Here is a 55,972-nt window from a genome sequence, read left to right on the forward strand (position 1 = left end):
GCCGCCGCCGACGCGAACCGCTCCAGGCAGCCGCGCTGCCCGCAGGGGCAGGGCGTCCCGCCGGGGCGTACGACGATGTGGCCGATCTCGCCCGCGAAGCCGTGGGCGCCCGCCTCCACCCGGCCGTCCACGCCGATGGCGCCCGCGATGCCCGTGCCGAGGGCCACGAAGAGGAAGCGGTCGGCGCCCTGACCTGCGCCGATTCGCCCTTCCGCGAGTCCTCCCGTGCGGACGTCGTGCCCGAGGGCCACCGGGATGCCGCCCAGCCGGGCGGTGAGCAGCCGCCGCAGGTCGACGTCGCGCCAGCCGAGGTTGGCGGCGTAGACGGCGATGCCGTTCGCCTCGTCGACGATGCCCGGGACCGCGACTCCCGCGGCGGCCGCGCTCTCGCCGAGGTGCTCGACGCCGTACGCGCGCAGCTCGGCGGCGAAGTCCAGGATGCCGGCGACGACCTCGTCGGGGCCGCGTTCGCGGCCGGTGGCCCGGCGGGCCCGGTGCAGCAGCGCGCCGTCCGCCCCGACGAGGGCGGCCTTCATCCCGGTGCCGCCCACATCGAGGGCGATGACATGTCTCACGGAGACAGTGTGGCCCGAGGACCCACGAGAGGTCTAGTCCACTTGCGTGGTGTAGACCTTACTCCGGATAGCGGTTTCAATGGTCGGAGCATTTATGTGTGCATGGTGTGTGCACGCGGGCACGGCCGTCAGGGGAGCGGGAGAGCACAGTGCAGCGGCGGGCAGCGAAGTCGGGACCGATCGCGGTGGCATCCACCCTGAGCATGACGGCGGTCCTCGCCGGCTGTGGGCTCACCGGTGACTCCGGCGACGTCACCCTGAGACTCGTCGCCGCCGACTACGGCGACAGCAGCGCCAACAGCTCCGAGAAGTACTGGGCCGAACTCGTCGAGGCCTACGAGAAGGACCACCCCGGCGTCACCGTCGAGGTCACCGTCCACTCCTGGAACGACGTCGACCGCGAGGTCAAGAAGCTCGTCGACGCCGACAAGGCCCCCGACATGGCACAGATCGGCGCCTACTCCGACTACGCCGCCGAGGACCTCCTCTACAAGGCGGGCGACGTCCTCTCCATCCCCGTCCAGGCCGACTTCGTGCCCCAGCTCGCCGACGCGGGCGAGGTGCGCGGCGTGCAGTACGGCATGCCGTTCGCCTCCTCCACGCGGCTGCTGTTCTACAACAAGACCCTCTTCGCCAAGGCCGGCCTCACCGCGCCGACCACCTGGTCCGAGCTGGCCGAGGACGCGGCCGCGCTCAAGGCGGACGGCGTGAAATACCCGTACGCCCTGCCCCTCGGCCCGGAAGAGGCGCAGGCCGAGACCATGCAGTGGCTGCTCAGCGGCGGGGGCGGCTACACCGAGACCGCCACCGGCTACAGCCTCGACTCGACCGAGAACGTCCACACCTTCACCTGGCTGAAGAACGAGCTGGTCGGCAAGGACCTCACCGGGCCGGTCGCGCCCGGCAAGCTCAACCGGGCCGACGCGTTCGCCGCGTTCGCCGCCGGGCAGGTCGGCATGCTCAACGGGCATCCCTCGCTGATGAAGGCGGCCGCCCAGAAGGGCGTGAAGTTCGGCATGGTCCCGATGCCCGGCGTGGACGGGCCGACCAAGGTCTCCATGGGCGTCGCCGACTGGATGACCGCGTTCAAGCAGAACGGGCACGCCGAGCAGATCAAGGACTTCCTCAACTTCGTCTACAGCGAGAAGAACGTCCTCGCCTTCTCCCGCGAGTACGACCTGCTGCCCGTCACCAACTCCGCCTCCCAGACCATGACCGCCGCCTCCCAGGACGCCGACCTCAAGCCCTTCCTCGACCAGCTGCCGGTGTCCGAGCTGTACCCGGTGGGGCGCACCTCGTGGGCGGCGGTCAGCGCGGACGTGAAGAAGCGGATCGGTCAGGCCGTGCAGCCCGGCGGCAGCCCGGCGGGGGTCCTTGGCCAGCTCCAGACGACGGCCACGACCGCGGACAGCGGCTCCGCCGGCTGAGCCGGGTCGCGTGCCGTTGCGTTACCGTGCGGGCATGGAGCGGGCAGCGGATGAAGACGGGCTCGGGGCGAGGGAGCGCGACATCCTCGCCCTCGAGCGGCGTGGGTTCTCGGGGCCCGGTGCGAAGGAGCGGGCGATCCGGGAGGAGCTGGATCTGTCGCCCGTGCGGTACTACCAGCTGCTGAACGCGCTGCTGGATGACGCGAGGGCGTTGGCGCACGATCCGGTGACGGTCAATCGGCTGCGGCGCGTGCGGGAGGCCCGCCGGGCCGAGCGGTGAGTCTGCGCGGGTTGTTCTGCGGGTTGTTGCGCGGGTTGGCAGGGGGTGCCGTCCCTGGGGCTGCGCCCCCAGACCCCCGCTGTCGGCCCTGAAGGGGCCTCGTCCTCAATCGCCGGACGGGCTGGGTGCGGCCGACCGGGCTGACAGGTACCGGCGTTGGCTATCGTCACCGGTATGGGCAACCAAGAGACGCACCCCACGGACTCCCACCTCCCCACCCCCACCACCCCCCACGGCCGCGAGGCGCTCGCCGCGATCCTGGCCAAGCCGCGCGGCACTCTCGTCGGGCTCGACTTCGACGGGACGCTCGCGCCGATCGTGGAGAATCCGGAGGATGCGCGGGCGCATCCGGATGCCCTGCCCGTGCTCGCGGAGCTGGCGCCGAAGGTGGCCTCCGTCGCTGTGGTGACGGGACGGCCCGCCGCGGTGGCCGTGCGGAACGGCGGGTTCGCCGGGGTGGCGGGGCTGGAGCGGCTCGCCGTGCTGGGGCATTACGGGGCCGAGCGGTGGGACGCCCGTACCGGGACCGTTTCCGCGCCCGACCCGCACCCGGGTGTCGCGGCCGTGCGGGCCGAGTTGCCCGCTGTGCTGGAGGCGGCCGGGGCGGGGCGGGGGACCTGGGTCGAGGAGAAGGGGCGGGCCGTCGCCGTGCACACGCGCCGGGCGGAGGACCCGGAGGCCGCGTTCGAGGCACTGCGCCGGCCGCTCGCCGAGCTGGCCACCCGGCACGGGCTGATCGTCGAACCCGGCCGGATGGTGCTGGAGCTGCGGCCGCCGGGCGTCGACAAGGGCGTGGCCCTGACGGAGTACGTCCGCGAGATCGGCGCCGAGGCGGTGCTCTACGCCGGCGACGACCTCGGTGACCTGCCCGCCTTCGCCGCGGTGGAGAAGCTCCGCTCCGACGGCGTCCCCGGTCTCCTGGTGGCCAGCGGCAGCTCCGAGGTGACCGAGCTGTCGGCGCGCGCGGACCTGGTCGTCGACGGTCCCGCCGGGGTCGTGCGGCTGCTGCGGGCGCTGTCGGGTCGGCTGGGGTGAGCGGTTCGGGGCGTGTGGGAGTGTCGCCGCCGGGTCCTGGGGCTTGCTGTGGGGACTGGCTTGGGGTGGCCGTAAGCGGCGTCGACGGTCCCGCCGGGTCGTAGGGCTGCTGCGGGCGTTGTCGGGTCGGCTGGGGGCCGGGTTTGGGGTGGCGGTAAGTGGCGTCGACGGTCGCGCCGGGTCGTGGGGCTGCTGCGGGCGTTGTCGGGTCGGCTGGGGGCCGGGTTTGGGGTGCGTGCAGGTGTCGTCGGGCTTCCTGGCGCTTGCTGCGGGTGCTGTCCGGTCGGCTCGCCGGCGGACCCGGCGCCGCGAGTGGCGTCGGCGGTGTCGCCGGGGCGTGGGGCTTGCTGTGGGGTCGGCTGGAGTGCGGGTTTCGGGTGGCCGCGAGTGGCGTCGGTGGTGCCGCCGGGGCGTGGGGCTTGCGGGTGTTCTCCGGTCAGCTGCGCTGGAGGGCCTGGAGCGCCTGCAACTGCTCCAGGAACCACCGGGCCGGAGGCAGCGCGGTCGCGGCCTCCGTCAGCCTCTTGGCTCGCGCCGCCCGCTCCTCCGGGGCCATGGTCAGCGCCTCGTGGAGGGCGCGGGCGGTCTCCAGGACGTCGTAGGGGTTCACCACGATGGCGTCCTCGCCCAGCTCCCAGTACGCCCCGGCCTCCCGGGACAGCACCAGCGCACAGCCCTGGTCGGAGACGATCGGGACCTCCTTGGCGACCAGGTTCATGCCGTCCCGGACGGGGTTGACCAGCGCCACGTCGGCGAGGCGGTACGCGGCCAGGGAGCGGGCGAAGTCGTCCTTGACGTGCAGGACGACCGGGGTCCAGCCGGGGGTGCCGTACCGCTCGTTGATCTCCCGCGCGACCCGCTGCACCTCGGCCGTGTAGTCGCGGTAGACGGCGAGATCCTGGCGGGAGGGGTAGGCGAACGCCACGTGGACGACACGTTCGCGCCACTCGGGGCGGTCGTCGAGGAGCTGCCGGTAGGCGAGCAGACCGCGCACGATGTTCTTCGACAGCTCGGTGCGGTCGACGCGCACGATGGTTCTGCGGCCCTCGCCGATCTCCTCGCGGAGGGCGACGATGCGCTCCTCGACGTCGGACTCGTGGGAGCGGGCGCGCAGGAAGTCGGCGTCGGCCCCGAGACCGTGGACGCCGATCTCGGTGCTGCCCAGGCCTCCCACGAACTCCGTGCAGCAGGCGCTGAACGCGTCCGCCCAGCGCCTGGTCAGGAAGCCGAGGCGGTCCGCGCCGAGCATGCCGCGCAGCAGTTGCGCGCGGATGTCGGTGGGGAGCAGCGCGAAGTAGTCCACCGGCGCCCACGGTGTGTGCGAGAAGTGGCCGATGCGCAGGTCGGGGCGGAGTTCGCGGAGCATGCCGGGGACCAGACACAGGTGGTAGTCCTGCACGAGGACCGCCGCACCCTCCGCGGCCTCCTCGGCCAGCGCCTCCGCGAACGCGCGGTTGTACGTCTCGTACGACGCCCACTGGCGCCGGAACTCCGCGTCGAAGACCGGCTCCAGCGGGGTCTGGTAGAGCAGGTGGTGGATGAACCAGAGCACGGAGTTGGCGACGCCGTTGTACGCGTCGGCGTGCACGTCGGCCGGGATGTCGAGCATCCGGACGCCGTCCTCGCCGACCCCGCGCCGCACCGCCTCGCGGTCGCCGTCGGTCAGCGCCGAGCACACCCACAGGGCGCCCGCGTCCGGCCCGATCGCCGACAGTCCCGAGACCAGTCCGCCGCCGCCCCGCCTGGCGTGCAGCGAACCGTCCTCGCGCACCTGGTAGGAGACCGGGCCGCGGTTGGACGCGACCAGCACCTGAGCACCCTCGGCAGCAGCACCACGCGTGAAAGCCATACGCCACAACCTAGCCCGGTCCGGAAACGCTCAAACGTACGGATGCGCTCCGTGGGCGGCTCGTATCCGGCCGTATACGGCGGCCGGACCGCGCGTTGGACGGCGTCCCCACCCACGTGCCGCCCATGCGGTGCCCGGCACGCCGTGCCCCGCACGACCCGCTACGCGGCCTTGCGTTCCGCGTACTCGGCGATCTCCGCCATCGGCGGACGTTCCTCGGTGTCCACGGAGTAGGTGCGTGGCTCGAAGCCGTCCGTGCTCCGCTCGAACTGGGTGAGGGCGGGGCGGATCATGTGCCCGCGGGCCAGCCGGAGCTGCGCGGTGCGGTAGATCGCCGCCGCCATCCGGCCGAGCGCCTGCCCGTCCTGGTGGCGGTGCTTGCGCACGCCGACGTCGACCTGGGCGAGGGCGTCCAGGCCCACCAGGTGCAGGGCGTCGACCAGCATGCCCAGTTCCACGCCGTAGCCGACGGGGAACGGGAGCTGCTCCAGCAGGCTGCGGCGGGCCGCGTACTCACCGCCGAGCGGTTGCACGAAGCCGGCCAGTTGCGGCCAGTGCATGTTGAGCAGCGGGCGGGCCATGAGTTCGGTGACCCGGCCGCCCTGGCCCGCAGCGCCGCCCAGCGGGCGGTCGTACATGGCCTTGACCAGATCCACCGCGGGGTCGGTGAGCAGCGGGCCCACGATCCCCGAGACGAAGTCGGAGGAGAACTCCTTGAGGTCGGCGTCGATGAAACAGACGATGTCCCCGGTCGTGACGAGCAACGACCGCCACAGCACCTCTCCCTTGCCGGGCACGGTCGGTATCCGGGGCAGGATGTCGTCCCGGTGCACGACCCGCGCCCCGGCCGCCGCGGCGACCTCGGACGTACGGTCCGTGGAGCCCGAGTCGACGACGACGATCTCGTCGACCAGCGGGACCTGCTGCATCAGGTCGTGGCGGATGACCGCGACGATGTCACCGACCGTCTCCTGCTCGTTCAGGGCGGGCAGCACCACGGAGACCGTCTGACCCGAGGCACGTTTCGCGGCCAGGATGCGGTGCAGCGGGCGGTCGGTCACGGACCAGGAGCGGGTGGCCAGCCAGGCTTCAGCTTCTTTCAGCACGGTCTGCGGCTCCTCACTGTCATGATCACACCTGGTGCACGAGGGGTGACGGTGTGATCCATCTCGCGGTTCGGACGTCTATCTCAACTGTCCTGGCCTTCGGTTACAGTCTTGAACAACGCGGATGACCATCGCATGTCCGAGGTGGCCTGCGTTCGCCACCCACAACTTCATACCGCTCATCCAGAGGGGCAGAGGGATACGGCCCGATGAAGCCCCGGCAACCCTCCAGCCGGTCTTGTCACGTTGTTGTGGCGAGGCTCCCGGCTAGGGAAGGTGCCAAATCCGTCTCACGGCGAGATGCGTCGTGAGGAAGATGAGGAAGGGCCTCGCCTCACATGGCTGTGCAGACAGTTGCAAGCACCACAGACTCCGTCGACCTCGGTCCCGCCGCGGCGCTCTCCTGCCGCGAGTGCGGACACCGCGTGCCTCTCGGCCCGGTCTTCGCCTGCGAAGAGTGTTTCGGCCCGCTGGAGATCGCGTACGACTTCTCGTCCTATGACACCGAGGAGCTCCGCAAGCGCATCGAGGCGGGCCCCGCGAACATCTGGCGTTATGCGCCGCTGCTGCCCGTCCCCGCCGACGTGGCGGACAAGCCGAACATCAACCCCGGCTGGACCAAGCTCGTCCAGGCCGACAACCTGGCCCGCGAGCTGGGCGTCGACGCCGGCAAGCTGTTCGTCAAGGACGACTCCGGCAACCCGACGCACTCCTTCAAGGACCGGGTCGTCGCCCAGGCCATCGAGGCCGCCCGCGCCTTCGGCTTCACGACCCTCTCCTGCTCCTCCACGGGCAACCTGGCCGGTGCCGTCGGCGCCGCCGCCGCCCGCGCCGGCTTCCGCTCCTGCGTGTTCATCCCGCACGACCTGGAGCAGGGCAAGATCGTCATGGCCGCGATCTACGGCGGCGAACTCGTCGGCATCGAGGGCAACTACGACGACGTGAACCGCTTCTGCTCCGAGCTGATCGGCGACCCGGCGGGCGAGGGCTGGGGCTTCGTCAACGTCAACCTGCGGCCGTACTACGCCGAGGGCTCCAAGACGCTGGCGTACGAGATCTGCGAGCAGCTCGGCTGGCAGCTGCCCGACCAGCTCGTCGTGCCGATCGCCTCCGGCTCGCAGCTCACGAAGATCGACAAGGGGCTCCAGGAGCTGATCAAGCTCGGTCTCGTCGAGGACAGGCCGTACAAGATCTTCGGCGCGCAGGCCGAGGGCTGCTCGCCGGTGTCCGTCGCCTACAAGGCCGGCCACGACGTCGTCCGGCCGCAGAAGCCGAACACCATCGCCAAGTCCCTCGCCATCGGCAATCCGGCGGACGGGCCGTACGTCCTGGACATCGCGCGCCGAACCGGTGGCGCGGTGGAGGACGTGAACGACGAGCAGGTGGTCGACGCGATCAAGCTGCTGGCGCGGACCGAGGGCATCTTCGCGGAGACCGCCGGTGGCGTGACGGTCGGTGTGACGAGGAAGCTGATCGAGAACGGTCTCCTCGACCCGACGAAGACCACGGTCGTGCTCAACACCGGGGACGGCCTCAAGACCCTCGACGCGGTGGCCGGCACCGGCCTCACCGCCACCATCCGTCCGAACCTGGACTCCTTCCGAGAGGCTGGCCTCGCATGAGCGTGACCGTCCGCATCCCGACCATCCTGCGCACCTACACCGGTGGCAAGGCCGAGGTCCCGGCCGAGGGCGCCACCCTCGGCGAGATCATCGCCGACCTGGAGAAGAACCACACGGGCATCGCCGCCCGCGTCCTCGACGACCAGGGCAAGCTGCGCAGGTTCGTCAACGTGTACGTCAACGACGACGACGTCCGCTTCGAGAAGGGGCTGGACACGGCGACCCCCGACGGCGCCGGTGTCTCCATCATCCCGGCCGTGGCCGGTGGCTGACCGGTGTTCAGTACCCGCCGGTAGTAACCGTCGGTAACGTTAATTACCGAGAGTTCATCGAATTGCCCCCTCCGCGAGAGAAGCGGAGGGGGCAATTCAGTGTGGTTGAGCGCGGTACAGTTGGGGAACGCGCCGCCCATTGCATGCCGGCCGCATATGAGTTCCGCCGTTGCAGGCGATGAGAAGTAGCCAAAGTGTGCATGTGTTTTGCGCCTTTCATTCCCTTTGTGGGGCCCGACTTGCCCTGAATGCGGGCGAATTCTCACTCTTCTCCGGACCGTTCGCGTCCAGAATTCTCGTCCGATTGACCTGTTGCAGACGGCAGTTGGACAGATACATTCAGCCGCGGTCGACGCGTTCCGGCGCACGCCCCCAACGAACTTGGGGGGTGAGGTCTGACCCGGATCCGCGAAGTGTGGATCTGTGCAAGGGCCAGTAATAGGGGAGTTAGGCATGGCTCAGGGCACCGTCAAGTGGTTCAACGCGGAGAAGGGGTACGGCTTCATCGCGGTCGACGGTGGTGCGGATGTTTTCGTCCACTACAGCGCGATCCAGATGGACGGATACCGCACCCTGGAAGAGGGCCAGCGGGTCGATTTCGAGATCTCGCAGGGTCAGAAGGGGCCGCAGGCGGACATGGTCCGGCTCGCGACCGGCTGAAGCACGCGCCGACTTGCAGCGACGTTCTTCTGTTCTATCCGCGAAGGGCTCGCACCTCCAGGGGTGCGGGCCCTTCGCCATGTCCGGACGGGTGCGGTGGGTGCCGCCGGGCGGCGTTGTCCACCTGCGGATCCGGCGGATCCGCTTGCGCCCGCCCGTCACCCGACCACCACTCTCAACGAGCCCGCTGCGCGGGCACACCTTGCACTCGGACGGGTCGAGTGCTAATCATTGGCGTTAGCACTCTGAAGGTGAGAGTGACAACGAAGGACCGGGTCGGTGAGGCCCGCAGGCCAGGTGGGGCAAGGAACCACGGGGCAGGCGAGCCGTCCGTCGCGGGCGCGGGCGCGGTCCGAAGGAATCACCCCCAGTCCTGGAGGGACCACTTCACATGGCCAAGATCATCGCGTTCGACGAGGAGGCGCGGCGCGGCCTCGAGCGCGGCATGAACCAGCTCGCGGACGCCGTGAAGGTGACGCTCGGCCCCAAGGGCCGCAACGTCGTCCTCGAGAAGAAGTGGGGCGCCCCCACGATCACCAACGATGGTGTCTCCATCGCCAAGGAGATCGAGCTCGAGGACCCGTACGAGAAGATCGGCGCCGAGCTGGTCAAGGAAGTCGCCAAGAAGACGGACGACGTCGCCGGTGACGGTACGACCACCGCGACCGTCCTCGCCCAGGCGCTGGTCCGCGAGGGCCTGCGCAACGTGGCCGCCGGCGCCAACCCGATGGCCCTCAAGCGCGGTATCGAGAAGGCCGTCGAGGCCGTCTCCGGTGCCCTGCTCGAGCAGGCGAAGGATGTCGAGACCAAGGAGCAGATCGCTTCGACGGCCTCCATCTCCGCCGCCGACACCCAGATCGGCGAGCTCATCGCCGAGGCCATGGACAAGGTCGGCAAGGAAGGCGTCATCACGGTCGAGGAGTCGCAGACCTTCGGTCTCGAGCTCGAGCTCACCGAGGGCATGCGCTTCGACAAGGGCTACATCTCGGCGTACTTCGCGACCGACATGGAGCGTATGGAGGCCGTCCTCGACGACCCGTACATCCTGATCGCGAACTCCAAGATCGCGAACGTCAAGGACCTGCTCCCGCTCCTGGAGAAGGTCATGCAGTCGGGCAAGCCGCTGCTGATCATCGCCGAGGACGTCGAGGGCGAGGCCCTGTCGACCCTGGTCGTCAACAAGATCCGCGGCACCTTCAAGTCCGTCGCGGTCAAGGCCCCGGGCTTCGGCGACCGCCGCAAGGCGATGCTGAACGACATCGCCATCCTCACCGGTGGCGAGGTCATCTCCGAGGAGGTCGGTCTCAAGCTCGAGAACACCTCCCTGGACCTCCTTGGCAAGGCCCGCAAGGTCGTCATCACCAAGGACGAGACCACCATCGTCGACGGGTCCGGCTCCTCGGAGCAGGTCGCCGGCCGGGTCAACCAGATCCGCGCCGAGATCGAGAACAGCGACTCGGACTACGACCGCGAGAAGCTCCAGGAGCGTCTGGCGAAGCTGGCCGGCGGCGTGGCCGTCATCAAGGCCGGCGCCGCCACCGAGGTGGAGCTCAAGGAGCGCAAGCACCGCATCGAGGACGCCGTTCGCAACGCGAAGGCGGCCGTCGAGGAGGGCATCGTCGCCGGTGGTGGCGTGGCCCTGCTCCAGGCCACCTCGGTCTTCGAGAAGCTCGACCTCGAGGGTGACGAGGCGACCGGCGCCAACGCCGTGAAGCTCGCCCTGGAGGCCCCGCTCAAGCAGATCGCCGTCAACGGTGGTCTCGAGGGTGGCGTCATCGTCGAGAAGGTGCGCAACCTGCCCGTCGGCCACGGCCTGAACGCCGCGACCGGTGAGTACGTCGACATGATCGCCGAGGGCATCATCGACCCGGCGAAGGTGACGCGTTCCGCGCTGCAGAACGCCGCGTCGATCGCCGCGCTGTTCCTCACCACCGAGGCCGTCATCGCCGACAAGCCGGAGAAGGCGGGCGCTGCCCCGGCCGGCGGCGGCATGCCGGGCGGTGACATGGACTTCTGAGCCTGATCGCTGATCAAGCTCGGTTTTCCTACCGAGGGCGGTACTCCCTGCTGAAGCGGGGGGTGCCGCCCTCGGGCGTTTCACCCCCGCCCGTGGTACCGGCGCTAGTGCTCGTAGTGCTCGTAGTGCGAGGCGACCGCGGGCTGGCCCGTGTAGTTGGGGCCGGCGGCCGGGTCCGCGCCGGTGTACCGGAACGGCAGGGTCAGGGTGCGGGCGCCTCGGAGGGTGAGCCGGTGGTGGCGGGGGCTGTAGTGGAAGCCGGCCGCGCGCAGGGCCGCGAGGGCGGGGCGGCCCGCCGGTGAGCCGTCGGGGCGGCGGATCGAGTCCGGGTCGAAGTGCGCGGCCAGCAGTCCGTCCGGGGTGAGCCAGGAGGCGGCCCGGCCGAGGAGCCCGAGCTGGTCGCCGACGTAGTGCAGGCCGTGCACGCAGGTGATGAGGTCGTACGTCCGGGTCGGCACCCAGGAGCCGACGGAGGCGATGATCTCCTCCAGGACCGGCGGGGCCGGGGTGGGGGCGAGGGGGCCCACCAGGTCGACGCCGGTGAGGGTCGCGGTGGCGGGCAGCGCGGCGGCGGCCTGGCGCAGCGCACGTCCCTCACCGCTGCACAGGTCCAGCCAGGCGGGGGCGGGCAGGCCGCCCAGGAACTCCAGGGGCTGGAAGCCCAGTTCGCGGGCGTAGCTGTTCACCCCGGTGAGGCCGCGTTCACGGTTCATCGTGTTGTTGGCGACCACGGAGGAACGTTCCAGCTCGTGCGGGGAGACCACCGGTGAGGGCTTCGGCATAGGGGCATTCTCCGGGGTGGCCGGGGGCTGTCGGCGTGGCCCGGATCACAGTGGTGGTGGGGGAGTGGGCGGAATGGCGGGGGCGGGGCGGGCCGTTGAGGGGAGAGGCCAGTTCTTGCATGTGCACATACCGTCCGGAATGTCCCCGCTCGACGTCTTGCTCGATGTCCACCATGACCTCTCCGAGGAGTCCCCTGTCGTGACTGCCGCCCCCGCCGCCTCCCGCGCCGCCGAGATCCTCGCGCGTCCCGTCTCCCTCAACGGCCTGACCGTGCCGAACCGCATCGCCATGGCGCCCATGACCCGGATGTTCTCGCCCGGCGGCGTCCCCGGCGAGGACGTGGCGTCGTACTACGGCCGCCGTGCCGCCGCCGGTGTCGGTCTCATCGTCACCGAGGGCACGTATGTCGGCCACGACTCGGCCGGGAACAGCGACCGGGTGCCGCGGTTCCACGGCGAGGAGCAGCTGGCCGGGTGGGCGAAGGTCGCCGAGGCCGTGCACGCGGGCGGCGGGACGGTCGTGCCGCAGCTGTGGCACATCGGCATGGTGCGCAACCAGGGCGAGCCGCCCGTCGCGGACGCCCCCGCAGTCGGCCCCTCCGGCCTGCGCCTGAACGGCGCCGAGGGCGCCGGCAAGGCGATGACCCAGCGCGACCTGGACGACGTCATCGGCGCGTTCGCCGAGGCCGCGGCGGCCGCGGAGCGCATCGGCTTCGACGGCGTGGAGATCCACGGCGCCCACGGCTACCTGGTCGACCAGTTCCTGTGGGCGGGCACCAACCGCCGCACCGACGCGTACGGCGGTGACCCGGTCGCCCGTACCAAGTTCGCGGCGGAGATCGTCGCGGCCGTACGCCAGACGGTGTCGGCGGAGTTCCCGGTCGTCTTCCGCTACTCGCAGTGGAAGCAGGAGGCCTACGACGCGCGCCTCGCCGAGACCCCCGAGGAACTGGAGGCCGTCCTCGCCCCGCTCGCCGCGGCCGGTGTCGACGCCTTCCACGCCTCCACCCGCCGCTACTGGGTGCCGGAGTTCGACGGCTCCGACCTCAACCTCGCGGGCTGGACGAAGAAGCTGACCGGCCGGCCCACCATCACCGTCGGCTCGGTCGGCCTCGACGGCGACTTCCTCAAGGCCTTCCAGGGCGAGGGATCCGGGCTCAAGAACCTCGACGACCTCCTGGACCGGCTGGAGCGCGACGAGTTCGACATGGTGGCCGTCGGCCGTGCGCTGCTCCAGGACCCGGAGTGGGCCGCCAAGATCCTGGCCGGCCGCCTCGACGAGCTGAAGCCGTACGACGCGGCGGCGCTGAAGACCCTCAGCTGAGACCGGCTGAGCCGTCGGCCCAGCGGCCGGCTCCTGTGTGGAGGCGGGGAGAGGGAGGGTTCCTTCCTCTCCCCGCCTCCGTCGTGCCTGGCGGGCGGGCCTCCCCCGGATTTAGCTTGCTTAACTCAATCAATCGCCATAAGCTTGCTTGAGTCAAGCAGTTCCCCCCTTGCTCATCCGACGGAGGCCCTGTCATGCCCGACGCTCCCGCCCCGCCCGCTGCGGCGGGGACATCCGCGCCGCCGAGGTCGAACGCCGTGGTGGCGGTCCTGGCCCTCGCCGGCATCGTCGTCTCGCTGATGCAGACCCTGGTCATCCCGATCGTCCCCGAGCTGCCGAAGCTGCTGGACGCCCCCGCGTCCGACACCGCCTGGGCGGTCACGGCCACGCTGCTCGCGGCCGCCGTCGCCACCCCGGTCGTGGGCCGGCTCGGTGACATGGTCGGCAAGCGGCGCATGCTGCTGACCAGCATCATCCTGCTGATCTCCGGCTCCGTGGTGTGCGCCCTCGCCGACTCCCTGGTCCCGATGATCATCGGTCGTGCGTTGCAGGGCCTGTCGGCCGCCGTGGTGCCGCTGGGCATCAGCATCCTGCGTGACACGGTCTCCGCCGAGAAGCTCGCCGGTTCGACGGCCGTCATGAGCGCCTCCCTCGGTGTGGGCGGCGCGCTCGGCCTGCCCACCGCCGCGTTCATCGCGGACAACTGGGACTGGCACATCCTCTTCTGGACCTCCGCCGCCCTCGGCGTCGTCGCCTTCGCCCTCGTCCTGCTGCTCGTCCCGGAGTCCGAGAACCGCGTCGGCGGCCGCTTCGACCTCGTCGGCTCGCTCGGACTGTCGGCCGGTCTGGTCTCCCTGCTGCTGGCCGTGTCCAAGGGCGGCGACTGGGGCTGGACCTCCGGCACGACGCTGGGTCTGGGTGCCGCCGCGGTCCTGATCCTGGTCGCCTGGGGCTGGTGGGAGCTGCGGGCGAGGCAGCCACTGGTCGACCTGCGCACCACCGCGAAGCGGCAGGTCCTCTTCACCAACCTGGCCTCGATCGCCCTCGGCTTCTCGATGTTCGCGATGTCCCTGGTCCTGCCCCAGCTCCTCCAGCTGCCCGAGCAGACCGGCTACGGCCTCGGCAAGTCGATGCTCACCGTCGGCCTGGTGCTCGCCCCGCAGGGCCTGGTCATGATGGTCATGTCCGCGGTCTCCGCCAGTATCACCAAGGCCAAGGGTCCCAAGGTCACCCTGATGATCGGCTCGCTGATCGTCGCCACCGGCTACGGCCTCAACATCCTGCTCATGAGCGAGGTCTGGCACCTCGTCCTGGTGTCCTGCATCATCGGCGCCGGCGTGGGCTTCACCTACGGCGCCCTGCCCGCCCTGATCATGGGCGCGGTCGACCCCTCCCAGACCGGCTCGGCCAACAGCCTCAACACCCTGATGCGGTCCCTGGGCACCAGCTTCGCCAGTGCCGTCGCGGGTGTGATCCTCGCCCAGATGACCACCGAGTACGGAGGCTTCGCCCTGCCGGCCGAGAACGGCTTCAAGGTCGTCATGGCCATCGGTGCGGGAGCGGCCCTGGCCGCCTTCCTGCTCGCCACCTTCATCCCGAAGCGCGGGGCGGCCGTCCGGGCGGCGGACCCGGAAGGGGTGCGGGAGGCCACGCCGGTCAAGGCGTGACCAACTGCCCAGCCGGACGCGGCCGTCACCCACACGAGGGGTGGCGGCCGCCTTCGGCACTTTGCCCGAGCACCGTCCGTTCCACGAACAGCCGCCCTTCGAGGAGTGATCGATGACGACAGTCGAAGCCGAACCCGTGGTCCGCACCGCCGCGGGAGCCGTCCGAGGACGCCGGGAAGATGGACTGGCCGTCTTCCGCGGCATCCCCTTCGCCGCACCCCCGGTCGGGCAGGCCCGCTTCCAGGCCCCGCTCCCGCCCCGGCCGTGGGAGGGCGTTCGGGACGCGCACGCCTTCGGCCCGCCGCCCCCGCAGGAACCGGGCATCCAGGGACGCACGGGCGTGCTGGACGTGCCCACCGGCGACGACTGGCTGACGGCGAACGTGTGGACACCGGACCCCGAGCCCGCCGCAGCCCGCCCCGTCATGGTGTGGATCTACGGCGGCGCCTACAAGCTCGGCCACGCGGGCAGCCCGGGTTACGACGCGCGGCACATCGCCCGCGCCGGTGATCTGGTCGTGGTCAGCTTCAACTACCGCGTCGGCACAGAGGGGTTCGCCCGGTTGGAGGGCGCGCCCGCCAACCGGGGACTGCTCGACCAGGTCGCCGCCCTGGAGTGGGTGCGGGACAACATCGCGGAGTTCGGCGGCGATCCCGGCCGGGTGACTGTCTTCGGGGAGTCGGCGGGCGCCGGGTCGGTGGCGTCGCTGCTGGCCATGCCGTCCGCGCGGGGGCTGTTCGGGCGGGCGATCGCGCAGAGCGTGCCCGGCACGTACTTCTCCGACGAGCTGGCCCGTGACCTCGCCGCCGCAATCGCCGCCGAGGCCGGACTGCGGCCCACGGTCGCCGACCTGGCCACGGTCGATCCGCGTGAGCTGACCGAGGCCGGGGCGGCTCTCTCCGCGAAGATGGGCGAGCGCGTGGACCGCTGGGGGCGGGTCGCGCCCACCGTCACGCCGTTCTCACCCGTGGTCGACGGCGAGGTGCTGCCGGTCACCCCCTGGCAGGCGCTGGCGGCGGGTGCGGGCCGGGACGTGGAGCTGATCGTCGGGCACAACGCGCAGGAGTACCGCCTGTTCGTGGCCCTGGCGGGCCTGCTGGGCAAGGTGACGGAGGAACAGGCGACAGGCGTACTGCGGCTGTTCGGGCCGGGCGGCGGCGAGGCCGGTGAACGGGCCTACCGGGAGGCCTACCCGGACGCGGGGCCGGGGGAGCTGTTCGAACGGGTGCAGTCCGACTGGCTGTTCCACATGCCGTCCCTGCACCTGGCCGAGGCGCAGGTCGCGGGCGGCGGCCGGGCCCATGTCTACGAGCTGACCTGGCCGGCCCCCGGCATGGGCGGTTCGCTGGGCGCCTGCCACGGCCTGGACATACCCCTGCTGTTCGGCACCTACGACGCCGACCTGGGCAACCTGCTGTTCGCCGGCGCGGAGGTGACCGAGGAGGCGCGCACGCTGTCCGCCCGCCTGCGCGCGTCCTGGACGGCGTTCGCCCGCACCGGCGACCCGGGCTGGCCCGCCTACGACCCGGGGGAGCGGCTGGTGCAGGTCCTGGACGCGGAGCCGGAGGTCCGCCCGTACCCGGACGAGGCCGCACGCCGGCTGTGGGAGGGACATGACTTCCCGCCGCTGCCGCTGCTCGCCCAGGGTCCGGCCCAGGGCGTGTTTCTAGAGTCCCGTCTGCCGGGCGACGCCTGACACGCACGCTGGCCGCGTTGTCGGGATCGTCCCGATACAACCAGTATCGGGACGACCCTCCGCCTTGCGATCGCACGCACCCGACGCCGCCCGGCCTGCCCTTCGGGCGGACGACGCTCCTTTCGAAACATGCCCTAGACGTTGCCCATGGGCTCGATGTCGACCTTCACCGGGGTGCCCCAGACGCGCAGCACCTCGTAGTCGGTGAACTCGTGCACCAGGCGGTAGGCCATGGCGGGGCGGGAACCCCGGCGCAGGGCGGCCAGGTACCTCTCGGCCTCGAGGCGGTCGCGCCTCGGGGTGCCGCACAGCTGCCATTCCTGGCCCGTCCACAGTTCGGGCAGCCAGCGCTGCTGGGGCTGCGGGCGGTCGCCCCGGGTGCCGTAGCGGGAGGGGGCCGTCGGGTGCGGTGCCTGCGGGGCGGGTCCGTCGAACTCGGCGCGCCGGGCCGCCCGCCGCCGGGTCTCGCACAGCAGGCACAGGTCGGGGGCGGCCTCGTCCACGGGACCGTTGGGGTGCTCGGCGCACCGTGTGGCGGGCGCGGCCGAGGCGCCCTCCTCCAGCAGTTCCAGGGCGCGCCGCAGGTCCGACCTGACCTCGTGCAGCTTGGCGTCCGGGGTGTCGGCGGTCAGGGCGTCCCCGTGCTCACCGAGCAGCCGCAGGGCACGCCCCAGGTGGGTGAGCTGGGCATGATTCATGACGAGCGTCTCCGTTTTCCGCGGCGGGCTTTCCTCCGGCCTGAGTGTTCGACGGTGCGAACACCGCCGACTCAACCGTCGCACACACCACCGACAAGGCCCCGTACGAGCCGTCCCGCGAGCGGATTCCCGCCGATTTACGGCCCTTCGTCCCAGTTGTTGTTAGCAATTCGGGACGAATGACAGGGTCGCGCCGCGAGTCGCGGAGGAGAGCCGACCAGGACCCGGGCGCGTTCATCGGCTGGATCGCGAAGGTGTCGGGCCACCGAACGGGTCAGGGGCCGGGCGGACGGAGCCGGCGGCCGCCATGACGCGGTCGGTGACGCCGAAGACGTAGGTCGTGGCGAAGCCGACCGCGTACCCCGTCAGCAGCCCGCCCGCGTAGATCGCGAGCAGGGTGCCCCAGCCCCGGTCGCCGGCCAGCAGGGGGAACAGGGCCCAGCCGGACGGGCCGATCGCCGTCGCGCCGACCTGGTCGCCGAGCATCGCGAAGAAGCCCACGAAGGCCCCGCCGGCCGCCCCGCCCACGCAGGCCGTGAGGAAGGGGCGGCCCAGCGGGAGGGAGACGCCGTAGATGAGGGGTTCGCCGACGCCCAGCAGGCCCGCCGGGAGAGCCGACCTGATCGTCGTGCGCAGCGAGGCGTCGTGGCGCAGCCGGACGTAGACCGCGAGGGCCGCGCCGACCTGGCCCGCGCCCGCCATCGCCAGGATCGGCAGCAGCACGGTGTGGCCCTGCTGTTCGATGAGCGTGGTGTGGATGGGGATGAGGGCCTGGTGCAGGCCCAGCATCACCAGCGGCAGGAACAGCCCGCCCAGCACCAGCCCGGCGAACGCGCCCGTCGTCGACAGCAGCCAGTCCGCCGCCGTGCCGATCGCCGTCGACACCGCACCGGCCGCCCACATCAGGCCGTACAGCGTGGCCAGGCCCGCGACGAGGACCGTCAGGGTCGGGGTCAGCAGCACGTCGAGGGCGGCCGGGACCCGGCCCCGGCACCACTTCTCCACGTGCGTCGCCAGCAGCGCCGCCGCCAGCGCGCCGAGCACCCCGCCCTGGCCGGGGGCGAGGGTAACCCCGAACGCGGTGACCTCCGCGACGCCCGGATGGACGACGATCGCCGCCACCGCCCCGCCCAGCACGGGCGTGCCGCCGAACTCCTTCGCCGTGTTGACGCCGACGAACACCGCGATCAGCGCCATGAACCCGGACGCCACGGCGGCCAGCGCGGGCGTCAGCCACGGCAGCAGACCGGCGTTCAGCAGCAGCCCGTTGACGCCCGCGAGGATCCCGCAGCCGATCAGGGCGGGGATGAGGGGGACGAAGACGGCGGCGAGGCGGCGCAGGGCGGCCTTGACGGGCGTGGCATTGCGCCGCTGCCGCTCGCCCTTCAACTCCGCGCCCAGCGCGGCCAGTTCCCCCGCCACCGTCGACCGGTCCACCAGCTCCTCGAACGCCGCCGTCACCGGTCCGACGACTCCCGGCCCGAGCACCACCTGGTACGACCCGCCGTCCACGACGAGGCCCAGCACCCCGGGGACGGCCCGCAGCGCCTCCTCGTCCGCCCGTGCCGGATCGGCGAGGCCCAGCCGCAGCCGGGTCATGCAGTGGGCGACGGAGAGGACGTTCGCGGGGCCGCCGACCAGGGGCAGGAGCGCGGCGGCGGTGGCACGGGAATCGGTAGGCACCTGCTGAGAGTGCGGCTCAGGGACGCGCGGCGGCGAGCGCGGCACGCAGATGACCGCCGGACTCCTCCAGAAGGCGGGCGGCCGACGGCCCGTCGACCCCGGCGAGCAGCACGAGGATCGCGTCCTTCACCTCACCGCCGGTGGCCGCGAGGGCCCGCTCGATCTCCTCGTCGTCCGCGCCCGTCGCGAGGGAGACGATCCGCCGCGAGCGGGCCCGCAGCTTCTCGTTCGAGGCCCGTACGTCGACCATCAGGTTCCCGTACGTCTTGCCCAGCCGGATCATCGTGATCGTCGACAGCATGTTCAGCACCAGTTTCTGCGCCGTGCCCGCCTTCAGCCGGGTCGACCCGGTGAGCAGCTCGGGCCCGACGACGACCTCGATGCCGTGCTCGGCCGCCGCGGCCAGCGCACTGCCGGGGTTGCAGGCCAGCCCGACGGTGAGCGCACCGAGCGAGCGCGCGTACTCCACCGCCCCGATCGCGTACGGCGTCCGCCCCGAGGCGGAGATCCCGACCACCGTGTCCTCGGCGGTCAGCGCGAGGGCGGCCAGGTCCGCCCGTGCCAGCTCCCGCGAGTCCTCGGCGCCCTCCACGGAGGTCACCATCGCCCGCGGCCCGCCAGCGATGAGCCCGACCACCTGGTCCGGGGCCGTGTCGAAGGTCGGCGGACACTCGGAGGCGTCCAGCACCCCGAGCCGACCGGCCGTCCCCGCACCGGCGTACACCAGCCGTCCGCCCCGCCCCATCCGCGCGGCGATCGCGTCGACGGCACCGGCGATCTCGGGCAACCGCGCGGCCACGGCCCCGGCCACGCCGGCGTCCTCCCCGTTCATGAGCCGGGCGATGTCGAGGGTGGGCAGCCGGTCGATATCGGCGAGTTCGGGCCGGAAGGCCTCGGTGGTGAGCGATCCGAGCTGGGTGAGCAGGTCGTCGGGGCGCGAGGTGGAGGTCATGGCGGACGACTCTTTCTTTTCCGACGCAGGTTGGCCTGGACACCCCTACGGTCTACCGGTGCCGATGGGCCAGGGCCTCGTACGACGCGGCCAGTGCCGGCGCGGCGGTGTCGTACGTCCGCTGTGCCACCCCCACGAACAGGCAGTCCACCACCAGCAGCTGGCTGGTCCGGGACGACATCGCCGCCGGCCGCAGCTCGCTCTCCCTTGCCGTCGACGTCGTCAGCACATGGTCGGCGTACTGTGCGACCGCGCCGCCCGGCCGGCCGGTGATGGCCACGGTCGTGGCGCCCCGCTCGAAGGCGGCCCGCAGCGGTTCGATGACATCCCGCGTCGCCCCGGAGTGCGTGATCGCCACGGCCACGTCACCCGCCCGCAACTGCACCGCGTTCGTCACCGCGAGGTGCGGGTCGCTGTGGGCGTGGGCCATGAGCCCTATCCGCAGCAGTTTCTGCACGAGGTCCTGGGCGACGAGCCCGGACGCCCCGACGCCGTAGACGTCGGTCCTGCGGGCGGTGGCCAACGCCGCCACCGCCGCGCCGAGCTGCACGGTGTCGAGTCCGGCGGCGGTGTCGGCGAGGGTCTGCCGCTCGTCGTGGGCGAGTTTGGCGACGACGTCCGCGATCGGGTCGTCGACGGCGATGTCGGTGGTGATGGCGGGCGCGCGGCCGGACTGCTGCTGGGCCGCGAGTCCGGCGAGGGCGAGCCGCAGGTCGCGGTAGCCGGGGTAGCCGAGGAGGCGGGCGGTGCGGACGACGGTGGCCTCGCTGGTGCCGGTGCGTTCCGCGAGGCGTGTCACGGTGAGCGCCGCGCAGCCCGCGGGGTCGCTCGCGACGGTCTCGGCGACGCGCTGCATCGAGCGCGTCATGGAGGGGGCGAGCGCGCGGACCTTGGCGGCGAGAGCGCCGCCGAAAACTTCCTTCACGTCCTGGGGCACCCGTGAAAGGTATTTTCGGCTCGGTGTCACGGTCAAGAGTGCGCACAATGGGTGCATGGACCCCTCCCACAATTCCTCCCGCACGCCCGTCAGCACACTGGAACAGGCGTTGCACGCCGCGCGGGCCCTCGTCCTCGCCGACCTGGCCTCGGGCGACGTGGCCGCGGCGGACGTCGTGTCCATGGTCGAGGAGTCCGTGACGCAGCGGCGCTGGTGGGTCGAGCAGTGGCCGGACGGCGTGGGCTTCGTGGCCGGACTGGTGGCGCAGGACGTGCAGGACGCCCTGCTGGAGCGGTACGGCCGCTGGCCGATCTGCCCGGTGTGCGGCTCGGGTGACCCGCACGCCCTGGAGATCGAGCCCGCACTCGGGCCCGACCCGCACTGGGTGTGCCACCAGGCGGGCGTGAAGGTCGCGGCGGTCGGTTCGCTGGGAGCGGCGTCCGGCGGGGCGGGTTCCCGGTGAGGCGCGCGTGACGGTCTATATCGACCCGCCGGACTGGCCGGGTCACGGACGCATGTGGTCCCACCTCGTCAGCGACGTCTCCTTCGACGAACTGCACGTCTTCGCCGACGAGTTGGGGGTGCCCCGGCGTGCGTTCGAACGGGACCACTACGACATTCCCTCGCACCGGTACCCGGACGTGGTCGCGGCCGGCGCGGTGGAGGTCAGCAGCCGCGAGGTGGTGCGGCTCCTGACGGCGTCGGGACTGCGACGGCCGAAGGGGCGACGCCGGGCGTAGCGGCGGGTGTCACCCCCGGCGTGTGTAGAGCCGTAGCGTCTCGTCCTCCAGGAGGGGCTCCTCCGCCACCTCGGCCCGGACGAACCCGGCGCGGGTCAGGACGCCCTGCGACGGGGTGTTCGCCTCCTCCACCGCCGCGTACAGCAGGTGTACGTCGTCCCGCGCGAGCGTCCGCTCCGCGAGGGCGGTCAGCGCCTCGGTGGCGTAGCCGTGGCCTCGGGCGGGCTCCACGAGGTCGTAGGCGATCTCGGTGCGGCCCTCCTCGTCGGGCATTCCGTGGAAGCCCATGCTGCCGACGGCCCGACCGTCCTCCCGCCGGACGAGCACGAACGCCCCGAACTCGGGCCGGTGCACCCCGGTGTCGTAGGCCTTGAGCAGGCCGGCGGCCACCTCCCGGGTGCCCTCGAAGGGGGCGTCGCCGAGCCACCCGAAGCCGCCGTCGCCGCCCGCGACCAGGTCGGCGGCGACCGCCGGGGTGATGCCTTCGAGGGTGAGGCGCTCGGCCGGCAGGACCAGGTTGTTGTTCCAGTGCCATTCGGTGACCGGGGCGCGGCCGGGCAGATCACCGCGGCCGGTGGCCCACAGCAGCGTCGGCCACGGCTCGGGGCCGGGCCGGACGTGCGGGAAGATCCGGGTGAGGACGGACGCGCACAGCTCGGCGGGCGGCTCGTACGCCAGGCCCAGGCCCTCGGCGATGTCATGGGTGTGCAGGAGCACCTCGGCGATGCCCATCGCGGCGAAGCCCTCGCGGTTCGCGCTGCGGAACGGATACGGGTGGAAGGCGCGGACCCGCGGCGGGGTGGTGCGGACGGTGGCGGTGAGCAGGGCGCCGGTGGTCTCGATGACGTCCAGGACCCCCGCCTGGTCGGTGCCCTCGTCGAAGCCGAGTTCGAAGGGGACGTACGCCGTCTGCGCGCGGCCCGCCAACTGCCCGGCGTAGGCGATGAGATCACCCGCCATGTGTTCCGCCGTCTGCCGGCAGGTCCAGTCCAGCCGGCCGGCCTTCACGCCGGTCCAGTCCTTGTCCGTCACCGTCCGCAGCAGCTCCACGCTGCCCGCGACGGCCTCCGTCACCTGATCCCCGCCCCATGCACGCATGACGTGCAGCGTAGGCGGGCGCGGGCTTCAGATCGACAGCAGTTCCAGTTCCGCGCGCATGTTGTAGCGGGCGGTCGCCTCCCACTCCTTCGCCGCGTGCGGGGTGCGGAACAGGCGGGGCAGGCCGAGGAGATGGCGCAGTACGGCGGCCCGGCCCTCGCGGAAGGCGTCGTTCGGGACGAAGTGGTACTCCTCGCGGATCTCGGCGGCGTAGGCGGCGTACGCCGACGGCGGCGCGGCGAGGATCGCGAGGTCGGCGTCGCACAGCACCTGGCCGTCGCGGTCGTCGTCGGCCGGGTCGTGGGAGACGGTGAGTCGGACCAGGCGGGCCACCTCGGCGGTTCTCGCCTCCGGCAGGCCGGCCTCGGGCAGCGCGCGCTCGGCGAGGCGGGCGGAGCGGCCCTCGTTCTCGGAACGGTCGGGGAGGTACACGGCGTCGTGGAACCAGGCGGCCAGCCGGACGACGTCCGGGTCGTCGGCGTACTCCTGGAGCGTGTCGATCCGGTCGAGGACCGCGGTGAGGTGGGTGACCGTGTGGTAGCGGCGCTGCGGCTCCTGCCAGCGGCGGAGGAGATCGTCGGCGTAGGGGAGGGGGTCCGGGGCGGCGGCTGGGGCGGGGCCACGGGCGGCTTCGAGGGTGCGGGCGAAGCGGGTGCGGAGGGTTTCGAGGTGGTGGACGGTGGTGGCGGGTTCGGGGTGGTCGGCCATGCGGTCATTCTTCCCCCGCCCGGCCGGGGATGCGGGGGTGAGCGCGGCGCCTCACAGGCGTACTCTGGAATTGGACTAGACCTGTAGAGCCGTCGACAAATGGGGTCCCATGAGCAAGCGTGCAGTCCTGGAGGTGATCGCCCTCGACGCGCGGGACGCGGTCGCCGCCCAGGCCGGAGGCGCGGACCGCCTCGAAGTGGTCACCGACATCGCCGCCGACGGGCTCACCCCGCCCGTCCCGACGTTCGCCGCGATCCGGGCCGCCGTCGACATCGACCTGCGCGTGATGCTGCGCCTGAGCGACGGGTTCACCGCCGGGGACGTCGGACGGCTCGTCCGGGCCGCCGGGGAGCTGCGGGCGGCCGGTGCGGACCAGTTCGTGCTCGGCTTCCTCGACGCGGAGGGCGGCGTGGACCTGGCCGCCGTCGAACGGGTGGTCGCGGAGCTGGACGGCTGCCCGTGGACCTTCCACCGGGCGATCGACCATACGGCCGACCGCGACGCCCTGCGCAAGCAGTGCGAGGGGCTGCCCGGACTGGACACCTACCTCACGGCCGGGTCGGCCGCGGGGGCCGACGACGGGCTGGCCGTGCTGATCGCCGAGGCGGGGCGACGCGGGGAACAGGGGTACGAGCAGCAGCTCCTCGTGGGGGGAGGACTGCGGCTCGCTCATGTGCCGGCGCTGCGGGCCGCCGGGATCGACGCGTTCCACATCGGCGGGGCGGCTCGGACTGACGGCTGGGCGGGGCCGGTGTCCGCGGGGGCCGTGGGGGAGTGGCGGCGGGTGCTGGACGGAGGGTGACGGGCGGGCCGGCCGGGGGTGGGTCGCGCGGCCCGGCATCGGCGGGGCGCCTCCCCCACTCTCGGCTTCGCTCACGCGGGGGACCCCGGGTCATCGCGGGGCGGTGGCGCGCGGTCGGCGCGGCCTCCGGTGCCCGGCGGGCCGCGGCGCGGACCGCGCAGGAGGCGAGGCGGGAGGAGGCCAGGGGGAGGCCGGCGCCCACCCTCCCCACCGCTCCGGGCGGCACGCCTGCCCGTGGGCTGGGCGGGTCAGGCCAGTTGGCCCGGCAGGTCGGTGGCGTGTGTCACCACCAGCCCCGACACCGCCCGCGTCAGCGCCACGTACAGCCGTCGCAGCCCCGTCCGTTCGTCCGGCTCGGCGTCCACCACCGCGCTCGGCTCGTCCAGGACCACGTAGTCGTACTCCAGGCCCTTGGCCAGGGAGGCCGGGACCAGGGTCAGGCGGGTTTCCCGGGTGGTCTCCTCGCCGGGAGCCAGGAAGGCGATCCCCGCCGCCGTGAGCGCCTCCGCGAGGACGGGCACGCGGGCGTCGGCCGCGATGAGGCCCGTCGACCCCTCGTTGCCGAGCAACTCCTCGCAGGCGGCGATGACGTCCGCGTCCTCCGACACCGCGCGGACCTCGAAGAAGCCGGGGTTCTCGCGGACGGAGGCGACCGGTGTCAGGCCCGGTGCGATGTGGGGCAGCAGCCTTGAGGCGTAGGTGATGACGTCCGTCGGGACGCGGAAACCGGCCGTGAGTTCCTCGATCACCGCGTCGGCCTTGCCGAGGTGCCCGAGGGCCTCCTCCCAACTGCGGGTCGCCCAGGGCGTCGTGCCCTGCGCCAGGTCGCCCAGCACGGTCGCGCTGCCGGTGGTGCAACGGCGGCCGACCGCCCGGTACTGCATGGGGGACAGGTCCTGCGCCTCGTCCAGGACCACATGACCCAGGGAGTGCGTGCGCTCCACGAGGTCGGTCGCCTCGTCGATCAACACCGCGTCCGCGGCGGACCACTTGGCGGCCTTCACCGACCGCACCGGCTTCGTCCACAGGATCGTCTTCTGCTCGTCACCGGTGAGGACCCCCTCGGCGTGCTCCGCGAGGAACTCCGGGTCCGTGAGCAGCCGCAGCACCAGCTTCGCCGGGTCGACGGGCGGCCAGACCGCCCTCACGGCCGCCTTGACGGCGCTGTTGCGGGCCACGGCGTCCTGCACCCGGTCGTCGGGCGCCTCCCCGGCCCGCTCCATCTGCACCAGCACGGCATGCGCGACGCGCTGCGGGAGGGCGTCACGGGCGGCGCCGTAGCGGATGTCACGGGCGAGCAACTCGCGGACGAGACCCTCCAGTTCGTACGCCGGAACCCGCCAGCGGCGTGAACCCCGCACGACGACGACCGGTTCGGTCGGCAGGGTGACGTGGGAGTACAGCGCCCGCCGCAGCACCTCGGCCATCCTCGCGTCGCCCTTGACGACCGCCGCGGGGGCCTCGTCCGTGCCCCGCACCTCGACCCGCGCGACCAGGTCGTCGACGGTGGCCTGGCGGACCGCCAACTCGCCCAGCGCGGGCAGCACCTGCTCGATGTAGTGGAGGAAGGACCGGTTCGGCCCGATGACCAGCGTGCCGGTGCGGGCCAGCCGCTCGCGGTGGGCGTACAGCAGATACGCCACCCGGTGCAGGCCGACGGCCGTCTTCCCGGTGCCGGGGCCGCCCTGGACGCACACCGAGCCGCCCAGCCCGCTGCGGACGATCTCGTCCTGCTCGGGCTGGATGGTGGCGACGATGTCCCGCATCGGGCCGACACGCGGCCGCTCGATCTCCCGCTGGAGCAGCTTGCTGGTGGTGGCCGCCTCGGCCGGGTCGGAGAGGTGCTCGTCCTCGTACGCGGTCAGGTCGCCGCCCGTGTAGCCGAAGCGGCGCCTGAGTCCGACGTCCATCGGATCCTTCTTCGAGGCCCGGTAGAACGGCTGCGAGACCGGCGCACGCCAGTCGATGACCATCGGGTCGCCGTCGTGGTCGTGGACGTGCCGGCGCCCGATGTAGAAGCGTTCCCCTTCCGCGCCCTCGGCCCGGTCGGCGCCGGGTGCGTGGAGGTAGTCCAGCCGGCCGAAGAACAGCGGGGTGTGGCTGAGGTCGGCGAGCGCCTTGATGCGGTCCCCGATCTGGCGCTCCAGGATCTGGGCGTTGACCCAGTTCGCGGTGACGTCCCTGATGTCGAGGGACTGGACGTCCTCGCGCATGGCGCGCAACGCGGCACGGGAGGAGGCGAGGTGGGCGCGCTCACGGGAGAGCGGGTCGTCAGCGGGCACGGGCGTGGACAAGGGGGTGCCTCCGGGCTTGCGGGAAGGGGTGACTGAGGGAAGCCGTCCGGTTTCCGTCCGGGCGGCGGCGCTCCGTGCGGAGGCGGGCAAGAGCGGAGATTCTAGGACCCGGGGGTGCCGGAAGGCCAACGGGTTTTCCCGTCCCGCCCTCCCTGCCCGGTCTCGTCCCCTAGGGGACGAGACCTCCTGCGGCCCCCTCTCCCCGGAGGAACCGCTCCCTCTGCAGGCGGAGACGGAGGCCACCCGAATGGGCTCCTCAGACCGATGCCGCCCTTATGTCCCCTATCGCACCATGGAGGCATGAGCGCAGCGACCTTCACCCCAGCCCCCGCACCGGGCCGTCCGTCCGGCGCGACCTCCGTATCCTCCGGCACCCACCACCACCGCCTCGGCGACGCCCTGCACGCGATACGCGTCTTCGTGGGCGCGGCCTTCGACGTGGTCGTCCTCGGCGAGTACAGCGAGGAGGTGGGCGTCCGCCGCAGGTAACTCCGCCGGAAGCACCGGATGGTTCCCTGCCGGGTCTGAGTACGCGAGGCGCCCGGATGAGTATCCGCGCCGATGCCCGCCCGCCCCGTCAGGCGGTTCACTCGGGGTATGACGACGCCGCAGCACGGGCCGTACTCCCCGCCGAACCACCCGGGCCAGCCGGGCCCGCCGTACTACGGCCACGCCCCGTACCCGGTCCCCGGTCCCGACGACTACGACCACCGGACCTCGACCGCCCCGCTGGTCGCCACGGTGCTGCTGGCGGTCTTCGGTCCCGCCGCCCTCTTCCTCGGCGGCCTGTCCGTGATGGCCACCGACAGCTGCGGCACCGACTGCCCGACGGCGCTCACGACCTGGCTGTACCTGATCTACGGCACGATCCTCTTCGGCGGCGTGCTCTCGCTCGCCGCGCTCGTCACCGCCTGGTCGCTGCCCCGCAAGGTCCGCTACTGGAACCTGCGCCGCTGGGCCGCCATCGCCACCGTCGCCCCGTCGGTGCTCGTGATCGCCCTGGTGTGCACGATCCCCTCACCGTGACGGATCAGGCCTCCTCCGCCAGCAACTCGGTCGCGTCCATGATCCGGTACGCGTAGCCCTGTTCGGCGAGGAAGCGCTGCCGGTGGGCGGCGAAGTCCTGGTCGAGCGTGTCGCGGGCGACGACCGAGTAGAAGTGGGCCTGGTGGCCGTCCGCCTTCGGCCGCAGCACCCGCCCCAGCCGCTGGGCCTCCTCCTGGCGCGAGCCGAAGGTGCCCGAGACCTGGATGGCGACCGTCGCCTCGGGCAGGTCGATCGAGAAGTTCGCGACCTTCGACACCACCAGGACGCTGATCTCGCCCTGCCGGAACGACTCGAACAGCTTCTCCCGCTGCGCGTTGGACGTCTCGCCCTTGATGACCGGCGCGTTCAGATGCTCCCCCAGCTCGTCGAGCTGGTCGATGTACTGCCCGATGACGAGGATCTGCTGCCCGGCGAACCGGCGCACGATCGCCTCCGTCACCTTCCGCTTGGTCTCGGTGGTGGCGCAGAAGCGGTACTTCTCCTCCGCCTCGGCGGTCGCGTACGCGAGCCGCTCGGCGTCCGTCAGGTTGACCCGGACCTCGACACAGTCCGCGGGCGCGATGTAGCCCTGCGCCTCGATCTCCTTCCACGGAGCGTCGAACCGCTTCGGCCCGATGAGCGAGAAGACGTCCGACTCGCGGCCGTCCTCACGCACCAGCGTGGCCGTGAGACCGAGCCGCCGCCGCGCCTGGAGGTCCGCCGTGAACTTGAAGACCGGCGCCGGCAGCAGGTGCACCTCGTCGTAGACGATCAGCCCCCAGTCGCGGGAGTCGAACAGCTCCAGGTGCGGGTAGACGCCCTTCCGCCTGGTCGTCAGCACCTGGTAGGTGGCGATGGTGACGGGCCGGATCTCCTTGCGCGTCCCGCTGTACTCGCCGATCTCCTCCTCGGTCAGCGACGTCCGCTTGATCAGCTCGTGCTTCCACTGCCGGGCGGAGACGGTGTTGGTGACGAGGATCAGCGTGGTCGCCTTGGCCTGCGCCATCGACCCGGCCCCGACCAGCGTCTTCCCGGCGCCGCAGGGCAGCACCACGACGCCGGACCCGCCGTGCCAGAAGTTCTCCACGGCCTGCTTTTGGTACGGCCGCAGCGCCCAGCCGTCCTCGGCCAGCTCGATCGGATGCGCCTCGCCGTCGACGTACCCCGCGAGGTCCTCGGCGGGCCAGCCGAGCTTCAGCAGGGTCTGCTTGATCTGCCCGCGCTCGGAGGGGTGTACGGCGACCGTGTCGGGGTCGATCCGCGTCCCGACCAGCGGGGCGATCCGCTTGGACCGCAGGATCTCCTCCAGGACCGGCCGGTCCGTGGTGGTCAGCACGAGACCGTGCGCCGGGTGCTTGCTGAGCGTCAGCCGCCCGTAGCGGTCCATCGTCTCGGCGATGTCCACCAGCAGCGCGTGCGGCACCGGATACCGGCTGAACTCCACCAGCGCGTCCACCACCTGCTCGGCGTCGTGCCCGGCGGCGCGCGCGTTCCACAGGCCCAGCGGGGTCAACCGGTAGGTGTGGATGTGCTCGGGCGCCCGCTCCAGCTCCGCGAAGGGCGCGATGGCCCGGCGGCACGCGTCGGCCCGCTCGTGGTCGACCTCCAAGAGCAGGGTCTTGTCGGACTGGACGATGAGTGGACCATTCACGCGCGGCACCCTTTCCTTCACGGCCGTGGAACGCGGCCAAACGTCCAGTGTGCCCTACCGGCCACGACGGGGGTGGGGGTGCGACAGAGTGGCCTTCATGACAGCCACGGGCGAGCGGGTGGAGCGGGTCGACGAGCGGGACCGGGTGATCGGTGTGGTGGACCGCGGTGAGGCCATCGCCAACGGCTGGCTGCACCGCGTCGCGACGACCGTCTGCCGGGACGCGGACGGCCGGATCCTGGTGCACCGGCGCCCGGAGACCATGTCCCGGTTTCCCGGCCGGTACAACTGGCTGATCGGCGGAGGCGTCGAGGCCGGCGAGTCCTACGAGCGGGCCGCCGCCCGCGAGCCGGCCGAGGAACTCGGCGTGCGGGCACCGGCGGTCCGGTTCGCGTTCAGGTTCCTGTGCCGGGGAGCGATCAGCCCCTACCGGCTCGGCGTCCACGAAGCCGTCGTCACCGACAGCCTCACCCCCGACCCGGCGGAGATCGCCTGGCACGCCTGGGTCACCGAGAGCGAGCTGCGCGACCTGACGGGCGCCTGACGTTCGTCCCGGACGGCGTCGAGGCCCTGCGCCGCTACGGCGAGAGGGCTGGCTAGGCCTCGTCGTCCGCCAGTTCCGCCACTCCCGTGATCCGGTGCAGCGGGTACGTCCTGACCTCGTCCGCGGTGTGGTCGTACGCCGTCACGAAGCCGCCCTCCACCCGGACCGGCGCGATGACGCGCTGGCTGGCGGACCCCTCGGCGTTGACGTAGCCGATCCACACGGCCTCGCCGGTGAGGACGGCGGCCTGCATGGTCGCGAGGGTGTCCGCGGCGGAGGTGCGGGGGAGTGCGCCGGGCGCCTGTGCCGTGGCGTCGTCGGCCGGTCTGCGGGGGGCGGTGGACGCCAGGTCACCGGCGCGGATCGCACGGATCGCCGCCGAGAGGAGCGTGGCGTCGGGGACGGGCGGGCCCTCCGGGACCGGTTCCGGGGCCGTGCGGGGCGGGCTGCGGTGGGCGTCGGCGCGGGTGATCAGGACGTCGCCCTCGGCGGACTCGGCGGCCGGCGCGAACCCCATCGCGCGCAGCCCGTCGAGCAGGGCCGCCGGGTCGGCCTGGGCCGCCAGCACGGTCGGCGCGAGGCGGCGCAGCCGCAGGGCGACGGCACGCTTGTCGGCCAGGATCTCGTTCAGCATCGCGTCGTCGTCACAGCGGACGTACGCCGAGGCCGCGCCCACCCGGAGATGGCCGTGCCGGCGCGCCACGTCGTCGATCAGGTACGTCAGCGGCTGCGGCACCGGCGTACGGGAGTGCTCGGCGAGGAAGGCGTGCAGGTCGGAGGCGGTACGGCCGGCGTCCAGAGCACGGCGTACGGAACCGGGCGTGAAGCGGTAGACGGTCGCCCCGCCCTTCGACTCGACGTCGGCGAGCACATCCAGCATGTCGGCGAGCGGCCGGTGCAGCGGGCCGGGCGCCACCGCGGTGAGGTCCGCCTGGAGCAGCACATGGTCCAGCGGCTCGGGCAGCAGCGGCGCGAGAAGCCGCACGGCGGCCGCGGAGGCGACGGCCTGCTCGGCGGGGGAGAGGGGGCCGGGGGTGGGCGCGGGCGCGGTGTGGTGGTGGAAGGGCAGCTTGTCGCCGGGGCCTTGCGGGGAGCCGGTGCCCCGGTCGGTGACCGGGCCGTGCGGGTGGGCCGCCGCGCCCAGGAGGGCCCGCGCCTGGGACGACAGGGCGCCTCTGCCCGTGATGCCGAGCAGCTCCGCCTCCGACAGGGTCCAGCGGGCCAGCCGGGAGCGGAGGTCGTCGTCGCGCTGAGGACCGCGCAGCGGGCGTTCCCAGGCCAGTCGGGCGAGCACCGACTCGGCGGTCGGCGCGGTGCCCTCCGGGAGTCCCGCGAGCAGCGCCAGCACCCGGCGGCGTACCTCCGGGGCGGCCGAGCGGTCCAGGCCCGGCCCGAGCGCCGACAGGGTCCGCTCCTTCGTGTCTCGCCCGCCGATCAGCCCCGGCGTCCGGGTCCCCGCCAGCCAGGCCTCCGCCAGCCGGACCCACCGCTCGGCGGCGGGACGCTCCACCCACTCGTCGAAGAACGGGGTGGCCGCGTACCGCTCGTCGGCCTCACCGTCCGAGGCGATCAGCCCGGCGGCGTACGCCAGCTCCACCCAGAACGCGGCCATCGGCTCCGACACGTCGAGGGCGACGGCCGTCCGCTTCAGGTCCCGCTGGCTCAGCCCGCCCGCACGCAGCACCGCGGGACCGCCCTCGTCCCAGTCCTTCAGCAGCTCCTCCACGGTCGCCAGCGCGGTGTACGCCTGCCCGGCCGCGGCCGCGTCCACAGCCTGTGGATTGCGGGTCGCGGCCGCCTCCACGGCGGGCGGCACCGGCTCGGGCGCGCGATGGGCGTGGCCGCCGCGCAGACGCAGGGCGACCTCGCGCGGCATCACGACCGTGCCGGGCGCGGTGGGCAGCAGCAGCCCCCGGTCCAGCAGCCAGCGCAGCCGGGCCGCCGGATCCGCGGTCACCTGCCCGTACGGCGGCCCCCACACCAGCCGGTCCAGGACCTCGAGGGACTCGGCGGGGGCCTCGGCGAGCAGCGCGCTCATCCTCCGGCGGTCGCTGAACAGCGAGGCAAGCGCGGTGACCGCCGACACCGAGTCATGGGTGGACGGCAGTCCGGCCGCCGTCACGATCTCCTGGATCCGGCCCGGCGACATGCCCGCGGTGGCCTCCCGCACGGACGGGCCCAGCCCGGTCGGCGAGGGGTGCTGCGGCGACGGGGCGAGCAGCTCGCGGGCGGTGCGCACCAGCCGCAGCCGGTCGTCGTCGCCCCAGACCAGCGCCTGCTCGCGCAGCACGGCCACGGCCCCGGGGAGGGCGGCGACGACGGCCGCGTCCCGCGCGTCCCCGGCCATCAGCCCCAGCAGCTCCTCGTACGCCGCCGGTTCCGCCGCCACGGCCAGCGCCTCCGCCGTCTGGAGCGTGAACCGGTCGAGGTGCTCCAGGGCCCGCACCACCGACGCCCGGGTACCCGCACGGGTGGCGAGCTGGGTGAGGTCGGTGGGGACCGGGGTGATGAGGTCGGGGCGGGCGCGCAGGAGCGCGGCCAGGGACGCGTCGTCCCGGGCACGGAGCGCCTCCGCGAGGGAACGCGGGGCCGAGGGCTTCTCGTCGCTGCTCATCCGCTCAACGGTAGCGGGTGGCGGGCCCGGGAAGGGGACGCCGCCGGGACCGGGAACCTGCATGCCAGGTGCACGGCAGGACGAACGGAACGTTTCCCCGGTGACCTCGGAAGGCCAACTCGGTCTGCCGGTAGGGACAGTCGCCGTTCTCGACGCCTCACCGAACAGGGCGGCAGAGACGTCCTGCGCGCATACGGCGACCGACTCTGCCCGGAGGTGGAGAACCCCGCGTGTGCGAGCCGTCCCGAACGCCGGTGCGGGGGCCACGCTGCGCTAACGTCGTATCGCGGGGTATCCAAGGCACCGGCCCCGGAGGGGACTTCGTGGGTATCGAGAGCGATCAGGTCGTCTACGAGTATCTGAGCCGCGTCGGCGACGTGGCACAGCAACGGCAGTTGTCGTCGGCCACACGCATGCGGCTCGTGTCCGAACTGCGCAACGAGATCGACCGGCGCCGCGCCAAGGCGCCCATCGACAGCCCCGCCGCCGTCCGCCGCATCCTCGACCGGCTCGGCAGCCCCGACGACATCGTCGAGGCGGCCGGCGGCACCCGCGGCGACGCCGCCCCACAGACCCCGGCCGCCGCGGTGCCCGTCCAGCGGAAGCAGGAGCCGCCGCCGGACGCCGGACGCCGCCCCAAGGGGCTGCGGCGGGTCGTGCCCCGCCCCCGGCCGCGCCCCGACGTGCCCGCAGCCCCGGACATCCCGTCACCGCCGCACCGCGCGGGCGCGCACGAACTGGGCGACGTCGGCGAGACCCCGGACTGGTGGCGCCACGAGGCGAGCCCGTTCGGGCCGGGGGAGGAGGTGCCGGGGTTCGTCGGCGGCGTGGAGATCGCGGACATGCTGAGGCCGCCGCCGAGGCCCCCGGTGGCGAAGGCGGCGCCGGAGGAGCAGGTACCGGAGTCCGACGCCGCGGAGCCCGCCGCCCGCCGGCGCCGTTTCCTTCCGCCGCTGCGCGGCGGCCGCTGGAGCAACCCGCTCCTGCTCGTCGCCGCCGCCTGCCTGGTCGCGGGCACGGTGACCGGGACATGGATCGCGCTGTTCGTCGGCTGGGCCCTCGCCTATGTCTCGCGGCGGCTGTCCGAGGGGGAGAAGAAGTGGGCGGTCTTCGTCCTCCCCGGCCTGGCGGTCACCGCGGGCCTCGTCTGGCTCTGGGGCCGCACGGCCGGCCGCTGGGGCACCCCGATCCCCGAGGGCCACATGAACGAGGCACTGGCGCAGACGTGGCCGTGGGTACTGCGGGGGGCGGCGGTGGCCTCGGCGTTGTTCCTGGTCTGGCGGTCCCAGCGGGACAGGTAGCGGGCAGGCCGGGACACCGTCCTGCCCGGCTCGGCACAATGGTGGGCATGATCTCCGCGCGCTCCGCCGCCCCCGTCGTCGGCTTCGATCTCGACATGACCCTCATCGACTCCCGGCCCGGCATCCACGCCGCCTACGTGGAACTGGCCGCCCGGAGCGGGACGTACATCGACGCCGATCTGGTGGTGACCAGGCTGGGCCCGCCGCTGGAGGACGAGATGGCGCAGTGGTTCCCGGCGGAGCGGGTCGCGGTGATGGCGGACCTGTACCGGGAGATCTACCCGGAGTACGCCGTCACCCGCACGTCCGCGATGTCCGGAGCCCGGGAGGCGATCGGGGCCGTACAGGCGGCCGGCGGCCGGGCGATCGTGGTCACCGCCAAGTGGGAGCCGAACGCCAAGCTCCACCTGACGCACCTCGGCATCGAGGCGGACGCCGTCATCGGCAACCTGTGGGCGGAGCAGAAGGCGGTGGCGCTGCGCGAGCACGGTGCGAGCGTGTACGTGGGCGACCACGTCGGCGACGTCCGCGGCGCCCGCACCGCGGGCGCGCTGTCGGTGGCGGTGCCGACGGGCCCGTGCACCGCGGACGACCTGCGCGCGGCCGGCGCGGACGTGGTCCTCGCGGACCTGACGCACTTCCCGGCCTGGCTCACGGAGCACGTGGCCGCCGGGGCCGCCTGACCGGCGGTCACGGCCGGGCGGCTACCGCTCGCCGCGCGCCTGCCGGCGTCCGGCCGCGACGGACTGCAACACCCCCGCGCCCGCGATCAGGAAGCCGACGCCCATGAACATGCTCAGGCCGAACATGTACGTCGGAAAGGGCGTCGCGTCGAGGAACAGCGGGGCCACGGTGACCAGTGTGGCCAGGGCGCCGATGAAGAACACGATGGCACCGGCACGGATCAGTCGGTCGCCGGGCGCGGCGGAATTCGTTTGGGTTTTGTCACGCACCCGACCAGGGTAGTTCCCAGCGCGAAGGAACAACCGGGGGACGTCTTGTCACCCGGGCGAAGACCATTAGCCTTGGTAGCGGCGGGTCGAGGTCGACCCGCCGCGGTGTTATCAAGACCCGTTTCCCCTGCAGTTTTCCGACGAGTACGAGGACGAGGACAGACGTGCCCACCGGCAAGGTCAAGTGGTTCAACAGCGAGAAGGGCTTCGGCTTCCTCTCCCGTGACGACGGCGGTGACGTCTTCGTCCATTCCTCGGTCCTCCCCGCCGGAGTCGAGACGCTCAAGCCGGGTCAGCGCGTGGAGTTCGGCGTCGTGGCCGGACAGCGCGGTGACCAGGCGCTCTCGGTCGTGGTCCTCGATCCGACGCCCTCGGTCGCGGCCGCCCAGCGCAGGAAGCCCGACGAACTGGCCTCCATCGTCCAGGATCTGACGACCCTCCTGGAGAACATCACGCCGATGCTGGAGAAGGGCCGTTACCCCGAGAAGACCTCCGGCAAGAAGATCGCGGGCCTGCTGCGCGCGGTCGCCGACCAGCTGGACGTGTGACGCGCAAGCGTCGGCCCGGCTTACGGGAAATCGAGTGACCGCGGGCCGAGGGGCGGTACCAGCCCCTCGGCCGCCGCGCGCGTGAGCAGTCCGCGTACGGCGGCGTAGCCGTCCTCGCCGAGGTCGGCCGTGAATTCGTTGACGTACAGCCCGATGTGCTGGTCGGCGACGGCCGGGTCCATTTCCTGGGCGTGTTCCATGACGTACGGGCGGGAGACCTCGGGGGCGTCCCAGGCGGCGCGTACGGAGGCGCGGAGGGAGTCGGCGAGGCCGGTCAGGACCGCCGTGCCGAGGGACCGCTTCGCGATGATCGCGCCGAGCGGGATCGGCAGCCCGGTCGTGGACTCCCAGTGCTCGCCCATGTCGGCCAGCTTGTGCAGCCCGTAGTTCCGGTACGTGAAGCGGGCCTCGTGGATGACCAGGCCCGCGTCGACCTTCCCGTCCCGCACGGCGGGCATGATCTCGTGGAACGGCATGACGACGATCTCGCCGACCCCGCCGGGCACCATGTCCGCCGCCCACAGCCGGAACAGCAGATACGCCGTCGACCGCTCGCTCGGCACGGCGACGGTACGGCCGGTGAGGTCGAGCCCGGCCTCCTTGGTCAGCACCAGCGGCCCGCAGCCCCGCCCCAGCGCGCCCCCGCAGGGCAGCAGCGCGTACTCGTCGAGGACGTACGGCAGCACGGCGTACGACACCTTCAGCACGTCGAACTCGCCGCGCTCGGCCATGCCGTTGGTGATGTCGATGTCCGCGAACGTCACGTCGAGCGGAGGTGCGCCGGGGACGCGGCCGTGGGCCAGGGCGTCGAAGACGAAGGTGTCGTTCGGGCAGGGGGAGTAGGCGATCCGCAACGGCTGGTCACTGGTCATGTCGGTGGTCATGTCGGTTCCAACTCTCCAGGACGGGTGCGAGCTTCCCGAACGCCGTCGTCAGGGCGGCCAGTGCCTCACCGATGCGCCAGGCGGCGCGGTCACGGGGGCCCACCGGGTTGGAGACCGCGCGGATCTCCAGCACGGGCGTGCCGTGCGCGGCGGCGGCCTCGGCGACGCCGAAGCCCTCCATGGCCTCCGCGAGGGCCCGCGGGTGGCGGGCGCGCAGTTCCGCGGCCCGTGCGGCGGTGCCGGTGACCGTGGACACGGTCAGGACGGTGCCGGCGCGGGCTCCGGTGGCTTCCACGGCCTGCCGTAGGAGCGACCGCGGCGGACGGTGGGTGACGGTGCCGAAACCCAGCTCGGTGACCGGCAGGAAGCCGTCCGCGGTCTCCGCGCCCAGGTCGGCGGCGACGATCGGGTCGGCGATGACCAGGGAGCCGACGGGCGCTTCGGGAAGGAACCCGCCGCCGATACCGGCCGAGACGACGAGGCCGTACGGCGTGCCCTCCAGGGCGGCGGAGGTGAGGGCGGCGGAGACGGACGCGGCGGCGAGGGCGGGGCCGACGCCGGCGGCGAGGAGGTCGTACGCCGTGCCGGTGCGGTGCAGGATCACACCGGGCAGGTGCACCCGGCGGCCGGGCTCCGGGAACGCCCGTGCCACCGCGTCCCGTTCGGCGGGGACCGCGGTGGCCACGAGGATGCGGGCGGAGGACGTGGTCAGTCGTCCTTCTTCAGCTTGAACGACCACAGGCCGGTCGCGGCCTGGCTGTCCTTCTTGCCGTCGCCCGCCTTGATGGTGACCAGGGTCGAGTCGCCCTGGGCGCCGTACTGGGCGTTGAAGAAGACGCTGCCCGGGATGGTGCGGTAGGTCTTGTTGCTGTCCTCGGTGAGCGGCTGGCCGTTCATCAGGATCGTCCAGCGCTGGTCGGCGACGTCCGGGTCGACACCGAAGCGGACGGTCTCGTCCGGGTCGACGGTGATGGACTTGACGCCCTTGTCGGCCAGGCACTTCGCCAGCTCGGCCTGCTCGAGGACGTCGTCCTCACCACCGCAGGTGGCCCCCGAGCTGACCGAGGAGGAGCCGACGGTGATCGTGGACAGCGGAGTCGGCTTGTCGCACGCCGACAGGACGAGCAGTCCGGCGGAAACGGCGCCGGCGGCGGCGACGGCGCGGCGGCGTCGCACAACGGATCGCATCGAGGTCATGGGGCGAAGGCTATCGGGCACGGTCAGCGGTCCCTCTACGTGGGGTGCGGCGCGGCCGCGGGTTACGCCACGCGGCTGGGCCCGCGGGGCCGGGCCACCTTCGTCCGGGACGGGCCGACGCGCCGGGCGACGGGATCTCGTCCGGGGGCAGCTGTTGCGTCGGGCGGCCGGGCGGGCGACTTCCGGCCGGGGGCGGCTACCGCGCCGGGCGGGTCGGGCCACTTCGTCCGGGGCGGGGGTCGGCGTGCCGGGGGCCCGGGACGGCCGGTGCCGGGTGGGGCCGGTCGGGCGGCTTCCGCGCGGGGCGGGGCGGCGGGGCGGGGCGGGGCAGGCCGCCTTCGTTCGGTGTGCTGCTGTGCCGGGTCGGGTCCCGTCGGTCTCAGGCGACCTTCGTCCGGGGGGAGCCGCCGTGCCGTGCGGAGCCGATCAGGCTCCGGGCGGTGGTCGCCCAGCCGGTGGCGATGACCACGGCGGCCACGGAGAGCCCCAGGGCGCCGTTCAGCGGCATCACGATGCCGACCGCGCCCCCGAACACCCAGGACACCTGCAACATCGTCTCCGAGCGGGCGAACGCCGACGTGCGCACCAGCTCGGGCACGTCCCGCTGGATCAGCGCGTCCAGGGACAGCTTGGACAGGGCCTGCGAGAAACCGGCGACGGCCGCGAGGCACGCCACCAGGAACGCCCCGAAGAAGATCGCCGCCGTGATCACCGCGCCCAGGACCACCGCGACCACGGTGACGATGATCAGTTCCGGGGCGCGGGAGCGCAGGGCCGCACCCACGGACGTGCCCAGCGCGTTGCCGACGCCCGCCGAGACGGCCACGATGCCCAGCGACACCGCCGCGCTCTGCCCCGTCATCGGGTGCTCGCGCAGCAGGAATGCCAGGAAGAACGTCAGGAACCCGGACAGCCAGCGCAGGGACGCGTTGGCCCCCAGGGCGCGGATGACCGCGTTGCCGACCGTCCGGAGGCCGGGCCGCTTGACCGGGCGGATGTGCGGGCCGTGCAGATGCTGCTCGTCGGCCGCGAGCAGCGCCCTGTCCTCGCCCTTGGAGGAGTCGACCTTGGGCGGCAGGGAGAAGGACAGGAACGTACCCGCGACGAAGATCACGAAGGCGCCGTAGAGCGGATAGCGCGGGCCGAGGAGCTGGAGGCCACCGCCCAGGGGCGCGGCCAGACCGGTGGCCAGGAGGCCGCCCAGGGTGACCCGGGAATTCGCCTTCACCAGCGAGAAGCGCGGTGGCAGCAGACGCGGCACGACGGCGCTTCTGACCACGCCGTACGCCTTCGACGCCACCAGGACGCCGAGCGCGGCCGGATACAGCTCGATGCTGCCGGTGACGACCGCGCCGGACAGCACCAGGGCGAGGAGCGCCCGCGCGGCCATCGCGCCCGCCATCGCCGCGCGGCGGCCGTGCGGCAGCTTGTCGAGGAGGGGGCCGATGACCGGGGCGAGGAGGGTGAAGGGGGCCATCGTGATGGCGAGGTAGAGGGCCACCCGGCCGCGGGCCTCGTCGGTGGGGACCGAGAAGAACACGGTCGACGCGAGCGCGATGGTGATCATCACATCGCCCGCGCCGTTCACGGCGTGCAGCTCGATCAGTTTGCCGAGCCCGGACTCGCCCGCGCCGTGCGCGTGCGTCGCCTTGCGGATGCCACGGGCGGTTCCGGTGAACGGCAGGTGCAGGGCACGGCCGATCGCGCGGACGGACCCGTTCATCCGGCCCGAACCGCTCACCCGGCCCCTCCCCTTGTAGCCCTTCGCCCCACCGGTCCCGGTGGCGTCCTGGGGTGTCCTCGCGGCTGCCACTCCGCCATAGTGCCCCGAGAAACCGGTATGTAGCGCGGATACCGCACGTATGGGCGTGCACTTTCCGGCTCCAGCACGGCTCGTGGGCGGCTTGCGGGCGGGCCGGAGCCGGGGCCGGCAGGGGGGACGAGTGCGCGGAAACTCGGCGCGGAGTGCCGTAGAAGCACCGTCGGTGTGGGATGAGCGGCCGCGAACAGGTAGCGTGCGTATCTCAGCCATCCCCCACAATGGATGGCACAGGTGCGCCCGAGCGCGATCGGACGCTGACGTCGACGCGGCCCACTGGTCCGCTCCGTCCGCTCCGCCGCCGGTGGCAACCGCACCCGAGTGACGGCGTAGGAGAGAAGCGATACCTGTGAGCGCAGCGACCACGCGAAGCCGCACCCCCGACCGCCTGTGCGCCGAGGCCGTCGACCTCGCCCGCGCGGCGGCAGAGGAGGCCGCCGCGCCCGGCGTGGTCGGGGAGCACGTAGGCGTCCTCGCCGAGGGTGACCGGGTGGTGACGCACTTCTTCCGGTGCATGGAGCTCGGTTACCGGGGCTGGCGCTGGGCGGTGACCGTCGCGCGGGCCTCGCGGGCGAAGGCCGTGACGCTGGACGAGGTGGTGCTGCTGCCCGGTCCGGACGCGGTGCTGGCCCCCGAGTGGGTCCCGTGGAGCGAACGCCTCCGGCCCGGCGACATGGGCCCCGGCGACCTGCTTCCCACGGAGGCCGACGACCTCCGTCTGGAACCGGGCTACACCGGCGAGGAGGCCCCGCCGCCGAACTCGCCCGTCTCCGAGGAGATGGCCGAGCTGGTCGAGGCGGAGGACGCCGAGGTCACGGCCGCGCCGCCCGCGAAGCTGCCGGCCGTCCCGGCCCGCGGGTCCATCCCCGCGGTGGCGGAGGAGCTGGGGATGCGGCGGGCGCGCGTCCTGTCGCGGTACGGCCTGCACACCGCCGCGGACCGGTGGGACGAGGCGTTCGGGGCGAAGACCCCGATGGCGCAGGCGGCGCCGGCGTCCTGCGTCAGCTGCGGCTTCCTGACGCCGATCGGCGGTTCTCTGGGGCAGGCGTTCGGGGTCTGCGCGAACGAGTTCTCACCGGCGGACGGGCGTGTGGTGTCGCTGGCGTACGGCTGTGGGGGGCACTCGGAGGCGGCCGTCATGCCCAAGCCGCCCCGGCCCGCGGAGCCGGTGATCGACGAGAACCGTGTCGACCCGTTCCCGCTGCGGCCGGCGCCGGACTCCGGGTCTGTGCCGGCGGTGCCGGACGAGGAGTCGGCGGAGCTGGGGCACTCGTAGCGGGGGCTTCTTTCGCCCCCGCCGCCCCTTCCCGTCCCGACCCTGGGGGCTGCCGCCCCCAGCCCCCCGCTTCGGCCTGAACGGCCTCGTGCTCGAGCGCCGGACGGGCTGAGACACCTGACCGCCGCTTTTCGTCTCACCGAGTCGGGTGGTGGGCGGCGTAGGCCAGGGGGCTGGGGGCGGAGCCCCCGGGCGGCGGAGTCATGACTGACCGAGTCGGGTGGTGGGTGGGCAAAGGCCCGGGGGTCCGGGGGCGGAGCCCCCAAGCGGTGCGTTATGGCCGACCGAGTCGGGTGGTGGGTGGGCAAAGGTCCGGGGGGTCAGGGGGCGGAGCCCCCTGGGCGGGGCTGGAGGGGGCCGGCCCCTCGTGGTGCGGAACCGGCGGAGCCAGCCGCTCGCGGTACCTTCGAGCTCACGGCGATGAGGAGAGTGAACCGACGTGAGCAAGTTCGTGCGACCGGCGGCCGAGGGGGCCGATCCGTTCGGGACGGCCCGGTTGCGGCGCGGAGTGCTGGACGCGTGGGCGACGAGTCCCGCCCGTTTCCGGGAGGACGCGAACGCCGAGGAGGATCTGGTCCTCGGCGGCTACCGTGACCGCCTCGTCGTGGAGCTGGCGCAGAACGCCGCCGACGCGGCCGCCCGTGCGGGCGTGCCCGGCCGGCTGCGCCTGACCCTCCGCGAGGGCGTCCTGGTCGCCGCGAACACCGGCGCCCCGCTGGACGCCGCCGGCGTCGAGTCCCTCTCCACCCTCCGCGCCTCCGCGAAACGCGAAGCCACCCAGACGGCGATCGGCCGCTTCGGCGTCGGTTTCGCCGCCGTCCTCGCGGTGACCGACGAGCCCGCCGTCGTCGGCCGGCACGGCGGTGTCCGCTGGTCCCTGGCGGAGGCCCGCCTGCTGGCCTCGGAGACCGCCCGGCACAGTCCGGGCCTGGGCGACGAGATCCGGCGCCGTGAGGGCCATGTGCCGCTGCTGCGGCTGCCCTTCGCGGCCGAGGGCACGGCCCCCGAGCCGTACGACACGGCCGTCATCCTGCCGCTGCGCGACACGGCCGCCGCCGATCTCGCCGAACGGCTCCTCACCGCCGTGGACGACGCCCTCGTCCTCGCCCTGCCGGGCCTGGAGGAGGTCGTGATCGAGGTCGGGGACGCGGCGCCCCGCACCCTGCGCCGGGACGCCGACGGCGCCCTCACGGTCGTAGCGGACACGCGGGAGGGGACGACCCGGTGGCGGATCGCCGCCGCGCACGGGCCGCTCACCCCCGACCTGCTCGCCGACCGGCCGGTGGAAGAGCGGCTGCGGCCCCACTGGTCGGTGACCTGGGCCGTACCGGTCGACGCGGACGGGGCCCCGGCCCGGCCCCGCACCAGCCCCGTCCTGCACGCCCCCACGCCCAGCGACGAGCCCCTCGGGGTGCCCGCGCTGCTCATCGCGTCCTTCCCCCTCGACACGACAAGGCGGCACGCGGCGCCCGGCCCGCTCACCGACCATCTGGTGCAGCGGGCGGCGGACGCGTACGCCGGACTGCTGGCCGGCTGGCGCCCGGTGACCACCGGGATCATCGACCTGGTGCCGGGTCCGCTGGGCAAGGGGGAGCTGGACGGCGCGCTGCGGCAGGCGATCCTGGAGCGGTTGCCGCGTACGGCGTTCCTGCCGCCCGCCGCCGAGCCGGTGGAGGGCGAGGGCGAGGACGAGGAGGAGCTGCCCGAGGCGCTGCGGCCCCGGGACGCCGAGGTCGTCGAAGGCGCGGGCGCGGACACCGTACGGGTGCTCGCCGAGGTGCTCCAGACGCTGCTGCCCGCCGGGCTGGAGCGCCGGGTGGAGCTGCGCACGCTCGGGGTGGCCCGGGTCCCGCTCGCCGACGCGGTCGACCGGCTGGCCGGGCTGGAGAAGGACCCGCAGTGGTGGTACCGGCTCTACGAGAGCCTCGCCGGGGTCGATCCCGAGCGGCTCTCCGGGCTGCCCGTGCCCCTGGCCGACGGCCGGACCACGATCGGTCCCCGTCAGGTGCTGCTGCCGACCTCGGACGCGGCCCGTCTCGACGCGGACGTCCTCGCCCGTCTGGGCCTCAAGGTGGCCCACCCGGACGCCGCGCATCCGCTGCTGGAGAAGCTGGGGGCGCTGCCCGCGACGCCGCGAGCGGTGCTGACGACCCCGCAGGTGCGGGCGGCCGTGGCCGCGTCCCTGGACGACGACGGCGGCGCCTGGGACGACCAGGGCACCCCGGACGCCGAGGAGCTGGCCGACACCGTTCTCGCCCTCGTCCGCGACGCGGGCCTGGAACCGGGAGAGGAGCCCTGGCTGGGCGCCCTCGCCCTGCCCGACGAGGAGGGGGAGCCGACCCCGGCCGGTGAACTCGTCCTGCCCGGCAGCCCGTTCGCCCAGGTCATCCGCGAGGACGAAATCGCCTACGTGGACTCCGAGTTGGCCGAGAAGTGGGGCGAGCGGCCCCTCGCCGCCTGCGGTGTCCTCGCGAACTTCGCGCTCGTGCGCGCCACGGACGTCGTTCTCGACCCGGACGAACTGGAGCCCCGCGAGGGCGACTTCGCCGAGCCGGACGACGCCGGACTGCTGGACGCCGTGGACGTGTGGGCCGAGGACATCCTCGACCGCTTCCCGGACACGCCCGTCCCGCCGGTCGCCACCGAGCTGGTCGCCGTCCGCGACCTCGACCTCGTCGACGACGACCGCTGGCCGCAGGCCCTCGCCCTGCTCGCCCAGCCGCCCCTGCGCGACGCCCTCACCCAGCCGGTCCGGATCCTGCTCCCGGACGGCACCCACGAGGTCGTACGCCCGTACACCGCCTGGTGGTTGCGCGGACACCCCGTCCTCGACGGCCGCCGCCCGGCGGGCCTGCTGGCGGCCGGCGGCGACCCCCTCCTGCACGGCCTGTACGACCAGGCCGACGCGACCGGCTTCGACGACGAGCAGGTCCTGCGCGCCCTGGGCGTACGGACCTCCGTGGCCGCCCTGCTGGACGAACCCGGCGGCGCCGCCGAACTCCTCGACCGCCTCGCGGACCCGGACCGCCCCGTCGGTGCCGCCCAACTGCACGGGCTGTACAGCGCGTTGGCGGAGCTGGACCCGGAGCAGGTGACCCTGCCGGACGAGCTGCGGGCCGTCGTCGACGGCCGGGTCGAGGTCGTGGACGCGGCCGACGCGGTCGTCGTCGACTCCCCCGACCTGCTGCCCTTCACGGAGGGCGTCCCGCTGCTCCCCGTACGGCCCACGCGGGCCGCCGGACTGGCCGAACTGTTCCAGGTCCGCCGCCTCAGCGAGTCGGTGACCGGCGAGATCCACTCCGAGGGCGCCGAGCACGAGGTCCCCGACCCGGTACGCACCCTCCTCGGCCCGCGCACCCCCACCACCTACGTCGAGCACGAGGAACTCGTCGTCGACGGCGTGGAGATCGACTGGCGCCTGACCGACGACGGCGTCCTCCACGCCTCCACCCTGGAGGGCGTCGCCGCGGGCCTCGCCTGGGCGGCCGGCCAGTGGCCCCGCCGCTTCGAGGTGGCGGCCCTGATGGAGGACCCGTCCAGGACGGACGAGCTGGCCCGGGACCGCTGGTTCGACTGAGGCGACGACGTGACCCTCTGACGGGATGTCGCGACCCTCGGGCACGACGGCGTGACCCTCACGGGCTCGGGCGCACCGGACTTACCGGGCGCTCGGGCCGGGGCCGGAGTGAACGGGTGGGAAATCTCCACCACTTCGTACAACCCTTCACATCCGTCGCGCATCTGATCACATGAGCCAACAGGCTCCGTGATCATTTGGGCCCTGTGTGAAGACGAGCCGTAGGGAACGACGACTGTCAGGGCCCCTTTCTCCATCGAGGGGAATGCATGCGCATCCGTGCCACCGTGGCCGCCGTCTCCGGCGCCCTGGCCCTTTCCGCGCTGGCCGTGCCTGCCGCGAACGCCGCCGACAGCGCGCCGAGCAAGGCCGACCTCTTCCAGGCCGCGCACCGCGCCGCCTCCGGCAAGTCCGCGTTCACCGGTTCGACCACCGCGGCCGCCCCCTACGCCCTGGACCTCAAGTTCTCCGGCGTGAGCGTCAACAACGGCAAGCCGATCGTCGTCGGGACCACCGGCAAGGTGACGGCCCCCGTGTCCTTCAAGGTCACGCACGCCGCGGACATCGACCTGAGCGCCGAGGACATCGAGTTCGACGTGCTGCTGTACCGCGGGACGCTCAGCAACCCCACCAACATCCTGTGGGGCGACAACTGGCCGAGCTGCACCAACGTCTCCGCGACGGTGGCCAACTGCAAGAACACCATCGACATCCGTCCCGGCGACGGTGACCTGCTGAACTCCGACGCCACCAGCTTCAAGGCGCTCGGGTACGCGTACGACTGGAACGACCAGGACCCGTACGCCGACGACGACATCGACTGGAGCAAGGTCGGCTACACGGAGGCCGACGCCCTGACGCTCGCCAAGCTCCAGCGCGCCTCCAAGCTCACCGTCAACGCCGCCCCGGAGCCGGTGCGCAAGGGCGCCACCATCACCGTCACGGGCAAGCTGTCCCGCGCCAACTGGGAGGACAACCAGTACCACGGTTACTCCACCCAGCCGGTGAAGCTGCAGTTCCGTAAGAAGGGCAGCAGCACCTACACCACGGTCAAGACCATCAAGACGTCCACGACGGGTGCCCTGAAGACGACCGTCAAGGCGACCGTGGACGGCTACTTCCGCTACAGCTTCGCGGGCACCTCCACCACCCCGGCGGTCACCACCGCGGGCGACTACATCGACGTGCGCTGAAGCGACTGACCCCGCAGAGGAAAGGCCCGGCCCCGCATCCGGCGGGGAGCGGGCCTTTCCCCTCGCCCCCTCGCACGCCACATCTCTAGTTCTTCGAGGAACCTTCATGCGCGTACGCGCCACCACCACCGTCGCCGCCGTCATCGGCGCCGTCGCCCTCTCCGCCCTCGCCGTGCCGTCCGCTCAGGCCGCCCCGGCCGGTCCCGCGGTCACCTTCTCCAACGTGAAGGTCAACAGCAAGGCCGTCGTCATCGGCCCCACCGCGAAGGTCACGGTCTCCGCGAGCTACACGGTGACCAAGCCCGCGAGCCTGAGCGCCGCCTCCTTCGACAGCGGCCCGGTCCTCTACCGCGGCAGCACGCTGAACCTGGAGAGCCGGGTCCTCATCGGCGACGACCCCGGCACCTGCACGGCCGCCTCCTCCACGGTCCTCAAGTGCACGGCCAAGATCCAGTTCCGGCCCGCCGAGTCCGCGGACTACGACGACCTGGTCAACTCCGACGCCGGCACCTGGAACATCGGTGCCCTCGCCGTCGGTGGCAGCGGCTACACCGCGAAGGGCGGCTTCGGCACCGTCAAGCTCCTGCGGGCCTCGAAGCTGACCGCCAACGCCACCCCCGAGCCCGTGCAGAAGGGCAAGACCGTCACCGTCACGGGCAAGCTCTCCCGCGCGAACTGGGACAGCAACACCTACGCCGGGTACTCCACCCAGCCGGTGAAGCTCCAGTTCCGTAAGAAGGGCAGCAGCACCTACACCACGGTCAAGACCATCAAGACGTCCACGACGGGCGTCCTGAAGACGACCGTCAAGGCGACCGTGGACGGCTACTTCCGCTACAGCTTCGCGGGCACCTCCACCACCCCGGCGGTCAACGCCACGGGCGACTACATCGACGTGCGCTGACGTCACCGAGCCCTCGCGGACTCCTCATCAGAGGCCGGGTCCCCGCAGCCGGCGGGGACCCGGCCTTTCCCGTGGTCGTCAGTGCGGCGCCGGTCAGCGCACCTGCCGAGCGCTAGGCGGCCACGCGGCGGTCGACCCTCCTCCACAGGAACTCCAGGACGGCCGCCGCGACCGCCGCGACGCCCACCGCGATCCACGGCATCGTCATCCCGATCAGCTTCAGCGCGAAGAAGTCCTGGAGCCACGGCACCACCAGCACGACCACGAAGGCCGAGCCCATGGACGCCACCAGCAGGACCCGCCACCAGGTGTAGGGCCGGGCGATGATCGCCAGCACCCACATCGAGATCAGGAACAGGGTCAGTGTCGCGGCGCTCGTCTCGGCCTCCAAGGCCCCCTCGCCCGTGTAGTGGTGACGGGCGATCAGGTACGTCGTGAAGGTCGCCACGGCGGCCAGCACACCGCCCGGGATCGAGTACCGCATCACCCGCCGCACGAAGTGTGGCCGCGCGCGTTCCTTGTTGGGGGCGAGGGCGAGGAAGAACGCCGGGACGCCGATCGTCAGCGTCGACAGCAGGGTGAGGTGGCGGGGCAGGAACGGGTACTCCACCTGCCAGCACACCACCAGCAGCGCGAGCAGCACCGAGTACACGGTCTTCACCAGGAACAGCGTGGCCACCCGCGTGATGTTGCCGATGACCCGCCGGCCCTCCGCCACCACCGACGGCAGCGTGGCGAAGCTGTTGTTCAGCAGCACGATCTGGGCGACCGCCCGCGTCGCCTCCGAACCCGATCCCATCGCCACGCCGATGTCCGCGTCCTTCAGCGCGAGGACGTCGTTGACGCCGTCGCCGGTCATCGCGACGGTGTGCCCGCGTGACTGGAGGGCGCCGACCATGTCCCGCTTCTGCTGCGGGGTGACCCGGCCGAACACCGTGCCCTCGTCGAGCGCCGCGGCCATCGCGTCCCGCTCGGCGGGCAGCCCGCGCGCGTCCACCGTACGGCCGTCCAGGCCCAGCTTGGCGGCCACGGCGCCCACGGACACCGCGTTGTCGCCGGAGATGACCTTGGCGCGGACGTCCTGCTCGGCGAAGTAGCGCAGGGTGTCGGCCGCGTCGGGGCGCAGCCGCTGCTCCAGGACGACCAGGGCGGTGGGGCGGGCGCCGCGGGCCACCTCGGGGTCGTCGAGGCCGCGGACGGTCCGGGCGAGCAGCAGCACCCGCAGGCCCTGCTCGTTGAGCCGCTCGGTCTCGGCGAGGGCGGGGTCGTCGGCGGCGAGGAGTACGTCGGGGGCGCCGAGCAGCCACGTGCTGCTCTCGCCGTCGCCCTCGCTGAAGGCGGCGCCGCTGTACCTGCGGGCGGAGGAGAAGGGCAGGGCCTCGGTGCAGCGCCAGTCCTCGGCGTCCGGGTAGGCGTCGATGATCGCCTGGAGGGAGGTGTTGGGCCGGGGGTCGGACTCGCCGAGCGCGCCGAGCGCCTTGCGTACGTACCCGACGTCGCTGCCGTTGAGCATGTGGACCTCGGTGACGTCCATGCCGCCCTCGGTGAGGGTGCCGGTCTTGTCCAGGCAGACGGTGTCGACGCGGGCGAGGCCCTCGATGGCCGGCAGTTCCTGGACGAGGCACTGCTTGCGGCCGAGCCGGATCACCCCGATCGCGAAGGCGACGGAGGTCAGCAGGACGAGGCCCTCCGGGACCATCGGCACGATTCCGCCGACGGTCCTCGCGATCGAGTCCTTGAGGTCGTTGTCCTTGACGAACAGCTGGGTGATGACGAGGCCGATCGCGGCCGGGACCATCATCCACGTCACGTACTTGAGGATCGTGGAGATGCCGGTGCGCAGCTCGGAGTGGACGAGGGTGAAGCGGGACGCCTCCTCGGCGAGCTGGGCGGCGTACGCCTCGCGCCCGACCTTGGTGGCCTGGAACGCGCCGCCGCCCGCCACCACGAAGCTGCCGGACATCACCTGGTCGCCGGGGCGTTTGACGACGGGGTCGGCCTCTCCGGTGAGCAGCGACTCGTCGATCTCCAGGCCGTCGGCCTCCACGCACACCCCGTCCACGACGATCTTGTCGCCGGGCCCGATCTCGATGAGGTCGTCCAGGACGAGGGCGGAGGTGCCGACCGTGACGGCGACCCCGTCGCGCCGGACGGTCGGGCGGGCCTCGCCGATGACGGCGAGGGAGTCGAGGGTCTTCTTCGCCCGCCACTCCTGGATGATGCCGATGCCGGTGTTGGCGAGGATGACGTATCCGAAGAGGCTGTCCTGGAACGGCGCGACGAACAGCATGATCACCCAGAGCACGCCGATGATCGCGTTGAACCGGGTGAAGACGTTCGCCCGGACGATCTCGCCGACCGAACGGCTGCTGCGGACGGGTACGTCGTTGACCTGACCGCGCGCCACGCGCTCCGCGACCTCGGCGGTGGTGAGCCCGGTCGCCGTGGGGGCCGGGGCGGTGGCGGCGGCGTCGGTATGGGTCATGAGATCGACGGTACGTGCGGATGGGGGCGTTCACCCGCCGGAGGCCCGGAAGATCCGACCTGGGGAGGACGGCCGTCGTGCGCCGGTACTACGCCCCGTCCAGTCCTCTTCGGCCCTCTTCAGTCCTCTTCGGTGGCGCCCCGCTTGATCGCCGCGTCGCGCCTGCGGACGTACCAGATGCCGATGAACCCGAGACCGCCGCCCGCGAGGCAGGTCCAGAGCCACCACAGGTGGCCGTGATCGTCGAACCAGCCGTAGAAGGGCAGCTGGACGAGGAAGAGGGCGAACCAGAGGATCGTGCCGCCGGTGATGGTGGCGACCACGGGGCCCTCCAGGGGCTCCGGCGCCTCGTGCTTGGGGGTCCACTTCGCCATGGGGGACAGCCTACGAGGCGATCAGGTCTACGCGCGGAGATGGTGTTCCCCGATTTATGTGTTCATACTGAAACGGTTTGCCTTTGACCATATTCATTCGTAGGAAGCACCGAAGCGGCATGGGGGATGTCCGCCGGTGATGAGGTTCCACATGTCCACCTCGGCCCCCGCCAAGGTCCCCTCGCCCGAAGAACCGGGCGAGCCGCCCGCGTACGGCGCGCTCGACCGCTTCTTCCGCATCTCCGAGCGGGGCAGCACGCTGCCCCGGGAGATCAGGGGCGGCTTCGCCACCTTCTTCGCGATGGCCTACATCATCGTGCTGAACCCGATCATCCTGGGCAGCGCGAAGGACATGTACGGGCACCAGCTCGACAACGGCCAGCTCGTCACCGCCACCTGCGTGACGGCCGCGTTCACGACGCTGCTGATGGGCGTCATCGGCAACGTGCCGATCGCGCTGGCCGCCGGTCTCGGCGTCAACTCCGTCGTCGCGCTCCAGCTCGCCCCCCGGATGGCCTGGCCGGACGCGATGGGCATGGTCGTCCTCGCCGGCCTCGTGGTCATGCTGCTGGTGGCGACCGGTCTGCGCGAGCGCGTCATGAACGCCGTGCCCTTCGGCCTGCGCAAGGCCATCAGCATCGGTATCGGCCTGTTCATCATGCTGATCGGCCTCGTCGACTCCGGCTTCGTCACCCGCATCCCGGACGTCGCCCAGACCACCGTTCCGCTCCAGCTCGGCGGCGACGGTCACCTGAACGGCTGGCCGGTTCTCGTCTTCGTCCTCGGCGCGCTGCTGACGCTCGCCCTGATCGTCCGCAAGGTGCCCGGCGCGATCCTCATCTCGATCGTCGCGACGACCGCCCTCGCGCTGATCATCAACGCCGTCGCCACCGTGCCGTCCTGGGGTCTGACCACCCCTGAGTGGCCCGGCAACCCCGTCGCCACCCCCGACTTCGGGCTCATCGGCGAGTTCAGCCTCTTCGGCGGCTTCGACAAGGTCGGTGTACTGACCGGCGTCCTCTTCGTCTTCACCGTGCTGCTGTCGTGCTTCTTCGACGCGATGGGCACGATCATGGGCGTCAGCGACGAGGCCAAGCTGACCGACGCGCAGGGCCAGATGCCCGGCATCAACAAGGTCCTCTTCGTCGACGGTCTCGCCGTCGCCGCCGGTGGCGCCAGCTCCTCCTCCGCCACCACCGCCTTCGTGGAGTCCACGGCCGGCGTCGGCGAGGGCGCCCGCACCGGCTTCGCGAACCTCGTCACCGGCGGTCTCTTCACCGTCGCCCTGTTCCTGACACCGGTCGCCACGATGGTCCCGTCCCAGGCGGCCACGCCGGCCCTGCTCGCGGTCGGCTTCCTGATCCTGGCCGGTTCGGTCAAGGAGATCGACTGGGCCGACCACACGATCGCGATCCCGGCCTTCATCACGATGGTGATGATGCCGTTCACCTACTCGATCACCAACGGCATCGGCATGGGCTTCATCACCTTCGCGGTCCTGCGCCTGGCGGCCGGGCGCGGCCGGGAGGTCCCGGTCCCGATGTACGTGGTCTCGGCCGTGTTCGCCTTCTACTACCTGATGCCGGCCCTGGGCCTGACCTGAGCCGCCCTAGGTCTCGCCCGAGCCGTGTCACGCGGCTCAGGCGAGGCCGTAGAACTTCTCCGTCTCCTCGACCGCGGTCTGGAACCGCTCGTCGAAGTCATCGCGAATGAGCGTCTGGACGACATAGTCCTGGACGCTCATTCCCCGTTTGGCGGCGTGGTGCCGGAGCCGCTCCAGCAGTTCGTGGTCTATCCGCAGGCTGAGCACATCGGTCCCCATGGCTAGAGGGTCGTGGCACGGTCCGGGGTTTCGGGTGACGTTCCGCTCCCCCACCACCCGTATGAGTGATATTCGGGTGGTCCGGCGGTTCAGTGGCGCGCGTCACGGGAAGGCAGGCGCCCCCGAGTAGTCCTTAGCGAGAGTAATGAGTTACTCTAAATACATGTCGGACCTTACGCATGGCGACGACGCTGCCGCCGTGAACTCCCTGCGATCCGCCGTGATGCGGCTGTCCCGTCGGCTCAAGCACCAGCGCGTCGACGAGTCACTGAGCCCCACCGAGATGTCGGTGCTGGGCACCCTTTCCCTGTGCGGCAGCGCCACCCCCGGTGAGCTGGCCCGCAAGGAACACGTACAGCCGCCGTCGATGACCCGCATCGTGGCGCTCCTGGAGGCCAAGGGACTGGTCCGGCTGGAGCCTCACCCCGAGGACCGCCGCCAGAAGGTCGTCACGAAGACCGAGCAGGCCGAGGCCATGCTCGCGGAGAGCCGCGCCAAGCGGAACGCCTTCCTGGCCACCCTGGTCGACGGTCTCGACGAGGACGAGTGGGCGAAGCTGCGTGCCGCCGCCCCCGTCCTGGAGAAGCTCGCACACCTGTAGGCACTTACCGAGGAGGCGACCCTTTTGAGTACGGGACCCGGAGCAGACTCCGCCCCCGCACCGACCACCCACGACTCTCCCCCCGGCCCGCCCGGGGGCACCGGCAGGTCCTCGATGTTCAGCTCCCTGAAGGTCAGGAACTACCGCCTGTTCTTCGCCGGCCAGGTCGTCTCCAACATCGGCACCTGGATGCAGCGCATCGCCCAGGACTGGCTCGTGCTCAGCCTCACCGGCTCCGCCACCGCCGTCGGCATCACGACGGCCCTCCAGTTCCTGCCGATGCTCCTGTTCGGCCTCTACGGCGGTGTCCTCGTCGACCGCCTGCCCAAGCGCCGCATCCTTCTCTTCACCCAGGTGGCCATGGCCGTCACCGGGATCGCGCTCGCGCTGCTCACCCTCTCGGGCCACGTCGAGGTCTGGCACGTCTACATCGCCGCCTTCGCCGTCGGACTCGCGACGGTCCTGGACAACCCGGCCCGCCAGTCCTTCGTCTCCGAGATGGTCGGCCCGGACCAGCTCCAGAACGCGGTCAGCCTCAACTCCGCCAACTTCCAGTCCGCACGCCTCGTCGGCCCCGCCGTCGCCGGCCTGATGATCACGGGCGTCGGCACCGGCTGGGCGTTCCTCGCCAACGGCCTCTCCTTCGTCGCGCCCATCGCCGGACTGCTGCTGATGCGTGGCCGCGAACTGCACGCCGTCCAGCGCGCCCCGCGCGGCAAGGGCCAGCTGCGGGAGGGCCTGCACTACGTCGCCGGACGCCCGGACCTGATCTGGCCGATCGTCCTGGTCGGCTTCATCGGCACCTTCGGCTTCAACTTCCCCGTCTACCTCACCGCCTTCGCCGACGACGTCTTCCACGCGGGCGCGGGCTCCTACAGCCTCTTCAACACCCTCATGGCCGTCGGCTCCCTGGTCGGCGCGCTCCTCGCCGCCCGACGGGGAACCTCCCGGATGCGGGTGCTGGTCGCGGCGGCGGTGGCGTTCGGCGTGCTGGAACTGGCCGCCGCGGTGGCCCCCTCGCTGTGGCTGTTCGCCCTGCTCATGGTGCCGATCGGCATGTTCGGCATGACGGTCAACGTCACCGCGAACACCACCATCCAGATGGGCACCGACCCGGCCATGCGCGGCCGCGTCATGGCCCTCTACATGATGGTCTTCCTCGGTGGCTCCCCGGTCGGAGCGCCGATCGCCGGCTGGATCACCGACGCGTACGGCGTCCGGGCGGGCCTCGCGGCGGGCGGCGCCGTCTCCGCGCTCGCGGCGGCGGTCATCGGTCTGGTCCTGGCCCGCGTCGGCGGCCTGCGCCTCGCGGTCGGCTGGCACCACGGTCACCCGACCCTGCGGTTCGTCCCGAGGGAACGGCGGAAGGAACTGGCTCCGGCGGCATGACTCGCTCGAGGGCCGGTGACGGAAGGCACACTGGCCCCATGAGACTCTTCGCCGCCGTGCTGCCCCCGCAGGACGTGACCAGCGAACTCGCCGCCGAGGTCGCCGCGTTGAAGGAGCTGCCAGGCGCCGGCCGACTCCGCTGGACGGGCCGCCCCGGCTGGCACTTCACGCTCGCCTTCTACGGCGAGGTCGACGAGGAGGCCGTACCGGAACTGTCGGCGCGGCTGGAGCGGGCCGCCCGCCGCACCGCACCCTTCGCGCTGGCGCTGCGCGGCGGCGGCCAGTTCGGCCACGGGCGGGCCCTGTGGACCGGGGCGGCGGGCGGGGTGGCGGAACTGCGGCTGCTCGCCGACCGGGCGGAGGCCGCGGGCCGCAAGGCGGGCCTGGACCTGGGGGAGCACCGCCGCTACAAGGCCCACCTGACGGTGGCCCGCAGCCGCGAGGCCCTCGACACCCGCCCGTACGTCGACTCGCTGCACGCCTTCGCCGGCCGCGAGTGGACCGTACGGGAGCTGACACTCGTGCGCAGCGACCTCCCGAGGTCCGGGGTGCCGGGGGAGCAGCCGCACTATGAGCCGGTCGGCTGCTGGGCGCTCGGCGGGGCCGGTTAGGCTCGAAGGGTGGACCCGAAGACCCGGAACCGGATCATGGCCGGTGCGCTTGTACTGATGTTCGTGTTGGTCGCGGTGGCGGCGGCGCTCGGAAGGTAACCGACCGCCGCCGCACGCCGCTGCCGTACGCTCCTGCCGCAGGCTGCCCGCCTACCAGGCGAAGGCCTCCGGGGAGGGACCCGGGCCGGGGAACACCTCGTCGAGGCCGGCCAGCAGTTCCTCGCTCAGCTCCAGCTCGACCGCGCGCACGGCGGACACGAGCTGCTCGGCCGTGCGCGGGCCGACGATCGGTCCGGTCACGCCGGGCCGGGTGAGCAGCCAGGCCAGCGCGACCTCGCCGGGCTCCAGACCGTGCTTCTCCAGCAGGTCCTCGTAGGCCTGGATCTGCGCGCGGGAGGTGGGGTTCGCCAGGGTGTCGGCGGCCCGGCCACTCGCCCGGCGCCCGCCCTCGACCTCCTTCTTGATGACCCCGCCCAGCAGCCCGCCGTGCAGCGGCGACCAGGGGATCACCCCGAGGCCGTACTCCTGCGCGGCCGGGATGACCTCCATCTCGGCGCGCCGCTCGGCCAGGTTGTAGAGGCACTGCTCGCTGACCAGACCGATGGTGCCGCCGCGCCGGGCGGCGATCTCGTTGGCCTGGGCGATCTTGTAGCCGGGGAAGTTGCTGGACCCGACGTAGAGGATCTTGCCCTGCTGCACGAGCACGTCGATGGCCTGCCAGATCTCCTCGAAAGGAGTGCTCCGGTCGACGTGGTGGAACTGGTAGACATCGATGTAGTCGGTCCGGAGCCGCTTCAGCGAGGCGTCCACCGCCCGCCGGATGTTCAGCGCGGAGAGCTTGTCGTGGTTGGGCCAGGCGTCGTCGGAGGCGGCCATGTTGGCGTACATCTTGGTGGCGAGCACGACCTTGTCGCGCCGCTCGCCGCCCTGCGCGAACCAGTTCCCGATGATCTCCTCGGTACGGCCCTTGTTCTCACCCCAGCCGTACACGTTCGCGGTGTCGAAGAAGTTGATCCCCGCGTCCAGCGCCGCGTCCATGATGGTGTGGCTGGTGGCTTCGTCTGTCTGCGGTCCGAAGTTCATGGTCCCGAGGACCAGTCGGCTGACCTTGAGTCCGGTGCGTCCGAGCTGCGTGTACTTCATGAGCCACAAGCCAACGGCTTGGAGTGCGCTCGATGCAAGGGCGGGCGGTCAGTCGCGGGGGAACGTGTCGGTCTTGAGGGTGAGGTCCAGGGCAGTGGTGGTCAGGTCGACGTCGGTCCCGTAGTCGACCCTTGGCTCGCACTGGTAGCCGCCGTCCTTGGGCTCGGTGTAGACGGTGCACCTGCCCAGGTAGGGATCGGCGATGAGGTACAAGGGGACGCCGGCGACCGCGTAGGCCGTCTTCTTGGCGCCGTAGTCGTTGGGCGCCGTACCCCTGGAGATGACCTCTCCGATGAACTCGATGTCCTCGTACTTCCAGCGGCCCGCGTCGTCCTTCGCCGCCCCGTCGCGAAACTTGGCCACGTCGGGGCAGAGCCGTTCTCATGACCGGGGAAGTCCACCCGGACATCGGAGAGGACCCGCGTGTGCCGCCTTCCCAAACGGTCCTCGAGAGCCCAGAGGAGCTCGCGAACGGTTTCCCAGTGGATGTCCCGCTGCGGAGTCGCGAAGACGCTGCCCCCGACGATCTCGACCTTGTATCCCTCGGGGGTGGGCATCCGCTCAAGGCGCTCGAAACCACTCGTCCAAGCGCTTGACGTTCTCGTCGGCCATGTCGATCTCGATCCTGTCTTCCAGGATGGTCATCTGGCGCTCCTCCCGCCAGAAGGCGCGGGCCGCAGGGGCGGTCGTCGGCCTCAGGCCCCGTAAGCCCCGCCCAGCCCCCACCCCTGGTGCAGCGCCTCCGCGAAGGCGCCGGCCAGCTGGTGTTCGCCGTTCGCGTTCGGGTGGGTGCCGTCGTAGGTGTCGGTGTCGATGTCCCAGGTCTCCGGGATCGAGGCGAGGAGGAGGGGGGAGGGCGGCGCGTTCAGGTCGGCGGCCGTCTTCGCCAGGAGCTCGTTGAAGTGGGCGACCTGGGCGCCGAACGGCTCGTCGGTCGTGGCGCGGATGTTGGGGATCACCGGCAGGAGGACCATGCCGATCCGGGGGTTCGCCGTCCGCGCCTGTTCCACGAAGGCGCGTACGTTCTGCGCCGTCTGTTCGGCGTTCGTGTAGAAGCCGAGGTCTATCAGGCCGAGGGAGACGAGCAGGATGTCCGCCCGGCAGTCGCGGACCGCGTCGCCGATGAGCGGTGCCATGTGCAGCCAGCCCTCGCCCCAGCCGGCCAGGTGGTGCCGGGGGAAGTCGGGGTCGGCGTAGGAGTACGAGGTGGGGGCGTCCGCGGCCTTGTCGTACAGCGTCTCGCGGGGGCCGACGAGCGTGACCGGGCCGCCGTACGTCGCGCACAGGTGCCGCCACATGCGGTGACGCCACGTGAGTTCGCCCGAGCTGCCGATCGTCATCGAGTCGCCGACGGGCATGATCCTGAGCATCCGCTCATCATGAGGGACGGGAGCGGCGCGTGGGATGTGAGCCGGGCCACGAGCCCGGAACAGGTGTGCGGGATGGCAGTCTTGGGGGCATGCGCCGACCGTTCGCCCTCCTTGCCGGGGCCCTGCTCGTGGGTGCGCTCGCCGCGCCCGCCTCCGCCGCCGACGGCGACAAGAGCTTCACGATCGAGGACCCGAGGATCACCGAGTCCAGCGGGCTGGCCGCCTCCCGCCAGCACCCCGGCATCTACTGGACGCACAACGACAGCGAGGACGGCCCCTACCTCTACGCCGTCGACGGCTCCACCGGAAAGACGGTCGCCCGCCTCACCCTCACCGGCATCGGCACCCCGCGCGACGTCGAGGCGATCTCCATCGGCCCCGGCAACCGGATCTACGTCGGTGACATCGGCGACAACCTCGGCGGCACCTGGCCGTACGTGTGGATCTACGAGCTGCCCGAGCCGAA

Annotated in this window: 51 protein-coding genes, 1 pseudogene and 1 riboswitch (2 of these 53 running past the window's edge); of the genes and pseudogenes, 28 read left to right on the top strand and 24 right to left on the bottom strand. The window is 72.2% G+C overall.

Going from position 1 to position 55,972, the window contains the following annotated elements; translation table 11 throughout:
- A protein-coding gene (locus ACFWJX_RS03785; RefSeq protein ID WP_383236338.1) for an ROK family protein crosses the window boundary here: on the bottom strand, positions 1 to 575 show its 5' portion. The gene continues 370 nt to the left of window position 1, outside the view; the window shows 575 of its 945 coding nt (coding positions 1-575); its start codon is at positions 573 to 575; its stop codon lies off the left edge, out of view.
- Positions 576 to 778: 203 nt separating this feature from the next.
- Here ACFWJX_RS03785 and ACFWJX_RS03790 point away from each other — a divergent pair, with 203 nt between their 5' ends.
- The 3 genes from ACFWJX_RS03790 (at position 779) to otsB (ending at position 3,317) form a co-directional block, all read left to right on the top strand.
- Positions 779 to 2,002, top strand: coding sequence for an extracellular solute-binding protein (locus tag ACFWJX_RS03790; RefSeq protein ID WP_383237332.1), 1,224 nt, complete (start codon positions 779 to 781; stop codon positions 2,000 to 2,002).
- 34 nt (positions 2,003 to 2,036) lie between these two features.
- Complete coding sequence (locus tag ACFWJX_RS03795; RefSeq protein ID WP_073492134.1) at positions 2,037 to 2,282, top strand: DUF3263 domain-containing protein; 246 nt, start codon at positions 2,037 to 2,039, stop codon at positions 2,280 to 2,282.
- Between the two features lie 174 nt (positions 2,283 to 2,456).
- Positions 2,457 to 3,317, top strand: coding sequence for a trehalose-phosphatase (gene otsB, locus ACFWJX_RS03800; RefSeq protein ID WP_383236343.1), 861 nt, complete (start codon positions 2,457 to 2,459; stop codon positions 3,315 to 3,317).
- 436 nt (positions 3,318 to 3,753) lie between these two features.
- Here otsB and ACFWJX_RS03805 read toward each other — a convergent pair whose 3' ends face one another.
- Positions 3,754 to 5,166, bottom strand: coding sequence for a trehalose-6-phosphate synthase (locus ACFWJX_RS03805; RefSeq protein ID WP_383236345.1), 1,413 nt, complete (start codon positions 5,164 to 5,166; stop codon positions 3,754 to 3,756).
- A gap of 161 nt (positions 5,167 to 5,327) precedes the next feature.
- A complete protein-coding gene (locus tag ACFWJX_RS03810) occupies positions 5,328 to 6,272 on the bottom strand; it encodes a glucosyl-3-phosphoglycerate synthase (RefSeq protein WP_383236348.1) in 945 nt (314 codons plus the stop codon).
- A 176-nt stretch (positions 6,273 to 6,448) separates the two neighbouring features.
- Positions 6,449 to 6,595, top strand: a riboswitch (SAM riboswitch).
- A 15-nt stretch (positions 6,596 to 6,610) separates the two neighbouring features.
- On the opposite strand from ACFWJX_RS03810, the gene thrC reads away from it, so the two are divergent.
- The 4 genes from thrC to groL all read left to right on the top strand — a co-directional run bounded on the left by thrC (position 6,611) and on the right by groL (position 10,843).
- The gene (gene thrC, locus ACFWJX_RS03815) at positions 6,611 to 7,894 is read left to right on the top strand and encodes a threonine synthase (protein ID WP_383236351.1); all 1,284 of its coding nucleotides are present in this window, start codon (positions 6,611 to 6,613) and stop codon (positions 7,892 to 7,894) included.
- The gene (locus ACFWJX_RS03820; RefSeq protein WP_359059530.1) at positions 7,891 to 8,166 is read left to right on the top strand and encodes a MoaD/ThiS family protein; all 276 of its coding nucleotides are present in this window, start codon (positions 7,891 to 7,893) and stop codon (positions 8,164 to 8,166) included. The genes thrC and ACFWJX_RS03820 overlap by 4 nt, the downstream gene beginning before the upstream one ends.
- 453 nt (positions 8,167 to 8,619) lie before the next feature.
- Positions 8,620 to 8,826, top strand: coding sequence for a cold-shock protein (locus ACFWJX_RS03825; RefSeq protein WP_007493268.1), 207 nt, complete (start codon positions 8,620 to 8,622; stop codon positions 8,824 to 8,826).
- Between the two features lie 391 nt (positions 8,827 to 9,217).
- Positions 9,218 to 10,843 carry a chaperonin GroEL gene (gene groL, locus ACFWJX_RS03830; protein ID WP_073497735.1) on the top strand — a complete coding sequence of 542 codons (1,626 nt, stop codon included), beginning with the start codon at positions 9,218 to 9,220 and terminating at the stop codon, positions 10,841 to 10,843.
- Positions 10,844 to 10,947: 104 nt separating this feature from the next.
- Here groL and ACFWJX_RS03835 read toward each other — a convergent pair whose 3' ends face one another.
- Positions 10,948 to 11,625, bottom strand: a complete 678-nt coding sequence (locus ACFWJX_RS03835) for a methyltransferase domain-containing protein (protein ID WP_383236356.1) — start codon at positions 11,623 to 11,625, stop codon at positions 10,948 to 10,950.
- Positions 11,626 to 11,764: 139 nt separating this feature from the next.
- Between ACFWJX_RS03835 and ACFWJX_RS03840 the strand changes: the two genes are divergently transcribed.
- From ACFWJX_RS03840 to ACFWJX_RS03850, 3 genes are all read left to right on the top strand, one after another.
- Positions 11,765 to 12,949: an NADH:flavin oxidoreductase gene (locus tag ACFWJX_RS03840; RefSeq protein ID WP_383236359.1), complete on the top strand. Its 1,185-nt coding sequence runs from the start codon at positions 11,765 to 11,767 to the stop codon at positions 12,947 to 12,949.
- A gap of 194 nt (positions 12,950 to 13,143) precedes the next feature.
- Complete coding sequence (locus ACFWJX_RS03845) at positions 13,144 to 14,616, top strand: MFS transporter (protein WP_383236362.1); 1,473 nt, start codon at positions 13,144 to 13,146, stop codon at positions 14,614 to 14,616.
- Between the two features lie 112 nt (positions 14,617 to 14,728).
- Positions 14,729 to 16,312, top strand: coding sequence for a carboxylesterase/lipase family protein (locus ACFWJX_RS03850; RefSeq protein ID WP_383236364.1), 1,584 nt, complete (start codon positions 14,729 to 14,731; stop codon positions 16,310 to 16,312).
- Between the two features lie 134 nt (positions 16,313 to 16,446).
- Here ACFWJX_RS03850 and ACFWJX_RS03855 read toward each other — a convergent pair whose 3' ends face one another.
- The 4 genes from ACFWJX_RS03855 to ACFWJX_RS03870 form a co-directional block, all read right to left on the bottom strand.
- Entirely contained in the window at positions 16,447 to 17,010 is a 564-nt protein-coding gene (locus ACFWJX_RS03855; RefSeq protein WP_383236367.1) for a hypothetical protein, read from the bottom strand.
- Between the two features lie 234 nt (positions 17,011 to 17,244).
- Positions 17,245 to 18,693, bottom strand: coding sequence for a PTS transporter subunit EIIC (locus ACFWJX_RS03860; protein WP_383236370.1), 1,449 nt, complete (start codon positions 18,691 to 18,693; stop codon positions 17,245 to 17,247).
- Between the two features lie 16 nt (positions 18,694 to 18,709).
- Entirely contained in the window at positions 18,710 to 19,645 is a 936-nt protein-coding gene (gene murQ, locus ACFWJX_RS03865) for an N-acetylmuramic acid 6-phosphate etherase (RefSeq protein WP_383236373.1), read from the bottom strand.
- Positions 19,646 to 19,697: 52 nt separating this feature from the next.
- Positions 19,698 to 20,582: a MurR/RpiR family transcriptional regulator gene (locus tag ACFWJX_RS03870; RefSeq protein ID WP_383236376.1), complete on the bottom strand. Its 885-nt coding sequence runs from the start codon at positions 20,580 to 20,582 to the stop codon at positions 19,698 to 19,700.
- 55 nt (positions 20,583 to 20,637) lie between these two features.
- On the opposite strand from ACFWJX_RS03870, the gene ACFWJX_RS03875 reads away from it, so the two are divergent.
- Both ACFWJX_RS03875 and ACFWJX_RS03880 read left to right on the top strand, forming a co-directional pair.
- Positions 20,638 to 21,045, top strand: a complete 408-nt coding sequence (locus ACFWJX_RS03875; RefSeq protein ID WP_383236379.1) for a hypothetical protein — start codon at positions 20,638 to 20,640, stop codon at positions 21,043 to 21,045.
- Positions 21,046 to 21,052: 7 nt separating this feature from the next.
- Complete coding sequence (locus ACFWJX_RS03880; protein WP_383236382.1) at positions 21,053 to 21,322, top strand: DUF4031 domain-containing protein; 270 nt, start codon at positions 21,053 to 21,055, stop codon at positions 21,320 to 21,322.
- Between the two features lie 9 nt (positions 21,323 to 21,331).
- Here the strand turns inward: ACFWJX_RS03880 and ACFWJX_RS03885 are convergent, their stop codons facing one another.
- Together ACFWJX_RS03885 and ACFWJX_RS03890 are read right to left on the bottom strand one after the other, a co-directional pair.
- Positions 21,332 to 22,420: a GNAT family N-acetyltransferase gene (locus ACFWJX_RS03885; RefSeq protein WP_383236385.1), complete on the bottom strand. Its 1,089-nt coding sequence runs from the start codon at positions 22,418 to 22,420 to the stop codon at positions 21,332 to 21,334.
- A 27-nt stretch (positions 22,421 to 22,447) separates the two neighbouring features.
- Positions 22,448 to 23,128 carry a hypothetical protein gene (locus ACFWJX_RS03890; protein ID WP_383236387.1) on the bottom strand — a complete coding sequence of 227 codons (681 nt, stop codon included), beginning with the start codon at positions 23,126 to 23,128 and terminating at the stop codon, positions 22,448 to 22,450.
- A 109-nt stretch (positions 23,129 to 23,237) separates the two neighbouring features.
- Between ACFWJX_RS03890 and ACFWJX_RS03895 the strand changes: the two genes are divergently transcribed.
- Entirely contained in the window at positions 23,238 to 23,930 is a 693-nt protein-coding gene (locus ACFWJX_RS03895) for a copper homeostasis protein CutC (RefSeq protein ID WP_383236390.1), read from the top strand.
- Between the two features lie 248 nt (positions 23,931 to 24,178).
- Here ACFWJX_RS03895 and ACFWJX_RS03900 read toward each other — a convergent pair whose 3' ends face one another.
- Positions 24,179 to 26,224 (bottom strand): HelD family protein, encoded by a 2,046-nt coding sequence (locus ACFWJX_RS03900; protein ID WP_383236393.1) that lies wholly within the window; start codon positions 26,222 to 26,224, stop codon positions 24,179 to 24,181.
- Between the two features lie 300 nt (positions 26,225 to 26,524).
- On the opposite strand from ACFWJX_RS03900, the gene ACFWJX_RS03905 reads away from it, so the two are divergent.
- Positions 26,525 to 26,713 (top strand): hypothetical protein, encoded by a 189-nt coding sequence (locus ACFWJX_RS03905; RefSeq protein ID WP_383236396.1) that lies wholly within the window; start codon positions 26,525 to 26,527, stop codon positions 26,711 to 26,713.
- Positions 26,714 to 26,821: 108 nt separating this feature from the next.
- Positions 26,822 to 27,250, top strand: coding sequence for a hypothetical protein (locus ACFWJX_RS03910; RefSeq protein ID WP_383236398.1), 429 nt, complete (start codon positions 26,822 to 26,824; stop codon positions 27,248 to 27,250).
- 4 nt (positions 27,251 to 27,254) lie between these two features.
- Here the strand turns inward: ACFWJX_RS03910 and ACFWJX_RS03915 are convergent, their stop codons facing one another.
- Entirely contained in the window at positions 27,255 to 28,901 is a 1,647-nt protein-coding gene (locus ACFWJX_RS03915) for a DNA repair helicase XPB (RefSeq protein ID WP_383236401.1), read from the bottom strand.
- A gap of 97 nt (positions 28,902 to 28,998) precedes the next feature.
- Here ACFWJX_RS03915 and ACFWJX_RS03920 point away from each other — a divergent pair.
- Positions 28,999 to 29,501 (top strand): annotated as a pseudogene (locus ACFWJX_RS03920) (NUDIX hydrolase).
- On the opposite strand, the gene ACFWJX_RS03925 reads toward ACFWJX_RS03920, so the two are convergent.
- Complete coding sequence (locus tag ACFWJX_RS03925) at positions 29,498 to 32,059, bottom strand: helicase-associated domain-containing protein (RefSeq protein ID WP_383236404.1); 2,562 nt, start codon at positions 32,057 to 32,059, stop codon at positions 29,498 to 29,500. The pseudogene ACFWJX_RS03920 and the gene ACFWJX_RS03925 sit on opposite strands and share 4 nt — an antisense overlap.
- A gap of 323 nt (positions 32,060 to 32,382) precedes the next feature.
- Here ACFWJX_RS03925 and ACFWJX_RS03930 point away from each other — a divergent pair, with 323 nt between their 5' ends.
- Complete coding sequence (locus tag ACFWJX_RS03930; protein ID WP_383236406.1) at positions 32,383 to 33,360, top strand: hypothetical protein; 978 nt, start codon at positions 32,383 to 32,385, stop codon at positions 33,358 to 33,360.
- 47 nt (positions 33,361 to 33,407) lie between these two features.
- Positions 33,408 to 34,043 carry an HAD family hydrolase gene (locus tag ACFWJX_RS03935; protein WP_383236409.1) on the top strand — a complete coding sequence of 212 codons (636 nt, stop codon included), beginning with the start codon at positions 33,408 to 33,410 and terminating at the stop codon, positions 34,041 to 34,043.
- A 21-nt stretch (positions 34,044 to 34,064) separates the two neighbouring features.
- Here ACFWJX_RS03935 and ACFWJX_RS03940 read toward each other — a convergent pair whose 3' ends face one another.
- Positions 34,065 to 34,313: a hypothetical protein gene (locus ACFWJX_RS03940; protein WP_383236412.1), complete on the bottom strand. Its 249-nt coding sequence runs from the start codon at positions 34,311 to 34,313 to the stop codon at positions 34,065 to 34,067.
- A 164-nt stretch (positions 34,314 to 34,477) separates the two neighbouring features.
- Between ACFWJX_RS03940 and ACFWJX_RS03945 the strand changes: the two genes are divergently transcribed.
- Positions 34,478 to 34,861 (top strand): cold-shock protein, encoded by a 384-nt coding sequence (locus ACFWJX_RS03945; RefSeq protein WP_359059499.1) that lies wholly within the window; start codon positions 34,478 to 34,480, stop codon positions 34,859 to 34,861.
- A gap of 20 nt (positions 34,862 to 34,881) precedes the next feature.
- On the opposite strand, the gene ACFWJX_RS03950 is transcribed toward ACFWJX_RS03945, so the two are convergent.
- From ACFWJX_RS03950 to ACFWJX_RS03965, 4 genes are all read right to left on the bottom strand, one after another.
- Entirely contained in the window at positions 34,882 to 35,733 is an 852-nt protein-coding gene (locus tag ACFWJX_RS03950; protein WP_383237335.1) for a 1,4-dihydroxy-6-naphthoate synthase, read from the bottom strand.
- Complete coding sequence (locus ACFWJX_RS03955; RefSeq protein WP_383236416.1) at positions 35,723 to 36,484, bottom strand: futalosine hydrolase; 762 nt, start codon at positions 36,482 to 36,484, stop codon at positions 35,723 to 35,725. The genes ACFWJX_RS03950 and ACFWJX_RS03955 overlap by 11 nt, the downstream gene beginning before the upstream one ends.
- Complete coding sequence (locus ACFWJX_RS03960) at positions 36,454 to 36,921, bottom strand: DUF2771 domain-containing protein (protein ID WP_383237338.1); 468 nt, start codon at positions 36,919 to 36,921, stop codon at positions 36,454 to 36,456. Before ACFWJX_RS03960 ends, ACFWJX_RS03955 begins: the two co-directional genes overlap by 31 nt.
- A 400-nt stretch (positions 36,922 to 37,321) precedes the next feature.
- Positions 37,322 to 38,755, bottom strand: a complete 1,434-nt coding sequence (locus ACFWJX_RS03965) for an MFS transporter (RefSeq protein WP_383236419.1) — start codon at positions 38,753 to 38,755, stop codon at positions 37,322 to 37,324.
- 355 nt (positions 38,756 to 39,110) lie between these two features.
- On the opposite strand from ACFWJX_RS03965, the gene ACFWJX_RS03970 reads away from it, so the two are divergent.
- The 4 genes from ACFWJX_RS03970 to ACFWJX_RS03985 all read left to right on the top strand — a co-directional run bounded on the left by ACFWJX_RS03970 (position 39,111) and on the right by ACFWJX_RS03985 (position 45,711).
- A complete protein-coding gene (locus ACFWJX_RS03970) occupies positions 39,111 to 40,037 on the top strand; it encodes a DUF3027 domain-containing protein (RefSeq protein ID WP_383236422.1) in 927 nt (308 codons plus the stop codon).
- A gap of 439 nt (positions 40,038 to 40,476) precedes the next feature.
- Positions 40,477 to 43,614, top strand: a complete 3,138-nt coding sequence (locus ACFWJX_RS03975; RefSeq protein ID WP_383236424.1) for a sacsin N-terminal ATP-binding-like domain-containing protein — start codon at positions 40,477 to 40,479, stop codon at positions 43,612 to 43,614.
- A gap of 269 nt (positions 43,615 to 43,883) precedes the next feature.
- Positions 43,884 to 44,807, top strand: a complete 924-nt coding sequence (locus ACFWJX_RS03980; RefSeq protein WP_383236427.1) for a hypothetical protein — start codon at positions 43,884 to 43,886, stop codon at positions 44,805 to 44,807.
- Positions 44,808 to 44,913: 106 nt separating this feature from the next.
- Entirely contained in the window at positions 44,914 to 45,711 is a 798-nt protein-coding gene (locus tag ACFWJX_RS03985; protein ID WP_383236430.1) for a hypothetical protein, read from the top strand.
- Between the two features lie 112 nt (positions 45,712 to 45,823).
- On the opposite strand, the gene ACFWJX_RS03990 is transcribed toward ACFWJX_RS03985, so the two are convergent.
- Together ACFWJX_RS03990 and ACFWJX_RS03995 are read right to left on the bottom strand one after the other, a co-directional pair.
- A complete protein-coding gene (locus ACFWJX_RS03990) occupies positions 45,824 to 48,196 on the bottom strand; it encodes an HAD-IC family P-type ATPase (RefSeq protein ID WP_383236433.1) in 2,373 nt (790 codons plus the stop codon).
- Positions 48,197 to 48,315: 119 nt separating this feature from the next.
- The gene (locus ACFWJX_RS03995; protein WP_383236436.1) at positions 48,316 to 48,570 is read right to left on the bottom strand and encodes a DUF2530 domain-containing protein; all 255 of its coding nucleotides are present in this window, start codon (positions 48,568 to 48,570) and stop codon (positions 48,316 to 48,318) included.
- 151 nt (positions 48,571 to 48,721) lie between these two features.
- Between ACFWJX_RS03995 and ACFWJX_RS04000 the strand changes: the two genes are divergently transcribed.
- Positions 48,722 to 50,173, top strand: coding sequence for an NCS2 family permease (locus ACFWJX_RS04000; protein ID WP_383236439.1), 1,452 nt, complete (start codon positions 48,722 to 48,724; stop codon positions 50,171 to 50,173).
- A 36-nt stretch (positions 50,174 to 50,209) separates the two neighbouring features.
- Here ACFWJX_RS04000 and ACFWJX_RS04005 read toward each other — a convergent pair whose 3' ends face one another.
- On the bottom strand, positions 50,210 to 50,392 hold the full coding sequence (locus ACFWJX_RS04005) for a ribbon-helix-helix protein, CopG family (RefSeq protein ID WP_383236442.1): 183 nt from the start codon (positions 50,390 to 50,392) through the stop codon (positions 50,210 to 50,212).
- A 163-nt stretch (positions 50,393 to 50,555) separates the two neighbouring features.
- Between ACFWJX_RS04005 and ACFWJX_RS04010 the strand changes: the two genes are divergently transcribed.
- The 3 genes from ACFWJX_RS04010 to thpR are packed head-to-tail and all read left to right on the top strand — an operon-like array spanning position 50,556 to position 52,993.
- On the top strand, positions 50,556 to 50,993 hold the full coding sequence (locus tag ACFWJX_RS04010) for a MarR family winged helix-turn-helix transcriptional regulator (RefSeq protein WP_109000334.1): 438 nt from the start codon (positions 50,556 to 50,558) through the stop codon (positions 50,991 to 50,993).
- A gap of 24 nt (positions 50,994 to 51,017) precedes the next feature.
- Positions 51,018 to 52,382, top strand: a complete 1,365-nt coding sequence (locus ACFWJX_RS04015; protein ID WP_383236446.1) for an MFS transporter — start codon at positions 51,018 to 51,020, stop codon at positions 52,380 to 52,382.
- A 38-nt stretch (positions 52,383 to 52,420) separates the two neighbouring features.
- Positions 52,421 to 52,993, top strand: coding sequence for an RNA 2',3'-cyclic phosphodiesterase (gene thpR / locus ACFWJX_RS04020; RefSeq protein WP_383236449.1), 573 nt, complete (start codon positions 52,421 to 52,423; stop codon positions 52,991 to 52,993).
- Between the two features lie 150 nt (positions 52,994 to 53,143).
- On the opposite strand, the gene ACFWJX_RS04025 is transcribed toward thpR, so the two are convergent.
- The 3 genes from ACFWJX_RS04025 to ACFWJX_RS04035 all read right to left on the bottom strand — a co-directional run bounded on the left by ACFWJX_RS04025 (position 53,144) and on the right by ACFWJX_RS04035 (position 55,506).
- Entirely contained in the window at positions 53,144 to 54,136 is a 993-nt protein-coding gene (locus ACFWJX_RS04025) for an aldo/keto reductase (protein WP_383236452.1), read from the bottom strand.
- Positions 54,137 to 54,184: 48 nt separating this feature from the next.
- Positions 54,185 to 54,499 carry a Uma2 family endonuclease gene (locus tag ACFWJX_RS04030; protein ID WP_383236454.1) on the bottom strand — a complete coding sequence of 105 codons (315 nt, stop codon included), beginning with the start codon at positions 54,497 to 54,499 and terminating at the stop codon, positions 54,185 to 54,187.
- 332 nt (positions 54,500 to 54,831) lie between these two features.
- Positions 54,832 to 55,506, bottom strand: coding sequence for an SGNH/GDSL hydrolase family protein (locus ACFWJX_RS04035; RefSeq protein ID WP_383236457.1), 675 nt, complete (start codon positions 55,504 to 55,506; stop codon positions 54,832 to 54,834).
- Positions 55,507 to 55,595: 89 nt separating this feature from the next.
- Here ACFWJX_RS04035 and ACFWJX_RS04040 point away from each other — a divergent pair, with 89 nt between their 5' ends.
- A protein-coding gene (locus tag ACFWJX_RS04040) for a WD40 repeat domain-containing protein (protein WP_383236460.1) crosses the window boundary here: on the top strand, positions 55,596 to 55,972 show its beginning. The gene runs 601 nt beyond the window's last position; 377 of the gene's 978 nt are visible here — the first part of the coding sequence; the start codon lies at positions 55,596 to 55,598; its stop codon lies beyond the right edge, outside the window.

The sequence above is a fragment of the Streptomyces sp. NPDC058335 genome (assembly GCF_042723915.1).
GTDB lineage: Bacteria > Actinomycetota > Actinomycetes > Streptomycetales > Streptomycetaceae > Streptomyces.

Excerpts from the sequence above, each read along its gene's own strand:
- ACFWJX_RS03790 (WP_383237332.1), top strand. The coding sequence starts at position 779 with ATGACGGCGGTCCTCGCCGGCTGTGGGCTCACCGGTGACTCCGGCGAC.
- ACFWJX_RS03795 (WP_073492134.1), top strand. The coding sequence starts at position 2,037 with ATGGAGCGGGCAGCGGATGAAGACGGGCTCGGGGCGAGGGAGCGCGAC.
- otsB (WP_383236343.1), top strand. The coding sequence starts at position 2,457 with ATGGGCAACCAAGAGACGCACCCCACGGACTCCCACCTCCCCACCCCC.
- ACFWJX_RS03805 (WP_383236345.1), bottom strand. The coding sequence starts at position 5,166 with ATGGCTTTCACGCGTGGTGCTGCTGCCGAGGGTGCTCAGGTGCTGGTC.
- thrC (WP_383236351.1), top strand. The coding sequence starts at position 6,611 with ATGGCTGTGCAGACAGTTGCAAGCACCACAGACTCCGTCGACCTCGGT.
- ACFWJX_RS03820 (WP_359059530.1), top strand. The coding sequence starts at position 7,891 with ATGAGCGTGACCGTCCGCATCCCGACCATCCTGCGCACCTACACCGGT.
- ACFWJX_RS03825 (WP_007493268.1), top strand. The coding sequence starts at position 8,620 with ATGGCTCAGGGCACCGTCAAGTGGTTCAACGCGGAGAAGGGGTACGGC.
- groL (WP_073497735.1), top strand. The coding sequence starts at position 9,218 with ATGGCCAAGATCATCGCGTTCGACGAGGAGGCGCGGCGCGGCCTCGAG.
- ACFWJX_RS03835 (WP_383236356.1), bottom strand. The coding sequence starts at position 11,625 with ATGCCGAAGCCCTCACCGGTGGTCTCCCCGCACGAGCTGGAACGTTCC.
- ACFWJX_RS03840 (WP_383236359.1), top strand. The coding sequence starts at position 11,765 with ATGTCCCCGCTCGACGTCTTGCTCGATGTCCACCATGACCTCTCCGAG.
- ACFWJX_RS03845 (WP_383236362.1), top strand. The coding sequence starts at position 13,144 with ATGCCCGACGCTCCCGCCCCGCCCGCTGCGGCGGGGACATCCGCGCCG.
- ACFWJX_RS03850 (WP_383236364.1), top strand. The coding sequence starts at position 14,729 with ATGACGACAGTCGAAGCCGAACCCGTGGTCCGCACCGCCGCGGGAGCC.
- ACFWJX_RS03855 (WP_383236367.1), bottom strand. The coding sequence starts at position 17,010 with ATGAATCATGCCCAGCTCACCCACCTGGGGCGTGCCCTGCGGCTGCTC.
- murQ (WP_383236373.1), bottom strand. The coding sequence starts at position 19,645 with ATGACCTCCACCTCGCGCCCCGACGACCTGCTCACCCAGCTCGGATCG.
- ACFWJX_RS03875 (WP_383236379.1), top strand. The coding sequence starts at position 20,638 with ATGGACCCCTCCCACAATTCCTCCCGCACGCCCGTCAGCACACTGGAA.
- ACFWJX_RS03885 (WP_383236385.1), bottom strand. The coding sequence starts at position 22,420 with ATGCGTGCATGGGGCGGGGATCAGGTGACGGAGGCCGTCGCGGGCAGC.
- ACFWJX_RS03890 (WP_383236387.1), bottom strand. The coding sequence starts at position 23,128 with ATGGCCGACCACCCCGAACCCGCCACCACCGTCCACCACCTCGAAACC.
- ACFWJX_RS03895 (WP_383236390.1), top strand. The coding sequence starts at position 23,238 with ATGAGCAAGCGTGCAGTCCTGGAGGTGATCGCCCTCGACGCGCGGGAC.
- ACFWJX_RS03905 (WP_383236396.1), top strand. The coding sequence starts at position 26,525 with ATGAGCGCAGCGACCTTCACCCCAGCCCCCGCACCGGGCCGTCCGTCC.
- ACFWJX_RS03910 (WP_383236398.1), top strand. The coding sequence starts at position 26,822 with ATGACGACGCCGCAGCACGGGCCGTACTCCCCGCCGAACCACCCGGGC.
- ACFWJX_RS03925 (WP_383236404.1), bottom strand. The coding sequence starts at position 32,059 with ATGAGCAGCGACGAGAAGCCCTCGGCCCCGCGTTCCCTCGCGGAGGCG.
- ACFWJX_RS03935 (WP_383236409.1), top strand. The coding sequence starts at position 33,408 with ATGATCTCCGCGCGCTCCGCCGCCCCCGTCGTCGGCTTCGATCTCGAC.
- ACFWJX_RS03950 (WP_383237335.1), bottom strand. The coding sequence starts at position 35,733 with ATGACCAGTGACCAGCCGTTGCGGATCGCCTACTCCCCCTGCCCGAAC.
- ACFWJX_RS03980 (WP_383236427.1), top strand. The coding sequence starts at position 43,884 with ATGCGCATCCGTGCCACCGTGGCCGCCGTCTCCGGCGCCCTGGCCCTT.
- ACFWJX_RS03985 (WP_383236430.1), top strand. The coding sequence starts at position 44,914 with ATGCGCGTACGCGCCACCACCACCGTCGCCGCCGTCATCGGCGCCGTC.
- ACFWJX_RS03990 (WP_383236433.1), bottom strand. The coding sequence starts at position 48,196 with ATGACCCATACCGACGCCGCCGCCACCGCCCCGGCCCCCACGGCGACC.
- ACFWJX_RS03995 (WP_383236436.1), bottom strand. The coding sequence starts at position 48,570 with ATGGCGAAGTGGACCCCCAAGCACGAGGCGCCGGAGCCCCTGGAGGGC.
- ACFWJX_RS04000 (WP_383236439.1), top strand. The coding sequence starts at position 48,722 with ATGTCCACCTCGGCCCCCGCCAAGGTCCCCTCGCCCGAAGAACCGGGC.
- ACFWJX_RS04005 (WP_383236442.1), bottom strand. The coding sequence starts at position 50,392 with ATGGGGACCGATGTGCTCAGCCTGCGGATAGACCACGAACTGCTGGAG.
- ACFWJX_RS04010 (WP_109000334.1), top strand. The coding sequence starts at position 50,556 with ATGTCGGACCTTACGCATGGCGACGACGCTGCCGCCGTGAACTCCCTG.
- thpR (WP_383236449.1), top strand. The coding sequence starts at position 52,421 with ATGAGACTCTTCGCCGCCGTGCTGCCCCCGCAGGACGTGACCAGCGAA.
- ACFWJX_RS04025 (WP_383236452.1), bottom strand. The coding sequence starts at position 54,136 with ATGAAGTACACGCAGCTCGGACGCACCGGACTCAAGGTCAGCCGACTG.
- ACFWJX_RS04035 (WP_383236457.1), bottom strand. The coding sequence starts at position 55,506 with ATGCTCAGGATCATGCCCGTCGGCGACTCGATGACGATCGGCAGCTCG.